The sequence below is a fragment of the Peribacillus frigoritolerans genome, from assembly GCF_030676415.1.
GTDB classification, from domain to species: Bacteria; Bacillota; Bacilli; order Bacillales; family DSM-1321; genus Peribacillus; species Peribacillus frigoritolerans_A.
Window position 1 is genome coordinate 1 of the sequence record NZ_JAUUTW010000036.1, and the last position, 49,470, is coordinate 49,470.

A 49,470-nucleotide genomic window follows, 5' to 3' on the forward strand; every position below is an offset into this window, starting at 1 on the left:
TCAAAACATCATCAGTCGCAACCGATTGAGCGAAATCATAAGACTTTGTTAAAATATTCACTAACTCAGTCAGTTTTGGTAACTGCTCAACTAAAGTGTTCAATGATTCCTGAACCTCAGGCTTTAATAATTGGTCCAGTACATCTAATTGTTTTTGGCGGGCATTAAGTTGTTCAGTTTGTGATTGGGTAATCGTTTCTGACATATCCAATTCTCCTTTGCAATAAGCATTTTGTTGATATAAATAGAAAAACTTGTAAAATATTACACAATGTGTGACAAGAAAAAATACGAACAAAAATGTAATAAATGCTATCCTATAGTATATCCCTTTAGTTCCATGAAAACAGCTGATTTTTTAAAAAATATCCATAAAATAATCTTTTCCTGCTTATTTGAAGTACAGATTCTAATGGTGTATCCCATTATTTACCTATAATGGACTTTGAGAGGGTGTCTAACATCGGTGCCTGTCATACATATTTCCATCTTTGATTTGCCATCCTAAATGATGGAGGTGAAAAATGTGACTGATTCAGAATCTAAACTTACAGAAGAGAATAATGATAAGAAGCGTCATAAACTGGTTGGCAGTATGGAGTATACTAAAGCACAACTATTGGAAGGTATGAATGGAATTTCTGAAGTTTACCTCAAAAACAGTGAGGAAGGCACATCGGAAACACCTGATAAATAATAGTGTTGTGTAAGCATAGCGAAACAGTTATGCTTACTTAAAATATCAGAAACAACCGTAAACAATGGCTTGAGGAAAACATATAAAGCGTTGAAGGTAAATGCGTAAATGGCGAGCTGGATAGTCTGGATGTCATTCGCCAGTATGATATCATCATCGATTATTCAACGAATAGAGTCCTGCCAGAATCAATAAAACAGTTCCGTGAATACATGAAAACCCGTTCATTGGCATTGGAAGTAACGTGAAAAAGGTTCCGAATTCATTCGGAACCTTTTTTCATCAGCGCATTTTTAATGGAAGCCCATCAATTCCTTCACATGTTCACAATTATCTTGTGAAGTGAGCATTTCCAAGAGCGTAAAGGCAACATCGAAAGCTGTGGATGGATTGTAGGATGTAATGATATTGTCCGTGACGACAATCGGTTCGTTCACGACAATCGCCCCAAAATCTTTTAGCTGCCCCTGTCTCTTACTGGTTGGGTGGTTGTATGTTGTGGCCTTTCTTCCATTCAATATCCCGCTTTTTCCTAGTGGGAGGGAACCTACACAAATGGTTGCGATGATTTTGTTCTTATTATGAAAATGTTTGATTACATCAAGAAACCTCTGATCATAGGCATCCTCATAGAAACCGGCTTCTTCAAAACCTCCTGGAATGGCCAAAGCATCGAAGTCATCAAGGTTCACTTGATCGAGGGTCATTTCAGGCTGCACGATGAAGTTCCATGTGCATTTCAATTGTTCGTGAAGTCCCACCGTAACCAGGTCAGTGGTGCCATCACCCTCTAATTTATTCCACCCCAATACATCTGTAAACACACTTGCTTCAACCGCTTCGAATCCATTGGATAGCAGCATCAATACTTTTTTCATAACAGCATCCCCCTTATTTATATTTGAATTAATTATATAAAAAGCAAATTCCTTTATACATGCGATTAATTACGTATTCATCTCATTTCTTTTTATTTTATAATGTATTTGAAAGGATTCTGTTAATAATAAAAAGTGAGGGCGATTGAGATGGATCGAACGGATAAAAAAATACTTTCCTTGCTGGAGAATAATGGGCGCATGTCCATGAAAGAACTGGCACAAGAAGTGTCCTTAACGGCTCCAGCAACGAAAGAACGTGTGAATAAATTAGAGGAAAGCGGAGTGATAAAGGGGTATAAAACGGAAATATCACTTGAAAAACTTGATAGGAGCATTACGGCATTCATATTATTCGAAACGGATAGATGCAAAGATTTTTATCAATTTAGCTTGAGCCATCCGGAAGTTCTGGAATGCCACCGGTTAGCCGGTCAATACAGTTATCTTATTAAAATAAGTACATATTCCATGGAAACACTGGAAGACTTCGTCGATGAAGCCATTAAATACGGGAAATCTTCCACCCATCTAATTTTTTCTTCCGCATCGAAAAATGTTTTTTCAGGAGAGGAGATTTAACCGGCTTCAACCACATTTACTTTCCTTCTTTTTAATATATGAGCGATTAGCAGGAAAAAACTCCACCAATCTAGAAAGTAAATAGTAACAAAAATCACAGTTGGATGTTCAAAAAGGGAGTGGAGAAGAGTGAGTTTTGTTTATGATGAAGATAAAATAATGGAATTCCTTTTGCAGAATAAAAGTGAGTTTGAAGAATATCTTTTATCAGCAGCGGTCAATGTCAGGGATAAAATCGAAGAAATCCTCCTGATTGGAAATGTCGATCTTTTGAATAATGCACATAAGCTCGTCCGTTATATAGTGGAGCAGAATGAAACGGATTTGATTGCCTTTGCCGAACAAGAAGGAGTTACGTGGGCAACCCACTCCATGACGCTTTCATTCAAGCTGGAGTGGATTCAGGCCCTCCGCAGAACGCTTTGGACCTTTCTTTATAAGTTCGAACAAGAAAAGAAAGCGTTTATTGAGGATTCCAAGGTCTTTTTTGATTTAGAGAAAATAGTGAATGAAAAGGTTGATGAATTTCTTAAATCCTTTTTCGTAAGTTACTCCGATTACAAAGACAAATTGATTCTCGCTCAGCAAAACTTGGTGGAAAATCTATCCGTCCCGATCATTCCCATCACTTCCACCACCTGTGTCCTTCCGTTAATTGGGACAATCGATTATTCACGAATACAGATAATCGAAGAAAAGGTATTGATGGAGATAGGCAAACTGCGGATACAAACCTTGATCTTGGATTTGTCCGGTATCATCGAAATCGAAGTTGAAATGATCACTGATTTGATGAAAATCCTCGATGGAACGGCAATGATGGGCTGTAAAGCTGTGGTGACTGGATTACGCCCAGAGGTTGTTACGAAAATGATCCGTTCAGGGATTCAGCTCGATAATAAAGCAGAAACAAAGGGTACGCTGCAGCAGGCATTGAAGGACTATCTTGTAGGCACCTAAAGCGTGAAGTGGGAGTCGCCGTGTTTTGGTGACTTTTTTTTGTGGGTAATTTGGAATATTAAGGTAATTTATTTACTGTTTTATCATATTCGAATAAGTAAATGGAATGGGGAACGGATGCTCCGAAAAGAACGGAATCTAAGTTCCAGCCCGATTTCGGAAATCCGCACCCTTTCCGAAGACTGCCGACAAGCCTCATCAAAGCAAGCATTAAGCGGGGTCTCGGCCAAGCAGTTATCGGAAGGGATTTTGCAAATTTCTTCAATGAGGTTTTTTCGTTTCACTTCAGCAAGGAATAGACATATGTATCATGAGGGATACCGTTTTGGTAAATATAACTCCTTAATATTCCTTCCTGGATGAAGCCCAGCTTAAGCAAGAGCTCACTTGATGGCCCGTTTTCCAGAAAAACGACCGCGCCGATGCGAGTTAAATCAAAGTCTTTGAAACCATAAGCGATAATTTCTTTAAGAGCTTCTGACGCAAATCCTTTGCGCCAATGTGCAGGATGGATTTCATAACCAATTTCCGCCCGTCTGTATTTGGGACTGTGGGCATGAAAACCGATGGTACCAATCAATTCCTGTGTATCTTTTCTTTCAATTCCCCATCGAACCGCACGTTTTTCAAGATAGTTTTTCGCAAAAGAGGCTACAATATCCTTCGCCTGTTCGACATTTTCCAATGAATCCTGGCCATAAAAGCGGGTGACTTCATCTTTTGATAAACATTGGAAAAGAGCTTCCGCATCACTTTCACGAATTTCCCGTAAGCGTAGCCTTTCCGTATTCAATACAGGAAACATTTTTTCCCCTCCTCATATATCAGTTTTCTATCTATTCGGTCTCGATAAAGGTTTTTCCTTTATTATGAAGTACCTTTTTTGCCGGTAATTTCGGTGGTAATCGGACAAGCTAACATTAGCACAACCTAAAAAAACATTGGATGAAGGGGAGTTAGATCATGGGAAAAAAACATCGCAACCGAATCGCTTCACCGAAAAAAAATAACCATATTCCGAAAGCGGACATCATTGCAGAACATGAAGCACACGGTAAGGAATATTCTGCGAATAAACGAAAGAATGGTCCTGGTTCCAATACAGATTGATTAAACTAACTTAGTGTCCGCTCTTGCCTATAAAGGGCAGGGCGGTTATTTGTTTGTGTTTCTTCCCATCAAAGGGTTCATCCTATATCTTAAAGTGAAGAAGCATTTAAGGGAGTTAGGATGATGAAAGCACTTGTCTTTGATGATTTCGGCGGGCCTGAAGTTCTGTCTGTAAGGGAAATTGCAGAACCTGCACTTTCAGCCGTGATCGTTCGAATGAAAGCAATCGATTGAATTTTGCTGATGTATATAGAAGGTAAGGTAATTATTATTTGGTGAGTGATTCCCCATTCATTCTAGGTTATGAAGGGGCAGGGGTCCATATTCCCTAACGCCAATGCGAGTGAGTTTTTGTCTAAATATCCAGACTGGAAAGCCACTAATGGAATTTTCTATACGATTTACGGTGCACCCACAAAGGGCAGCAAGTTCCATGGTGTGGCGATTGTTAATGGCAATAGCGATAATCCACAAGTGGCCTTTGGGAAAACGAAAGACGAAGCTTTCCGTAATTATAAAAAGCTGATTGCCTCTTTGGGAAAAGTAAGCGGTGTGACGCCTCAAAAAAGCTTTGAAATGAAAGAAATAAAGGGGAAGGTAATAAGGATCAATGATGCCAATCTCTCAAATGGATATGTATTCCATTTAATCGTCGAAGGCAATGCCAAGAGGTTTTCGGTGGACCCTGGTGTCAATGCGCTATCTGATATTGTGTTGACGAATGTAGGAGACCGGGTTGTGCTGAAGGTGATGAATATGGAAGAAGACATCGTTCCAGTCGATGAATTCACTAATCTGGACTTACCAAGAGGTGATAATGGACCAGTGGACATCGGAATGATGGAAGAGTCTGCTTGCCATCTCCGATATAAACATGAAAAAAAGCATTGTTATCCGCAATGCTTTTTTTCATGTCTTCGAATGATTGTCATTATAAGTCCGATAGATTGAATGAATGGATGGATTCCATATAATATCCCTTTTGAATGACGGCTTTTATTGAGAAGTGCCCATTTATCCGTTTCCGCACCCGGTACAGAAGTGAAGCGATTTCTTCTGCCGTCACAATTTGCTCGGGATCTCCGACTCTCTCTGGCCATACTTGCTGGACAATTTCTTCCTTTGATATAAGGTTGTCCAAATTCTCATAAAGCAGCTTAAAGCAATTGAATTCCTTTGTCGGCATTTTAATGGGTGCTTCTTCATTGATGATCACGGTCTGAAGGTGCTCATTGATAGCTACGGTTTGCTGGATATCGGGGTTCACCGGCGTGAAATCCCTTGTTAAATCGTTGTCGATGGAGATCATGAATTCAATCAATCCATTAACCAAAGTAATCGAATCCCCCGGTTCAATATGACACGGATTGCCCGGTACGAGCAGCATCTGGTTCACCGAGGTACCGTGCTTGCTTGCCAAATCCTCAATGAGGAGCTGTCCTTCCTCCATATAAATCCGGCAATGTTCCCTGGAAACAAAGTCATTGTAAAGCTTGAAATCAGCTTTGGAGTGCTGGCTTGCACGCCCAATCAGCAGGCTTTTCCCTTCAAATACATAGGCGAATTCCTCGGTTTGGCCTTTGTGCATGGTCCTCAATACAACCTTGAAAGTTTTATAGATCATTCATTTCATACCCCTTAAAAAGTCTGAATATTTAAATTATTTTTATGGATTTATCATTTTGGCTACATGGCTGTTTAGTGGGTTCAATTTTATAATTATAAATTATCAGTCGCTTACTTACTAACGAAAAATGAAAAATACAAATTAGGCACACAGCCATTATAACAAAGAGAAAAGATGGATGAAGAAGAAACTCTATTTTTGCTGATATTCGCTTTGACTGTGGGAGGAAAATTTTATGGCGTTTCCTCAAAGCTGACCAGGCAGCACCGGAAGAAGTATGCGATGAAAAATGTACCTTACACTTGAACGCAATGGAAAAGGAGTTGACCAAAGGTGAGTATGTGGAGAGATAGGATAAATGCCTTCAGCATCCTGCTGATGATCATTAGCATGATGGTATATATTATTTTTCCCCAGCCCTTTACCCTCATTCTGTACTGTATATTTGGCATTGCCTTTATCGGCCTGACTTTACTGAATTAAGCATATCCTGGATTGGAAGAGGGATGTGGGAGACGAAGCGGGAAGGAAAAAGACAGTGGAAAATGTGGAGGAGTCATGCTGAAAACATGATTCCTCCACTCGATTAGCAAGTTTCTTTTCACTTGTTTGTGAAAATCATAGATGCTATAAAAAAGCCTGCCGAATCAACGGCGGCTTTTTTTGCATAAGCCAATTTAAAACATCCATTTTCCTTATTTTAGGGTGAAAATAAAACTAAAGGCACGCATTTTTGTTATTTTTTTTCATAAAATAAGTTATTTTTATAATGAAATATACCTATATTAACCATTACTGTAGCAATATTACTTAGGGGCGGTGCTGGGATTTTTTAAAATATTCCTATCATGATTTTTTGAAAAGAGAATTAAAAGGGGGGAAAGGTATTCTCTGAAAAAATAAAAGGCAATACAATTCGTACATTTGAATCAATGTCTGGGGAAGGAATCATCAAAATGTTTTAAATAGTGGGAATATGATGTAATGATTATTATAAATGGGGATACGCTTAAACATGAATAACTGAGCAATTCTGTAGGTGGAATTAATCAGGAAATCATACTTCTTTCGTCCTGATTTCATTTAATCACGCTGAACCGTATCACAATTTCAAACGGGAATCGATTAAGATATTTTTAAGTAGGAACCCAGTAAGGGTACCTGCTTTCTTCATTCTAAGGGACCGATGAGGATATTGGTGCTTCACAAAATCGTTTTATGAAATCTCGGGGCGTCATGGATTTAACATGACTTTAAAAGAGCCATTTTTATGCAAAAACGGTATAATTAATTGGCAGAAGTAGACATTAATATGGACTGCAACTGAGTTTTTATCGCGTGTTTAACTGAATCTTGAGAGAAAGAACCTTTATACAAAAAGTCAAAATAAGAAAAGGAGAAACCATGACTAATGAAACTGGATGGAATTTAGACAATAGCTATGCACGTCTTCCGGAAAAGTTTTTCACGAGCACGAACCCGACTCCTGTACGTTCACCGGAGTTGATCATTCTCAATGAGAGTTTGGCTGGATCTCTAGGATTGGACGTTAAGTCGCTGCAAAGCGAAGGTGCTGTGGCGGTGTTTGCCGGAAATGAGCTTCCAGAAGGTGCTTCGCCTCTTGCACAAGCTTACGCGGGGCATCAATTCGGTCATTTTAACATGTTAGGGGACGGCCGGGCGATATTGCTTGGTGAGCAGGTCTTGCCCGAAGGCGAGAGGGTCGATATCCAGCTGAAGGGTCCAGGTAGAACGCCATATTCCCGCGGGGGCGATGGCCGGGCTGCACTTGGACCGATGCTGCGCGAATACATCATCAGCGAGGCGATGCACGGGCTCGGCATTCCTACCACCCGAAGTCTGGCAGTGGTGACGACCGGTGAAACGGTAATCCGTGAAACCGGGCTGCCTGGTGCCATCATGACCCGTGTTGCTTCGAGTCATCTTCGTGTCGGAACCTTTCAATTCGCTGCAAAATGGGGCACGATCGAGGAACTCCGGACACTTGCCGACTATGCAATCAAGCGACATTTTCCAGACATTGAAGCAGATGAAAGCCGTTATCTCTCGCTGCTGCAGGAAGTGGTCAAGCGTCAGGCAGAGCTCATTGCCCAATGGCAGCTGATTGGCTTCATTCATGGGGTGATGAACACCGACAACATGACAATTAGCGGGGAAACCATCGATTATGGCCCTTGCGCCTTCATGGATGCCTATGACCCTGCAACGGTATTCAGTTCAATTGATACTCAAGGCCGCTATGCCTATGGTAACCAGCCGGTTATTGGGGGTTGGAATCTTGCGCGATTCGCTGAATCCCTATTGCCGCTGTTGCATGATGACCAGGATCGGGCCGTTACACTGGCCCAAGATAAGATTTCTGTTTTTAATGATTTGTATCACTCTAATTGGTTAGCTGGAATGAGGGCCAAACTGGGGATATTCAACGAAGAGACTCAGGATGAAGCCCTTATTAATGGCATCCTCGGTATGATGAAAAAGCATGGTGCCGACTATACCAATACCTTCCGTGCTTTGACCTTTGATAAAATGGAGGATACGGTCCTATTCGGGACACCGGAATTCGCTCAATGGCAAGAGCTCTGGCAGGCGAGACAGGGCAGGCAGAAGGAATCGAAAGAATCTTCGAATCAGTTGATGCAGAACAGCAATCCTGCAGTGATCCCACGGAACCATCGGGTGGAAGAGGCGTTGGAGGCGGCAGTGGAACAAGGGGACTACAGCGTGATGGAACGGCTTTTGGATGTTCTTTCAAATCCATATGCGCACTTCGAGGAACAAGCTGAATACTCGACACTGCCTGAGTCAACAAAACCTTACCGGACCTTTTGCGGTACCTGATTATAAGTTAGTTTTATGCGTGCTTGGAAATAATGAAGGTGCTCCCGCGATTGAAGTTGATCAGTTGTCAACTCCAAGCGGGAGCCATTTTTGTGTATTCATGCCTTTAGTAAAAAAGTTTTGTTTGAAGAATGTCCAGGGCACGGTCAATATCCGCTAACTCTTCCTTTGATGCATGTTGCAGGCGGCTCTGGAAACGGGATTCTACGATTGCAAAAGCCTCGTTCATCATCATTTCCCCCTCTTTGGAAAGGCGGATGTATTGTTTCCGTCTATCTTCCGAATCACTTATTTTTTCAATTAAATTCTTTTCGCTTAATTTTTTCAATTCACGGCTCGTGTTAGGCATGGAGATATGCTGACAGTCACTGATTTCACTTGGTGTGACAGGCTGACTGACTGTTATATATTCAAGAATTTTATATTGCACCGGCGTGACGGAATCGGATTTAGCGTTTTGTGTCAATTCGTGTGTGACTTGATGTACGGAAGTTGTAAATGTGACCATTTTTTCAAAAAGAGCTTTTTTGTCCATAACTTTCACCTCTTACTGAGAAGATATCAAAAGTATTATCAAAATACAATTATCATTTGACAATAAAAAAGGTGATGTTATATGATTGTTATCAAATGATAAGTAAATAGGGGGTACGTCATGAACATGCTGGTCATCTACACATATCCTAATCAAAGAAGCTTGAGCCATGCTTTTTTAGAAAAAGTCATCAAAGGAAGTAAGGAGAACCCCAACATAAAGGGGCTGCAGGTCTTGGATTTATATGAAGAGGGCTTCAATCCGCTCTTGGAGTTCAATGAGCATAAACGAAGGCGTGATATGCATCGTGATCCTCACCTTGAAAAATATAGAAATCAAATTACCTGGGCCGACAAGATTGTCTTTGTTTATCCAATCTGGTGGGGGAGGCCTCCGGCAATGCTGATGGGATACATTGATCAATTATTTTCTGCGAATTTTGCCTACAGGGATAAAAAGGGATTGTTCCCGGAAGGCCTTCTAAAAGGAAAGTCGGTCGTATGTGTGTCCACGATGAAGGGACCTGCAAAGTATCCACTTCTTTGGTTGAATGATGCACATAAAATATTGATGAAAAGAGCCTTATTCAATTTTGTCGGAATCAAAAAAGTGAAGTTTTTCGAATTCGGAAATATGGAAAGCCTAAAAGGGAAACAAACTCAAAAGCTAGAGAAGGTTTATCGGTATTTCAGAAAGGTGGCAAGCTAAGTTTTTATGAGATTAAAAGAGGAACCCCATTCATGTAAGGAACATCATAATGAATGGGGTTCGCAGTATTCATAGTTTTGTTTTGACGAATCTCCATTTTTTCTTAATAAGGGTAAAGATCGTACAAATCACTAGGATCGACAATGAAGCTAATCCACTAAACCATATGCTTTGGAATTCACTTAAATAAGGCTGGATGATGTATGAAGCCACAATGGCCAGGACCGCGCTTATCGGTATGTAATCAGCGACTTTCCCTTTGCTGAATACGATAACCAGGATTGGAGCCAGCAATGCCGAGTATATATTGCCTGAATAAAATAAGAGCTCCAATAGGTTTGGGGAATAGAAGAGTGTAGCAACGAAAACCAATCCTCCAATACAGATTGAAAGCAGGCGGGCCATCCTTATTTTTTGCTGGTCGCTTTTTTTTGTTTTTAATGGTTCAAGAATATTGGCTACGATCAGGCTGACCAATGAATGCAGGCAGGCACCGAATGTTGAGGTGATTGCACTGAAAGCGCAGAGCACAAAAAGGATGAAAAAGAATGGTGTCGTTATTTTGTTTGCCAATCCAGCCAGAATCGAGTGTATATCAGTGAAGCCGCCCGTAAAGATAACCATGATGAACAGGGATGAAAAGGAGAGCGGGAATATGATCCATATAAGGCCGGATAAAGAGAATGTCAATGGAACCTTTTTGATTTCTATCATGAATAATCGCTGCCATGATGTCAGATCAAAGAAAAACTGGCCGAATCCAACAAGAAGTCCTGCAAAAAGAAAACTCCATAGATCATACTTATTGATGACGAGCATGTATGGATGGTATAAACGAATCCCATCATAAACAGGTTGAATCCCTTCTTTGACGAAAAAGTATAGAGGAATTAAGATAACTGCGGCAAACATGAAGACGACTTGAAAAGCTGCGAATCCATGAATGAGCTTTAATCCCCCGAATCCAGCAAAAAGGACACAAAAACCGAAAAAAAAGAATAACCCGACATAGAGCGGCGTATCGAAAAGAAACTGACATAGGGTGGACGCGGCCATTCCTTGAATGAATAAGATGTATAAACTGGTTATGACCAGAATCACGATCAAAATCCAATATCCGAGGGGATGGAGACGGGCTTTTAAATAGTCGCCAATGGTCAAACCCACGGGGAAATCCTGCCGGACCCTTTTCCCGATGAAGCTGAACATGAACAGGGCGATCGCTCCCATCAGGGCGTATCCGATCCCTCCGAAAACTCCATACTTCACCATCGATTCAGGGGAGGATAATATCGTGGTTCCTGTCACCCAGCGTGCCAGGAGGGAGATGATCCCTAAACCCATCCCGATTTGAATGGGGCCTTGTACGTATTCTTGAAATGTACGTGATCGCAATGTTCATTTTCCTTTCTCGCGGAACTCCTTGGGGGTGATTCCCTCTATCTTCCGGAATAAAGTGCTGAAATAATGCTGGCTATTGAAACCCGAGTTTTCAGCGACGTCTGATATGCTCCAGCTGGTGTTATTGGTTAAGGCCCTTTTAGCGGCCTTTATTCTATAGTGCATTAAATATTCCGAAAAGGAAGTGCCGACTTCTTCATGGAATTTCCTGCTTAAATAAGTCGGATTGGTATGCACTTCACGGGCGATGTCCGAAAGGGAGAGTTTTTCGGCATAATTTTCATGAATGAATGAAAGCGAATGGTGAATAAGGGTTGAATAGTTATGAGAAGATTCCCTTTTGTCATACTTAGCCAGGACTTTATGCAAATCACTTTCTATTACAGGTTTCGTTAAATAATCAACCACGCCTATCCTGATGGATTGCTGGGCATAATCGAAACTTTGATGTGCGGTCACCATGATGATTTCGACCTCTTTGTTTAATGCCCTTAGGTCTTCACCAAATTCAAGACCCGATCGCCCCGGTAGATTAATATCCAGGAAAGCGAGGTTGATTTTATGATTTTGGTTGAGGGTCAGTGCCTGACAGGCATCAGCAGCTTTGTGAAACTTCCAAAAAGGGTATATGGACTGAATCATATATTCCATTTGTTCAAGGACCAATGGTTCGTCATCAACCAATAATACATTCATTCCGGGGCCGCCTCCTCCATTTTCTTATCAAAAACAAGTGGCCATGATACCTCTACCTTTGTTCCCGATTCATTAGAAGCTATATTTAATTGTGCACGGTCATTGAAGTACAAATATAAACGTTTTTGGATATTATCCAGGCCATGGCCGCCTTCGTCCGTAACGGAAGATTCATTTCCCATTAATCCATTATCCGCCACTTCAAGATATACCATCTGCGAATCCAGATAGAACCGGATATGCAGCAGGGCTTCACCCACTTTTTTTTCCAAACCGTGTTTAAACGAATTCTCCACCAATGTCTGGAGAATGAATGGGGGGACCAGTGCGATTGATAATGGTTCTGGACACTCCATATCAATCTTGAGCCGATCACCGAAGCGAAGGGTCTGGATGTCGAGATAGTGCTGGGTATACTGGATTTCCTGGGAAAGGGGGATCAATGGTTCTGATGCTTTGTATTTGAATTTCAGGAATTGCGAAAATGCCTCTAAGGCCCGTATCAATTCTGCCGTCCTGTTCAGGCGGGCCAAGCCCAGTATGACATTCAGTGTATTGAACAAAAAGTGAGGCTGGATTTGCTGGTTCAATTTATTATATTGTGCTTCTTGCAGTGCTTGCTCCAGGCGTATCTCTTTGTTTTTATTTTCAAGAAGGTCGATCCTCTTCTCGAATATGAATAGAAATAAAAGAGCGATAGCCCCCATGATGGGAGCTAAAATGAAGAGCATGATAATTAACGTGAATCCCTCGTAACTTAGCATGGAGAACCTCTGCTGGTTATATTTTTAAATAACTTGAATTATTCTGTTTATTAGTATCATACTAGAGACCCCTTCGGAAATCTACAGCTTATGACACAATGTGACAAGCCACTTGATGATTTTGTGCCGATCGTTTTAGTTCGGGTAACCGTGTTTTGCAGATATCCTGTACAAAAGGGCACCGTGTATGGAAGCGGCAGCCGCTTGGAGGGTCGATGGGTGAGGGTACATCACCCGTCAATAGGATCCGTTCTCTTTCATGCACAGGATTCGGTACTGGGATGGCCGATAGCAATGCCCTTGTATATGGATGCTGCGGCTGTTCGAAAATGGACTTTTTATCGGCGATTTCGACTATCTTTCCGAGATACATGACCATTACCCGATCCGAGATATGTCTGACCACACCTAAATCATGTGATATGAAAAGAAAGGTAAGGTCGAACTGGCGCTGTAAGGATTTTAACAAATTCAACACTTGCGCCTGAATGGAGACGTCCAGCGCAGATACAGCTTCATCACATATGATCAATTTTGGGTCCACTGCAAGAGCCCGCGCAATACCGATCCGCTGTCTCTGGCCGCCGCTGAATTCATGCGGGTATCTTTCCATGGATTCAGGTCTCAGCCCGACATGTCCCAATAATTCTTCAATCCGGCTCTTTCGTTTTTCTTTAGGGACTACATTTTGTATCGCTAAAGCTTCTCCGAGAATTTGGCCGATAGTCTGTCTCGGATTAAGGGAGGCAAATGGATCTTGAAAAATAACTTGCAGATCCTTCCTGGTACGCCTCATTTCTTTTTTTCCTAAACTCAGTAAATCCTTATCCTGAAAGTGAATGCTCCCGCTTGTTGGTTCATCCAATCGAAGGATGGCCCTTCCGGTAGTCGATTTTCCGCAGCCGGATTCTCCGACTATGCTTAAGGTTTCACCCTGACGGATATCGAAGGTGATATCATCAACGGCTTTTACATGATTGATGGTTCTTCCGAAAAATCCACCCTTGATCGGAAAATATTGTTTCAATTGATCCACTTTAAGCAGAACCTTTTTCTCGGCAGCTGGTACCCCCATCATTAAATTCCCACCTTCTCTTGAGCGTCATATTCCTTTTCCCATTGGGGGGTGAACATCCAGCAGCTGACCTCAGTGCTTGGGCCGGTTGCTTGGAGATCCGGTGCGGCTTGTTCACAAATGCTCTTCTTGTTTGTACAGCGGGGAGCGAAGCTGCAGCCCTTGGGCATGTTGTAAGGACTTGGAACGGTCCCGGGAATTGTAGTCAGTTCTTCCTGGTCCATGTCCAGACGCGGAAGGGAGTTTAATAAACCAATGGTGTAAGGATGTTTTGGGTTTGTGAATATTTCCTTGGCCAAAGTGTATTCAACGATTTTCCCTGCGTACATGACGGCAACCCGATCACAGGTTTCATATACGACACCCAAATCATGAGTAATCAAAATGACAGCCGTCCCGAAATCCTTTTGCAGCGTCTTGATTAGTTCGAGGATTTGGGCTTGGATCGTCACATCCAGTGCTGTTGTAGGTTCATCCGCTATTAAAACCTCAGGGTGGCAGGCAAGTGCCATGGCAATCATGACCCTTTGCCTCATTCCGCCGCTTAGCTCATGCGGCTCCTGTTTTGCCCTTTTTTCAGGTGAGGGGATTCCGACGAGCCGAAGCATGTCGACTGCTTTGTCCCATGCTTCTTTTTTTCCCAGTTTTTGATGGAGCCGGATCGCTTCTGCAATTTGCTCACCGGCTGAATATACGGGATTCAATGATGTCATCGGCTCCTGGAATATCATCGAAATTTCATTGCCGCGTATGGACCGCATCTGTTTTTCGGTCTTCGTAAGCAGATCCTCCCCTTTAAAAAGGATGCTGCCACCGGCAATCTTACCGGGCGGCGACGGAATGAGCCTTAACAATGATAGCGATGTTATGCTTTTCCCGCTTCCCGACTCCCCGACGATTCCAAGCGTTTCCCCTTTATTGAGGGAGAAACTGATTCCATTGACTGCTTTACTCGTTCCTTCGTCAGTGAAAAAGTGGGTCTGCAGATTTTTTACCTCCAGTATTTTATCATCAACCTGTTTCATCATCCTACCTCCTTAGTTCAAGTCTATTCTTTTGTTAAAGTATCGATAGAGGACATCCACTGCTAAATTCATGAATACGAAGATAACGGAAGCGATGAGGACCCCGCCTTGGACCATCGGTAAATCCCTCGTTCTGATTGCATCGACTATCAATCTCCCAAGTCCATTGATGGCAAAAACGGACTCTGTCAATACGGTGCCGCCGAGAAGTGCACCGAACTGGAGGCCAACGACTGTAATGACGGGGATAAGCGCATTTTTCAGGCCATGCTTATAAATGATGATATATTCTTTCAATCCCTTGGCTCTTGCGGTCCGGATGTAGTCCTGGCGAACGACTTCAAGCATGCTCGACCTGGTCATCCTGGCAACAATGGCCGCTCCGCCGGCCCCAAGGGTTATGGCTGGGAGAATCATGTGCCTGAAAGTTCCCCAACCTGAAACCGGAAACAAATGAAGGTTTACGGAAAAGAAGTAGATAAGCATGAGGCCCAGCCAAAAACTAGGTAACGAAATTCCCAGTAAAGCAACGATCATGATGGAAATGTCAGCTGCCGAGTATTGCTTGGTAGCCGAGATGATTCCTGCGATCATTCCAAGCACAACGGTTATGAAAATGCTGGCAAGTGCCAGTTCAAGGGTGATGGGCAAGCGGACCAAGATTTCGTCCAAAACAGGGCGACTGCTGCGAAGTGATTCTCCAAAGTCACCTTGAACAGCGTGAAGGATATAGTCGACGTACTGATAGAGGATTGGACGATCCAAGCCAAGCTCATGCCGCAGCGATTCAATCGTTTCTTTAGTCGCTCCTTCACCTGCAAGCAGTGTTGCCGGATCTCCGGGGACCATTTGCATGATGAGGAAAACAACAAGACTTACTCCTAGTAAAACCGGTATGGTTTGAAGTACCCGTCGGATAATGAATACGAACATTTTCTCTCCTCCTTATTTTTTCATTCTTGGATCCAGGGCATCTCTAAGTCCATCCCCGAAGATGTTGAAACCAAGTACCAATGTTGATATCGCTATCCCTGGGAACAAAGCGATGTGGGGGGCGCTGAACAAATAATCCCGACCGCTGCTCAGCATCGCTCCCCATTCTGGTGAGGGCGGCTGGGCTCCCAGTCCCAGAAATGATAATCCGGCTGCTGACAGAATGGCCGTTGCCAGACGTAATGTGGCTTGGACGATGACGGGTGATAGAATATTCGGAAAAATATGCTTGCATATGATCGTGAAATCAGTGGCTCCCAATGCGCGAATGGCATCGATATATTCCAGCTTCCTCACTGACAATGTGGAACCGCGTACAATCCGGGCAAACATCGGTATGGAAAAGACGCCGACCGCTACCATTACATTGATTAAACTTGGACCAAGGGCACTAATGATGGCGAGAGCAAGCAATATTCCCGGGAAAGCCAGCAGAACATCGACAATCCTCATAATGACGGTATCGATCCATTTTCCGTAATAACCAGCTGTTAACCCGAGGAGTATGCCAATGAACGCCCCGAAGAATACAGAGACAAACCCAACCGTTAATGAAAGCCGTGTTCCATATAATAATCTGCTTAAAATATCCCTTCCCTTATCATCCGTACCCATCCAATGTTCGGCTGACGGAGGCTGGAGTTTGTTGACTAAATCAATTTCATAGGGATCCTGCGGTGAGATCAAAGGTGCAAAGATAGCCAATAAAATATAAAAAAGTACGATGTACCCGCCTATCAATGCCAATTTATTTCGCTTGAATTTTTTATAAAAGGCTTTCCAGTGTCTTAGTTTCGGAGATTTTCTTTCTTTTACATTCAATTCAGTATTATTCATTACGACCTCTGGCTTCATTGGACTTCCTCCTTTTCTTTCATTCAATTTATTCAAAAAAGGGATTGAAGTAAATATGATGAGGAAAAGCAGTAAAGATAATTAAAAAAAGAGTAAAGATTCCGAAAATATAAAATTCGGTTTTTTTTTATAATTTACAGTAAGCCCGATGTACTCATAGCTGAAAGTTACTTGGAGAAACAAAGGCAGGTTGAAAAGGGAGGAAATAGAATGAGAAAAGGTATGATTGGGTTGCTTTTTGCATCTTTATTAGGCATCTCATCCGTTTTATCAGGGTGTGCAACAGAACAAACCGGCAGCAAGGAAACAGAGGAAAAAGCGAAAGAAGGAGGAACGCTGATCGTCGCGCGATTATCTGACGCGACCACCCTTGACCCTCATTTCATAACCGACATTCCATCTGCAAACGTCATTTATGAAAAGGTTTATCAAACATTGGTCGTTCCTGACAAAAACATGAATCCTAAACCGCTGCTCGCAAAAGAGTGGAAACAACTGGATGATGTCACTTGGGAGTTTAAATTGCAGGAGGGAGTCAAATTCCATGATGGAGCTCCATTCAACGCCGAAGCGGTGAAAACCAATTTCGACAGGATACTGGACCCGGCAACAGCTTCTCCGCAGGCTGGTAAATTGGAAATGATCAAAGAAATTAAAATCGTTGACGAAACGACCGTACAATTCAAGCTGAAATATCCTTATGCTCCGCTGTTATCGATTTTAGTGAGTAATGAAGGAAGCATCATCAGCCCTAAAGCCATTAAGGAAAGTAGTGGCAAACTGGGTCAAAACCCTGTTGGGACAGGGCCATTCGTTTTTAAATCGTGGAAGCCTGGTGAAGAAATCGCACTTTCGAAAAACAAGGAATACTGGGGGGATAAGCCTAAAATCGATGGGGTGGTATTCAAGGTTGTCCCTGAAGATGCCACGAGGATTGCGATGATTGAAACGGGTGAAGCACATGTGACCGATCAAGTGCCAGTGACGGAGATTGATAGGATCGAAGCGTCGGGCACGATGGATTTATATCGGACGGAGGGACTTGCCGTTGAATACTTAAGCTTCAATGTTAAGAAAAAACCATTTGATGATGTACGGGTCCGTAAGGCGGTCGCTCATGCGATCGAGGTAGATTCCATAATCAAAGGGGTTTATAACGATGTCGGTACGAGGGCAAATTCAACAATGAGCCCGAAGGTGTTTGGCTATGATCCGGATATAAAAGGCTATGACTATGATATTAATGAATCGAAGAAGCTCTTGACTGAAGCGCGGGTCAAGGATGGTTTGGAGTTTACACTGACGACGAGTGATCGCAAGGAAAGGATCAATATGGCCGAGGTGATTCAATCCCAGTTAAAAGGAATTGGAATTAAGGTCAAGATTCAAGTCCTTGAGTATGGGGCTTACATTGATGCGACAGCTAAGGGCGAGCACCAGGTATCGATAGGCGGCTGGGGCAATGCTACCGGGGATGGAGATTATAATCAATTCAATCTTTTCAATAGCAAATCCCAAGGTGCTGCTGGAAATAGTTCATTCTATAGCAATCCGGAAGTGGATAAATTGATTGAAAGTGCACGTAAAGAATCGGATGGAGATAAACGTAAGGAACTATATTCGCAGGCACAAGCAATTGAAAGGGAAGAGGTTCCATATGTTCCTATCCGTAACTATGAACACTTGGCCGTATATGGTGGGACGGTAAAAGGACTTTGGCTGAACCCGGCAAATTATTTAATGCTTGATGACGTAACCGTGAAGTAGGAATTCATCACAAAAGGAAGGCAGCATAAGGATGTTATGCTGTCTTCTCAATTAGGAGGGTAAATGATGATAGATTTACTGCTAATCCATGGGACCGTGATAACCATGGATCAAAACAGGAGAATTCTGCAAGATGGCGCCATCGCCATAAATCAAGGAAGGATTTTAGCCGTTGATTCAACGGAAAAATTGAAATTGAAGTATGAGGCTGTTAAAGTCATCGATTGCAGCCATCAATGTATATTGCCTGGATTGATAGATGTTCATGGTCATGGGGGACATTCCATGTTCAAAACGATTGCAATGGAGAATATTGATTTTTGGATGCCCATCATGACGAATGCGTACAAGCATTTTGTTACAGATGACTTTTGGTATTACGAAGGAAAGCTATCCTCTCTTGAGAGATTAAAGGCGGGCGTGACAACTGGGGTGAGCGTGTTAGGATCCATGCCGCGGTCCGATGAACCGATTTTCGCCATCAATCATGCAAAAGCATATGCCGAAGTGGGAATCAGGGAAGTGGTGTGCACAGGTCCTTGCAACCCTCCATGGCCCCATTCATTCAGCCGGTGGATTGACGGAAAGAGAGTGGTAAAGGAAGTTTCCTATGAAGAAGTGTTACAGGGGGCGGAAGCTGTAATCGAGGCGTTGAACCATGCAAATGAGGACCGCACGAGAGCCTTCATTACACCATTTGTCATCGTTACATCAGTGGATCCCTCCAATCCCACATCCCCTGACAGGCTTTATGGGCTGAATGATCATGATCTTTATCAAGCGAAGAAAATAAGGGAGATAGCCAGGAAATATAACACACGCATTCACTCAGATGCCTTTGGCGGGATGATTCATTTAGCGATACAGGATAAGGAAAATGCCCTATTGGGTCCAGATGTCCATTTACAGCACTGTCGGGGCATTTCCTTCGATGAGGCAAGAATACTGGCAGAAACAGGTACCAACGTCAGTGCATCACCTGGATTTGGCCAGGTTCATGCCCGTACCCCGATAACTGAATTATTGGAGATGGGTGCAACTGTGGCAATCTCCACGGATGGGACTTCCCCTTCCACAAGCTTCGATATGTTTCAGGCTATGAGGAAAACACAGTTTGTTCACCAGGCCGCCCTTAGGGACTACTATTATTTACCACCAGGCAAGCTGTTGGAAATGATTACGATAGATGCAGCGAAATGCATTGGCTGGGATGATGAAATAGGCTCCCTTGAGATCGGGAAAAAAGCGGATGTCATTACGGTCAATCTGCATCAGCCTCATCTGACCCCGGAATTCATGCATGTTCACCGGCTTGTATTTCAAGCTGTGGCGAATGATGTGGAGCATGTCATCGTGGATGGGAAATTGATCATGGAAGGGAGGAATGTACGGACGGTCCATGAAAGTACAGTGCTGAACGAAGCGAATGAAGAGGCCTTTTCAACGATAAAGCGGGCGGGGCTCGAAAAGTATATGCAGCCGACGAAATATTTCTGGGGCCATGCCAGGGCCTATGTAGATGAAAAGCGATATGACGAACGTGAAGACGCTGCCGCGATGGTGAAAGGGGAATAAGATGAAAACCAAGCTTAAAGGAAGATATGTAATTGGGTATGATGGATGCGATCATGTCATTTTGGAAAACGCAGAAATCGTTTATGAAAAAGACACGATTCTGTATGTCGGAAAAAATTATCCAGACGAAGTGGACGAGGTAATGGATGCCGGTAACGCGATTATCAGTCCTGGGTTCATTGATTTAAATGCATTAGGGGACATTGACCATGATATTTTACATTTTGAAGCCGGTGCCGACAGACAGAAGAATCTTCTTTGGTCAGAGAATTATATAAAAAGCGGACATCCTGAATTAATGACCGAGGAAGAAGAAGCTTTTAAATCACTATATGCTTATTCACAACTCATACTTCATGGCGTGACGACGGCCATGCCCATTACTTCCGTTTTTTATAAAAGCTGGGCTGAAACCTATGCTGAACTGGCAGCTGCGGCAGAACATGCAGCTGGATTGGGGTTAAGGATTTACCTTGGCCCGAGTTTCCAATCAGGAATGAGAGTCGTCCAGCCTAACGGGAAAATTAAACTTCATTGGGATGAAAAAGCCGGGAAAGCGGGATTACGGAAAGCGGTCGAGTTTGTAGAAAAATTCGATGGAGCCTATGAAGGCATGGTCAGAGGGATGCTTGCTCCAGAACGTATAGAGTCTCAAACGGCAGATCAATTAAAACAGATTAAATATTACAGCGAGAAATTGGATGTACCCATAAAACTTCATGCTGCACAAGGAAGTTTTGAATTCAACACCATATGGGAAGCCCATCATGTTACACCGATCAGATATTTGTACGACCTTGGCTTTCTCGGTCCAAGAACAGGGATCCCGCATGCCCACTTTGTTTCAGGATATAGTAAAGCGCAACATGGACAGGGTGATGACCTGGCGCTGCTGCGAGAAACGAATACAACGGTGATTCATTGCCCTCTGATCATCGGGAGGCATGGGGAGGTGTTGGAATCTTTTGCTAAATATAAAAGGGCTGGAATCAATATAGCCCTTGGAACGGACACATTCCCTCCAGATATGTTCCAGAACGTCAGGACAGGCAGCATGCTCTCACGGCTGGTGGAAGGAGAAACGGAAGGCTCTGCCTATGCCGATTTCTTTCGGTCAGCCACACTTGATGCGGCCGCTTTTCTTGGCAGGAACGATCTAGGCCGCATCGCAGCGGGGGCCAAGGCGGATATCATCGCGATTGACTTGGATAGATTTCATATGGGGGTAATCGATGATCCCATTCGAACCATGTTCGTAAGCGGGTCTGGGAGGGACGTTAAATTATCGATCATAAATGGAAAGGTAGTCATGAAGGATCAAATAATCCCCGATCTTGATTTAACGGAAATCAAATATAAGGGGCATCAATATTTTAAGAAGATGAGAAGAGGATATATGGAAAGAGATTATCAGGAGCTTCCCGAGGAAGAATTGTTTAAGCCATCATTCAAGGTCGTGGAATCGATAAGCGATACAGAAGCATAAAAACCAAACAAGTAAAGAAAATGAAAAACATAGTAAAGATATTCGAAAAGAATAGTCAGAATATTTCCTATAATTAGATAAGTATTCAAAAAATGAAATTGGGAGGTCGAAGTCCATGGGGTTAAAACGTGGGGGAGGAAAGTTTTTTCTAGTCATGATCATGGCGATCATCATTACGGGCTGTTCTTCTAACAATGACGTAAGTACAACAGCAAGTGATCCGAACAAAGCATCAAACGAAGGGGGTACATTGGTTATTGCCCGCTTATCCGACGCCGAGAATTTGGATCAGCAGTTCATGTCCACGATTAACGCCGCTAGCGTCACTCACCATAAAATCTATGAAGGTCTTGTACAACGGGATGAGAATAGTGAGATACAGCCAATGCTGGCAGAAAAATGGAAGCGAATAAATGACACGACCTGGGAATTCAAGCTTAGGGAAGATGTAAAGTTTCATGATAGGACACCATTTAATGCAGATGCAGTAAAAAAGACGTTTGATCGACTATTAGATCCGAAGGTCGCTTCTCCCAGAGCGGTAGTATTCGATATGGTAAAAGAGGTGAAACCGGTTGATGAATTTACCGTGCAATTCATTTTGAAGGAACCTTTTTCCCCTCTCCTTTCCATATTGGCGAATCATGAAGGCGGAATCATCAGTCCAAAAACGATTGAAAAGTATGGCAAAAAGATTATCCAGGAACCGAATGGAACCGGTCCTTTCGTTTTTGAATCATGGTCCCCAGGCCAGGAAATCACCTTGACGAAAAACGACAGCTATTGGGGAGACGAGCCAAAAGTGGACAAGGTCATCTTCAAGGTCGTCCCGGAAGACTCCACAAGGATATCCATGATAGAAACCGGTGAAGCGCATATCGCAGAGCCTCTTCCTGTAGCTGTCATGGACCAGGTTGAATCTTCACCGGCAATGGATGTTTATCGCAGTGAAGGGTATGGTACCGAATATTTAGGGTTCAATGTCAATAATGAACCGTTCAATGATGTAAGGGTCCGTAAAGCGATTGCCCATGCCATTGAAATGGACTCGATTATCAAGGGTGTCTTTAATAATGTGGGAGTAAAGGCGAACTCCTTGATGGGCTCTAAAGTATTCGGGTACAACGAAGATCTCGAAGCCTATGATTACAATTTAAAGGAAGCAAAGAAACTGATGGCCGAAGCAGGATATTCAAAAGGCTTGGATGCAACCATCCTGACAATGGACAGTAAAGAAAGAGTTAACTTGGCTGAGGTCCTGCAATCACAACTAAAAGGTATCGGGATTAATTTGAAGGTACAGGTCATGGAGTACGGTTCGTTCGTGGAACAAGTGAATAAAGGGCAATCGGAAATGTTCATCATCAGTTGGAGAAACGCGACCGGGGATGCTGATTATAATCAATATAATCTATTTCATACGGATTCACAGGGAGCGGCAGGAAATACATTCTTTTACAGCAATAAAAAGGTTGATCGTTTGATAGATGCCGCCAGGAAGGAAAAAGAAGAAGGGAAACGCCAAGAACTATACGCAGAGGCACAGGAAATCGAGATGGGTGACACCCCGTATATTCCTGTAAGGGTCATAGAAAATGTTGCTGCAGTCGCCAAAGAAGTAAAAGGATTTTCAATCAGCCCTTCAGGCTATCTGGATATAAATGACGTAACGATAAAATGATAGGCAGATAAGTAGAAAGGGTTCATCCATTTTAGGGTGAGCCTTTTTCTTTGGCACAATAAGTAAAAATAACATAAAAACGAGTAAAAATTCTGAAATTATTCGTTGATCTTTAAAACTATAATGAAAGTGATGCTTGTTCAATCTGGGATGGAAGGGTGAGTTTAATGTCTCAATCATATTGGTTAACGAATGTACGCTTGGAAAATGGTTTTACTTATAATGAAAATGAAACGATCACCGGCACTGAAACCGGCAATTACCACATCAAGATTGAAAATGGAAAAATATCCTCCATTTTATCGGCAAAGGAATCGATAACGGATCAGGATCCGCAGCATGATGTTCACGGTCTTCTGATGGTCCCCTCGTTTAAGGAAATGCATATCCACATTGATAAAACGTACTATGGCGGTCCGTGGAAGGCTTGCATGCCTGCCATTAATGGCGTGAAAACCCGGATAGAGGAAGAGCAGGTCTTACTGCCCGAATTATTGCCTACAGCTAAAGTAAGAGCAGGGAAAATGCTGGATTTATTATTGGACTTCGGATCTACTCATATACGTACACATTGCAACATTGACCCCGTTATAGGACTGAAAAACTTAGAAGCCACCATTCAGGCACTGGAAGGATATAAGGATAAATTGACATATGAAATCGTCGCATTCCCACAGCATGGACTATTACGCAGCAATTCCGTTGGTTTAATAAGGGAGGCCATGAAGAATGGGGCGAATCTGGTAGGAGGAGTGGACCCCGCTACCATTGATGAAAACATAGAACGGTCACTTGAAACGATCATGGATATCGCGGTTGAATACAACTCCGATATCGATGTTCATCTGCATGATCCGGATCAGCTTGGACTCTTCACCATGCAGCGCCTTGCTTCACTGACAGAAGAAGCAGGCTGGCAAGGAAGGGTTACGGTTAGCCACGCCAGCGGTTTGGCAGATCTTTCAGTCCCAGAGGCAACGGGTATAGCCGAAAGGTTTTCGGAAACAGGAATATCTATTACATCCACAGTGCCCATCTTCAGAACGATCCCCATCCCCCTGCTTCATGAAAAAGGGGTGAAAGTGGAATTGGGTAATGACAGCATCACTGATCATTGGACACCCTTTGGCATCGGGGACAATCTGGAAAAAGCCGGTCGCCTTGCAGAGAGGTTTCGCATGATTGATGAACGTTCCTTAGCGAAAAGCCTGCAATTCATAACAGGAGGGAAGACCCCATTAAACCAAGAAGGGGTCAAGTCATGGCCTAATGTCGGGGATGAGGCGAATATCGTTTTGCTTGAAGCCAGCTGTTCAGCGGAAGCGGTGGCTAGAAGGGCAAAGCGTGCCGCTGTCATCTTTAGGGGCAACGTTGTTAGTGGATCTATTTCATCTTTTGAGACGACAGGTGTTTAATCTTTCTATATAAAGAGAGTGATTTGATGAATGAAGCATACTGGCTTACAAACGTTACACTTGATAGTGGATTTGTTTTTGGGAATGAACGAATGGATCGGACAAAGACAGCTACATACAACTTGTATATAAAAAATGGGATCATAAAGGAATTGCGATTGGCTTCAAGTATGCCTTTGAAAACGGATGGTCCCGTTCACAACGCGGGAAAGCTGCTTGCACTTCCGCCTTTTAAAGAGATGCATAATCATCTTGACAAGACCTATTTAGGACTGCCATGGAAATCATGCACTCCGGTTCCGAATTTAATGGAACGCTTAAAGTTGGAAGCAAAAGAGCTTGCTGAACTGGCTGAAACCGGGCGGCTCCGGGCCGAACGGATGCTTCAGCTATTGTTAAGCGGCGGGGCAACGCATGTAAGGACGCATGTTAACATCGATCCATACATCGGTATGAAGAACTTGGAAGAAATTCAACAGGCGCTAAGTAGTTTCAAAGGGAAAATGACATACGAGATCGTGTCTTTCCCGCAGCATGGACTGCTAAGAACGAATTCAAAAGGGTTGATGAGACAAGCGATGAAAGAAGGGGCGTCCTTAGTGGGCGGCTTGGATCCTGGCGGAGTGGATAATAATATAGAAACTTCCCTATATGAAATGGTCGATCTGGCTGTTGAATTTGATGCAGATATTGATATTCATATACATGATCCCGGTCATCTTGGTTTATATACGATCAAGAAGCTGGCTTCTTTGATCGATGAAGCGGGGTGGAAAAACAGAGCCGCTGTCAGTCATGCTTTTGCACTGGGTGATGTTTCAATAGGGGAATCAAATGAAGTGGCCAGTGAATTATCAAACCTGGGGATAGCCGTCATGTCTACAGTTCCGATCAACCGGGTCATTCCCCCGATTGATTCACTGCATGAAAAAGGTGTCCATGTTGCTCTCGGATGCGATGGCTTTTATGACTCCTGGTCCCCATTCGGTACAGGCGATATGCTGGAAAAGACAGGCCGATTGGCCGAGAGGTACAACTGGAAGGACGAGTATGCATTGTCTCAATCGCTCCAATTCATTACAGGCGGGGTCAAGACACTGGACCCTGAAGGAAATCGTCTATGGCCGAAAGTGGGAAATGACGCAAGTATGGTTTTTGTTGATGCATCATGTGCTGCCGAGGCAGTTGCCAGGAGATCGACACGAGCTGCGGTCATGGTCAATGGGAATCTGGTTTACGGCGGACTCGATCGCGAATCTGCCTTGAATTCGAAATGAAGTCTATTTCAAGAAGGGATGAAGATCATGAATACAATCTATTGGTTAAGGAATGTTCGTTTGGAATGTGGTTACCGGAAAGAGAATGAAAGAGTTACAGGAACGTTGACCGGGCTATTTCATCTGTTGATGGAGGATGGAAGGATCACGAAGATTGTCAAAGATGGGGAAGCCATACTTGATGATTTACCAGTGGAAGATGCAAAAGGATTGCTGGCGTTACCATCCTTCATTGAAAAGCATGTTCATCTTGATAAGACACTGATGGGGGATGTTTGGAGAGCATGCACTCCTTCTTCAAGTGTCATTGAACGCTTTGAAAATGAGAAGAGGGTTCTGCCTTCCATTGCAACAAGCACATGTAAACGTGCAGAATCTTTACTGGAAATCCTTTTAGCTTCTGGCTCTGCACATATTCGGACTCATGTCGATATCTATCCGGAAGTGGGATTACAAAACTTAGAGCAAGTACAACAGGCGCTTGCTGGCTATTCTAATAGACTTAGTTCAGAAATAGTCGCATTTGCGCAGCACGGATTGTTGCGGTCCGGTTCTGTCAAGCTTGTCAGGGAGGCATTGCGAAACGGAGCAGGAATCGTCGGGGCGGTGGATCCAGCCACAGTCGATAACAATATTGAAGCATCGCTGGTTCAATTGCTGGATTTAGCAGTGGAAGCGAACGCTGATGTGGACTTGCATTTACATGATCCAGGCCATCTGGGCACGTTCACCATGAAACGTTTGGCAGCTCTGACCAAGCAAGCGGGCTGGGAAGGCAGGGTAGCATTAAGCCATGCGTTCGGTATCGGGGACGTATCCAAGGAAGAAGCCTATGATCTGGCTGACATTCTTAGGGATGCGGGTATTTCCATCGTCACCAGTGTCCCTATTAACAGGCAGATGCCCCCTGTTGATTTATTACATGAAAGAGGGGTTGAAGTATCAGTCGGCAATGATAATATCTTTGATGTATGGTCACCTCTTGGGAATGGTGACATCTTGGAGAGAGCAGGAAGGTTGGCAGAACGTTTCAAATGGATTGATGAAGTCTCACTTTCCCGAACACTCGGGTATATAACTGGCGGAAAAATCCCATTGGATGAAAAGGGTAACCAGGCATGGCCGAAAGCGGGGGATGCTGCAAGTCTGGTGTTAATTGACGCAAGCTGTTCTGCCGAGGCAGTTGCCAGGCGTTCTGAACGTAAAGCGGTCATATACAAGGGGAATGTAGTTTCCGGTTCACTATATAAACAAAAGCAGTCAATTGAACAGTAAGAACAAACCAAAAAGGATCTCTGGATACTTCCGGATTTCCTTTTTCGTTTTGGGTTTTGAACGGCGTCCGCTTCCGTGTACTTTTACTTACTTATGTTATACTGGAAGTGATTTTTTTGGGGGCTATATTGGTTAGCCCTCCCATGTCCTATCGCCATTGCCCGATATACTTTAAACGGGCTGGCTTCCGCTTGTCCATTTGCCTTGCAGAGTCAAGCCGACAAATTAGCAGGGAGCCGCAGTCTTTGTTACTATTAATGGTAACATTATCATTTCGCATGCGTCTGCAAAGGTCATATAACATTGATCGTGAGTCCAGCAATGGCAGCAGACCATCCGGGGACCGCGTTTATTAGCATGATGTTGTCCTATCTCCTTTGTTAAAGGGAAGGGCAATTGAAATTCACCATGAGCTTGAAAAGTATCATGTTCAAAGGAGATGGAATCTATGAAAAGTTGGAGATCTTCTGTGACTCTATTTTCTTCTTTTCAATGGTTGTTTTTTATTTTTGCAAATACAGTGGTAGTGCCAATATCGATTGGCGCAGCTTTTGATCTTCCTCCCAATGTTACGGAAATGACCATGAGAAGCTCGCTCATTTTCACCGGGATCGCTTGCGTGTTTCAGGGGTGGAAGGGGCATAAGTATCCACTTATGGAAGGTCACTCAGGTCTATTATGGGGAGTGATGTTGAATTTAGGGTTATCTGCACCATCCATAGGGCTCGGTTATGCTGAGATAGGAGGGGGAATTGCTACTGGCCTCATTGCAGCTGGTGTCGTGACCCTCATTATTTCTGCCTTCAACCTGATTTCTTATGTCCAGAAGATTTTCACTCCCATGGTCATGACGGTTTATTTATTCCTTCTGACGTTCCAGCTCATTTTTGTCTTTTTTAAGGGGATGCTGGGGATTACGGAGAATGGGGAAATTAACATCCCGGTCAGTTTCCTATCAGTGGGGATTGTACTTTTAGTAAGTATATTAAAGATAAAAGGACCAAGGACCATAAGCAATTTCTCCATATTGATCGGGATTATAGTGGGATGGATTTTTTACGAGCTGCTATTTCCGGAGGCCGGGGGAGAAATGGGATCGACGGGTGCCGCTTTTTCATTTTTCCCATTAGGTGCTCCAAACCTTGAATTCGGGATAATAGCGATTTCCTTTTTTGCAGGATTATTGAATTTGTGCAACACGTTCGCTTCCATTCAGGCTGCATCGGAATTAATCGGTGATGAAGCTGAACACAAGCAGTATCGAAATTCTTTATTCATGACTGGCGGTTTTACCATTCTCGCTCCGTTGCTTGGCCTTGTTCCGTATACACCTTTTACTTCATCCATCGGGTTTTTGCAGAGCACTCAAATATATGAGCGGAGGCCCTTCTTACTTGGAGGCATGTTATTGGCCATAATTGGGCTCATTCCTCCTTTCATCTCTTTCCTGGCCACGATGCCGATAACAGTCGGGAATGCAGTATTGTTCGTTGCTTACCTTCAGCTGTTCGGTACGGCTTTCAACAGCGTCAAGGGTCAGCATTTCACTTCAGACACGATATTCAGGCTTGCCGTACCAGTATTGATTGGAGTGAGTTTGATGAACATCCTGCCTCATGCATTTTCGAACGTTCCCACGCTTTTACAGCCCTTTTTGACGAATGGGCTCATAATGGGCGTATTGATATCAATCGTGCTGGAAAAATCGGTAAACTGGAATCGTTATGAACAATTGCAGAACTAATGTGATTCCGAAAGTAATGGCCATACATAAAGGGTCCTCCCATTGAAATAAGGAAAACGAAAATGCCAAGTGACTTTTAATGACTCAATTTAAGAGGCGATCATGAAAACCGGAAGGGTGTTAATCTTTTGGTTTTCTGTTTTTCATTTATCTTTTAATGTGAAATTAGGCGTTTTAATCAGTGGCAATACCCACTCCCCTGACATATTTTGTTGGAGGGAGTATTTGATGTGGTGTTCATTCCCTGACCATTTCGTTACGGCTTCCCTTCTATTCCAAGCATTACCTTATAAATAATACATGGAGGTTATATAAATGAATGAGTTTCAAAATCAATTGCAAAACCTGAATGTCGATGATTTCCAGGTAACTCAGCCAGTTCCGTGGGAACAAAACCAGTACAATTTGGATGATTCGTCTCGACAATTCATTGGTGTGGGTGGTTGCTTTGGTTGTTTTGGCTGTTTCTTGTGCTTTGGTTGCTTTGGTTGCGGTCGCTGTGGCCGTTGTGGTGGATGCGGTCGTTGTGGTGGATGCGGACGTTGCGGACGTTGCGGCCGTTAAGGTTTCAGGTTCTAAAGAAAAGTCCCTGCGGTGCAGCAGGGACTTTTCTTTATTGTATTAGACATAAGAGACAAATTGTCGTACATAGAATTAATGTGAAGTGCTAATAGCAGTACTTAGAATGCTTCGGGTTAGGAGGAGCGGAATGGTGAATTTGACCCCTTCTATGCGTTTAAAAGTGAAAAGGGATACGTTTTTTCTTCCGGAACCAAACAGAGGTGTGTATTTCAGGAATAACATAAGTTCGTTCCGTATGGAGGGCAGCACGATCGTCCAGTGGATTGAAAAGTTATTACCGATGTTCAACGGGAACCATACATTAAGCGAGTTGACCGATGGATTGCCTGGCCCATACCGGAACAGGGTGATGGAAATCGCCGAGGTTTTGTACCGTAATGGGTTTATTCGGGATGTAAGTCAGGACAGTCCTCACCAATTAAGGAATCAAGTTCTTGAAAGGTATGCTTCGCAAATTGAGTTCCTGGAAAGTTGCGGCGATTCCGGGGCTCACCGTTTTGAAGCTTATCGAAAGAAAAAGGCGTTGGCAATAGGCTCTGGTCCATTGTTCCTTTCATTGGTGTCCTCACTGATTGAATCCGGATTGCCCGCATTCCATATCTTCATTACGGACACGGTACCGACCAATAGAAAAAGGTTGAATGAAATCGTGGCACATGCGCGTAAGACGGACAACGAGGTTGTCATAGAGGAGGTCGTGCTTGAAAAGGGAGCAGAGATTGAATGGCAGGAGATCGTGCGGCCTTTTGATTCGATATTATATGTGTCACAGGAGGGTGATATAGAGGAATTAAGAGACCTTCATTCGGTTTGCAGGCAAAGGAAAAAGATCCTGTTTCCTGCATTGATCATCAATCAAGTAGGCATGGCTGGTCCGCTTGTCCATCCGGATTCCAAGGGATGTTGGGAGTCAGCGTGGCATCGTTTACATCAAGCCGAGCTGGAAAAGAATCAGGCACCATCATCTTTTTCCGCCACAGCCGGAGCGATGTTAGCCAATATAATGGTATTCGAATGGTTTAAAGACACTACAGGCGTTACGACAGCAGAACAAGCCAATCAATTTTATCTGTTGGATCTGGATACATTGGAGGGAAAATGGCATCCGTTCATTCCCCACCCGGGGGTGACGGGAAAAGGGACAGCTGCCTGGATTGAAGATTTTGATCAGCGGCTCGAACAGAAATCGGACCCGAGTGAGCCGGGGAAGGTGTTTATGTATTTCAGTCGGTTGACATCATCGGAATCCGGAATCTTTCATAGATGGGATGAGGGAGATTTAAAACAGCTGCCGTTGGCTCAATGCCGTGTTCAGGTTGTTGATCCGCTGTCGTCCGGTCCGGCCGAACTACTCCCCGAAATTATCCGTTCAGATCTGACGCATGAGGAAGCGAGGAGGGAAACCGGTCTTACAGGAGTTGAAGCATATGTATCCCGAACACTCAGCCAGCTCGTTGCGACTCTTCCTCCGCTTCAGGGGGCAGACGAAATAAAGGAATCAATCGGTGTCGGGGCAGGGGAAACATTTGCTGAATGTGTTTGCCGTGGTTTGCAAAGCAGTTTGGATACAGAGTTTGGCAATAAGCGGTTCAACCAGGAGAAACTTGTGACGGTGCAGTTGGCTCAGGTGGAAGATGAGCGCTGCAGGTATTATTTACAAGCGCTGACGCGGCTACAAGGAGATCCGATCATCGCGTTGGGTGAGGAAGTGTCAGGTTTCCCGGTAGTTTGGGCAGGAACGAGCGACGGCTGGTCCGGCGCTGTCGGTTTGAATGTAACGATCGCATTACGGAATGCGTTGCAAAAGGCTGTCATGAAAGTTCAAAACCAGACCGTTTGCCTCACAGCTCCAGGTTTAGTGGCATCGCCTGTTCTTGAGGAAGAAAAGATGCCCCTGAATCTTGTGATTCCTTCGTGCGGGGTGAAAGGGAATTCCGAATTAGTACAGTCTGCCATTCAAGTCTTGAAGAAGAATAGTAAGCGAATCTGTGTTTTCGAATTAAATCTGGAACCTTTCTTGAAGGAAGAAATTGCAGGAGTGTTTGGGGTGTTTTTGCGAGAGGAGGAATCCGGGTGAAAACTGACGTATTGGTTGTCGGTGAAGGAGTGTTGGCCGACCATGTTCATGGGGACCTGTCCGGCCAATATCAGGTGAATCGCCAAACCGATTTCGAGGCAGGAATCCCGCAAACGACGGCTATGGTCCTTCTGCTGCAAGATGCTTGGAATCCCGCTGTCCATTTAAAGGCGGAAGAGGTGATAAGGCAAGCGGGCATTCCGTGGCTGCGGGGGTTCGTATCATTTGGAGAGGGAGTGGTAGGTCCGTTGGTGCGCCCGGGTGTTCCTGGCTGCTCACAGTGTGCGGACCAAAGGCATCTCATGGCCGGGCGTGATCGAAAAGAAATGTGGGGAATCCGCCAACAGCTGCAAGAAAATGGGGGGATAGAGCGTGATGCGGCGGCATCCCGCACAGGCCTTTTACAGATGGCCCACTTGATTTGTGCAGAGGTAAGGAAGGCGATGAAAGGAGAGCGCGCCCGTTCGGAAGGGCATGTATCTTTAATCAACCTGAAAACGCTGAATGGTTCGTGGCACTCATTTTTACCAGATCCATTGTGTCAGGTTTGCTCCACATTACCTGATGACTCGAAGGAGCGTGCCAGGATTTCGTTGCAGCCAAGTCCGAAAATCAGTCCCGACAGTTACCGGACCCGTTCAATGGAGGAGCTGAATGAAGTTCTGGCCAAGGATTACTTGGACCACCGCACAGGTTTCTTGAATAATAAAATGATAGACCTTGTGCCGCCATTTGCCGATGTAAGTGTTAATTTGCCTTTATTCATAGGAGATGAGGGGGCGGCAGGCCGTACCCTCTCATATGCGGTCAGTGAGATGACTGCCATATTGGAGGGTTTGGAAAGATATTGCGGAATGGAGCCCCGTGGTAAACGGACAGTCATACATGATAGCTACAACAACCTGAAAGATTCTGCGCTCGATCCCATCAGGATAGGGGTACACTCGAAGGGAAATTATGCACAGCATGATTTCCCATTTCAACCGTTTAATCCTGACCGCTCGATAGATTGGGTGTGGGGCCACTCATTTTTGCAAGAGCGGCCGATCTTGGTCCCGGAATTGCTTTCCTATTACAGCTTGGGCTGCGGTCATGGATTTGTCTATGAAACTTCCAATGGCTGTGCTTTAGGGGGAAGTTTGGAGGAGGCCATTTTCTACGGCATCATGGAAGTGGTCGAACGTGATTCGTTTCTGCTGACCTGGTATGCGCAGCTGCCCCTCACACGTCTTGACCCTTATTCTGCAAATGACAAAGAACTTGAGCTGATGATTGACAGGGCGAGGGCGGCAGCGGGATATGATATCCATTTGTTTAATTCGACAATGGAACATGGTATACCGAGCGTATGGGCGCTGGCCAAAAACAGGAAACAAAAAGGATTGAATATCATCTGTGCGGCAGGGGCCCATCTGGACCCGGTCCGGGCTGTGAAAAGCGCGGTCTTCGAGTTGGCTGGCATGATGCTGACACTTGACGATAAATTGGAAGAGAACCGGGATGAGGTTGAGAAAATGCTGCATGATTCCTCACTGGTACGGAAAATGGATGATCATGGAATGCTGTACGGTTTACCGCAAGCCGAAGAGCGACTGCAGTTCCTGCTGGATGATGACCGCCCGATGCGAACATTCGCTGAAGAATACGGGGAAAAGATGAACCATCCGGACTTGACGGAAGATTTGCAGAAAATCCTTCAGGAGTTTCGCCGATTGCAACTCGAGGTGATTGTGGTCGATCAGACAACACCGGAAATTGCACGGAATGGATTACATTGCGTGAAAGTGCTGATCCCGGGGATGCTGCCGATGACATTCGGCCATCATCTTACCCGCATAACGGGGCTTGAGAGAATACTGAGGGTTCCGATGGAACTTGGATATGCTGAACGGCCGCTTGATTTCGAACAGCTCAATCCGCATCCGCATCCTTTTCCATAAGCGGTGACTTAGGAGGTTGGAGGATGAGTCTAGAGGCATTTTTGCACAATTTGCATTTTGATATCGAAAAGGCAAGTCCGCCGGATTGGGAAGTGGATTGGGATGATGCACCGCTAACGTATAAGCTTTACCGTAACTTGCCTGTTTTTCCACTATCACTGGAGGTGCCGCTGACGCTCGAGGGGGGCAGTGGGCCTTCAAAGCAGGACCTCGAAGGAATCGGTCATTTCCTCTGGTATGCATATGGCCTGACCCAAGTCAGTCAGGTACCGAGTTCCTCGGAATCTGAGGACCTCATGCAGTCATTCCGGCGTTTTCCGCCATCAGGGGGAGCTTTGTATCCAAGCGAATTGTACGTGTACTTGAAGATGGAGGGATTACCTGCTGGCGTATACCATTATGATGCGGCACACCACCGGTTGGTTTTGCTGCGGGAAGGGAATTTTGATTCATATGTAACAAAGGCTCTTGGTGGAACCATTGATATGTCCGCATGCTTGGGCACGGTTTTTGTATCGACGATGTTTTGGAAAAACTTCTACAAATATAATAACTTTTCATACCGTCTGCAAGGTCTGGATGCAGGCGTGCTTCTTGGACAGTTGCTCGAAGTGGCGAAACGGTTTGGAATCGCCGCCGGGGTGTGCTTCCAATTCCTTGATCGGGCCATCAATCATCTGCTCGGGCTTTCGGAAGAGGAAGAGAGCACGTATGCGGTGATCCCCTTATCGGCAGAACCTTCTTTTAGATTTAAAGAAGAAAGGAGTATGGATCGACCTGTCACTTCAACGGAATTATGCAGGGAATTGAAGGATATTCAGCCTGTACACTATGTTCGGTCGCAAAGAATCAGGGAATTTCCGATGTTAACTAAAATGAATGAAGCATCCATGATCGGATCCACCCAATCATTCCGGCGGATCCATCCAAAGAATCGGGAAGAATCCGAAGGACATATTGTAGCCCTTCCTATCGTAAAGCGGTTGTCCTATGATTTGGCATCAGTTTGCCGGAAGCGATTTTCACCTGAAATGGACTTCGCACTCGGGAAAATCAGTCAATGGCAACTGGCTGCTCTCCTGCAGGAGGCAACCGCTTCGTTCTCCTATCGAAATGACTTGTATGGAACAAACAAGAACAGCGAACATCGTGTTTCCTTATATGCTTGTTTGTATAATGTGGAAGACATTCAAGATGGTGCATACCATTATGACAGCACGACACATTCATTACGTCAGATACAATCAGGAGATCATCGGCTCCGATTGCAATACGGAATGTCCCTCGATATCATGAATTTTCAGCAAGTGCCGATCTGCATACATGTAGTTGGTGAGCGGGATCATTCCAAAACGCAACTTGGGTATAGAGGATACCGCATCCAGCAAATGGAGGCGGGGATGCTCGTTCAGAAATTACTGCTGGCGTCGTCAGCCCTCGGAATGAACGGGCACCCGCTGCTCGGCTTTGATGTGAATATGTGTGATGAAATTTATAAGATAGGCGGTCCGCAAAGGAAAACGAGCCTGATCCAAATCCCGATCGGACACTATCGAAATCGCCCTTGGCTGAAGGGGAGCCTGCATAGTTGAAGAAGATGAAACGAAAGCCTCCATTTCATTTGAGATGGAGGCTTTCGTTTTTATTTTGTAGTACGGCAGAGTGCAATAATCTCTGCTGAAGATTATACTGAAATAAGAGGTTTTACTACTTTTGGGAATGAATAAGTATATAAAGTTAATAATTTTAACTAAACATTTTAAAGGATGTAGCTTATGGAATGGAAAACGGACAGAAAATCCAAGAAGCCTTTATATAAACAAATAGCAGCTTACATCGAGAGTGGCATTGCTGATGGAACATTTTTATTGGATAAGCCGCTGCCGTCTGAACGCTTCTTGGCAAGTGAACTGGGAGTTAACAGGAGCACAGTTGTTGCGGCTTATGATGAATTGGAAGCAAATGGGATGGTTGAACGAAAAAAAGGAAGCGGAACAATGATCAGCAAGGATATCTGGGGAATTACCCGAAAACGTATCCCTAGTTGGAATAGATATATCGAAGCGGGTTCTTTTTTGCCCAATATGCCTGTAACCCAAAGAATACGTAAAGTGACGGAAGGGCATAACCTTATTAACTTAGCTAGTGGGGAGCTTTCAGAAGACTTATTTCCAGTCCAGTCCTTACGTGAAATCATTTCCAATAGGTCCTTCATTGGTAGCTTAGGTTATGATCACCCTCAAGGCAATGCGGTTTTAAGGGAAACGATAACCAATCATGTTAAACAGTATAGGAGAATTGACACGGATCCATCTTCTATACTCATTACTTCTGGTGCACAGCAAGCCCTGCATCTGGTGGTCCAATGCTTGTTAAAGCCAGGGGATGCCGTTGTATTGGAAGATCCATCATATAGTTACAACCTTCCCATCTTTCAATCCGCGGGTCTAAGAATTTTTCCTTTGCCAGTTGATAAAGATGGCATCAACCCAGAGGAATTACTGGAACTCCATAAAAAACATCGGATCAGGATGATTTTTTTGAACCCTATATTTCAAAATCCTACAGGAACTGTCCTTCATATCAACCGCCGTAAAAGGATTCTTGAACTTTCATCCGAATATGGAATACCGGTCATAGAAGACGATCCTTATAGTTTAACTTCCTTTGCCGGGGAAGAAATTTCCACTCTTAAATCGATGGACAACAACGGAAATGTTTTATATATAAGCTCTTTGTCAAAAATTGTTGCTTCCGGTTTAAGAATTGGGTGGATTATTGGACCGAAATCAGTCATAGATAGACTATCGGATGCTAAGCAGCAGGTTGACTTCGGTCATGGCTCATTCACTCAATGGATAGCAAACGATTTTTTGGATTCAGAGTATTTTCCTGCCCATATTGCCGGCTTAAGGGAGCAGCTGGAAAAAAGAAGGGATGCAATGGTTTCGAGTCTTCAACAATTCCTGCCAAAAAAAGTTGATTATTATTCGCCAAATGGCGGAATTCATTTGTGGTGTAAGCTGAAAGTGCCATTGAACGAAATAAAGTTACTGGAGGAATCTATCAAAAGGGGAGTCATATACGTTCCGGGTTCAACGCTAGGTACAAATAGGGAATACGTACGTTTTACTTTTGGAAGGGAAAATGAGGGTTCCATTCACGAAGGCATCAAGAGGTTTGCAGAGGCGGTAAAAAGTTTATAATCATATGCTTGGATATTCACAAGAAAGAGTCATGATGATTCCATGATTCCAGACTGTAGACAAACTTGTTCGGTTTGCCTGCAGTTTTTTAATTAAAAAGTTCCGTTGATTTCAGAAATCCGCTCCCTTTCCGCTGACTGTCTGCCAAGCCGCATCAAAGCAAGCGCCTGTGGTGTCTAGGCTAGCCAGTAATTCGGCAGGAGTGTCGCAAATTTCTTCAAACTAATGAGGGTTTCTCCATATAAAAAGTAAAAAAACATGAAGGATAACCAGGTCTTCTTTAAAATCATGGTTCAGGATGAGACCATATCGAACCATGATTTTAAAACAAAGTTGATTGGAACGTAAGGTACGAGACTCCTGCGGGAAAAGCGCGTCGAAGGGAGACCCCGCAGGCGAGCGCCGAGGAGGCTCCCGGACCGCCCGCGGAAAGCGAGTGCCTGAAGTGGAAATCGACATCTAAAAATTGTAACCATATCCGAGGGGTTGAAGGTCTTTTTTGTGGATACAAGTTAGGCATTAGTTCCTGCAATCCGTGGTATCTTAGGGATTTCTTCAGTGGCGCTTTGCGCTTTTCTATGGATATTAACGAGAGAATTCAACAAGTGGATGGTTGAAATTTCACTTGATTGGATGGTCCTAAAATTGGTTGTTCTTTTATTATAGAGGGGAAGGGTTTTACTAATATATTTACTCAGTAAACACAAAGAGCGATCTACATGTAATTTTGCGATCTCTTTATGTAGTAAACTGCGAAATGCGATGAGAATCGGAATGATTTTATGGTTCAAGGAAATAGATAATAATATTGGGAGGCGTTGAATCATGACGATAAGTGTAATATTAGTAGTAGCCATTAGTTTAGTTGCTCTGGTTGGTACCCTTTCATTAACGGGGAAGAGTGATAGTGATTATTCTGCAGCTACGAGAGGGAATTTGTTGAATCTTAGTTATATTTATATGGGTCTCGCCCTAGTATTAACTGTGGGCATCATCTACTTCGTAATAAAATCAGCCTAAGATACCGTGAATGAATATATAATAGTCTATCAAAACGAATGGAAATGTGAATTTGTTCACAAATGTGGCAAAATATGAACGAAATGAATCTGATCGATACCTTGAAACAATACCTTTGTAAGCTGAGTGAACAATCCTTTCGACATAATTATTAATGAAAAATATATAGATGAATCATTAAATATTAGTGTAGCGGAGATGATCAAATATGACATGGCCTGTATTGATTTTGACAATTATCTTAAGTTTGCTTAAATTATTAGTTACCTGTCTTCCAACCGATGCCGTGAATTGGATTATGAGTAAATTTAAAATACATGCAGAAATTAGTGACGCGGATGCAATCGTGACCTTTGATGGAAAACGTTTGGAAGGTGAAGATAAAATTCAAGTGCTTAATTATTTTAACGAAGCTAAGTTTTTGAAAAAAAATCATATATTTCCTGGGAACGAGAAATTGTTTTTACATCCAGAGAACAGTGGGACTCCCATTATAATTGATGTAAAAAGAGGAAAAAACGATGTTAGATTATATGTGTACATTTACAACGACCATGTGGATGTAGTCAAACAGTACAAGAATAAAGTAGTTGCGTATAGTCTTCTTTCCGAGAGCCTTCAAGAACGTTCCATGCCTGTAATAAGGAATTTAGTTTAAAAGGAATAAAAGTGAACTGCACTCCAATTGGAGATGCAGTTTTTTTTATGAAGAATAACGAAAAGGACCATCGCGCAGGTTCAGCTATATAAGCAAACTGATAACTTTCAGATGCCGAAAGTCAGTCGTTCTCGGTTAATACCTTTAAAGTCTTTTCCCTGATGCTTATCCTGTTTTTATAATCTTTAGCAACCAACTCTGTATATATTAAATCAAAAAGTAATAAGAGCGGAAGCAATGGAGAGATGTTTTGTCCCATATGCATGCTGTTCTTGCTCGTGACCAATAGCGATAGATCGCCAAGCTGTGCGAGCTCGGAATTCTTATCTCCAGTAAAGATCAAAATGCGCGAACCTTGCTTCTTTGCGATTTTAACTGCAGAAATCACTTCTTTCGTCGTTCCGGAAATGGAAATGCCGATGACAACACTATTCTCGTTACTTAAAGCTGCATCCATCATGGACTGATGGGGGTCTGTAATGGCTTCGACAGTTAAGCCGATACGAAAGAACTTGGACTTGAACTCCTGGGCCGCTATACCTGAACTCCCTATTCCATATACATGTATCTTATTTGCCTGTGTAAGGAAAGAGACAGCTTTTTGGATATTGTCATATGTCGTTATATGAAAGGTATTATCGATGATACCTAAGTGATCTTGATACAGTTTAGCGAAATAATCCACCTGCTTGATGTTCTTCATGTTTTTCGGCGTATTTCGGAGATCGACGAACCTTTTTAACTCATGCCTGAACTCATTAAACCCAGAAAAGGCTAATTTCTGGCAGAAACGCGTAATGGTTGCAGGTGAAATATGAAGCTTTTTAGCTATTTGACTGATCGTCAACTGACTTACTTCTTCAGGGCGCTGCAGAATATAATGGGCCAATTCTTCCTCTGTTTTGGTGAACTTGTCCATGCTGCACTCTATGCCATATATGAGGTTTTCTGCTAGATATTCCATGTGATCACCCATTTCAATTTCTTATATGTATTCATAGTTTAATGTATCCATTAGGGACGTCAATAACCGGAGGAACGGAAACAGGAATATGAATCGAAAAAAAAAGACCCAAACTGTTTCCAGTCTGGGTCTTTTCATTACTATGTGCAATTTTCTATTCTTGGATGGCATCCACGAATCTTTTAGTGATTTGCTGCGGTCTGGTAATGGCACCGCCCACTACTACTGCATGGACATTCATATCCAATACAGAGCGAGCGATTTCTGGTGTTATGACATTTCCTTCAGCGATCACTTTCGCTTTTTTCACTGCTTTTACTATTTCTTTGAGCACAGCATAATCATCCTGATATATTTTATGGCCAAACGTTTCGTTCGTATAGCCGTATAGAGTGGGCGCTACAATATCGAATCCCAATTCGTCAGCGAATATGGCTTCCTCAATGGTGGATACATCCGCCATTAGTAAAACATCCGGATATTTTGCTCGTATTTCACCATAAAACTGTTTTAACGTTTTACCGTCCGGTCTTACCCGGGCTGTAGCATCCGTCGCAATGATTTCCGCTTTGGTTTCCATCAATGCATCAATTTCGGCCATGGTGGGAGTGATATAGACATCGTTTTGTCCATACACCTTTTTAATGATCCCTATGACTGGAAGGTCCACATTTTTCTTGATTTCCATTATGTCAGCTACAGAGTTTGCGCGAATGCACTTCGCACCGCCTTCTTTGGCAGCAATGGCCATGCGTCCCATAATAAAAGAGCTGTGCAGCGGCTCATTCTCCAATGCTTGACATGATACAATTAAGCCTTTGTGAATTTGATCCAGCACCTGTTGCATGTTTAACACGTCCTTATCGTTATCTATGTTCTCAATGACCCAAGTATTCTTCTACTTCATTTTTGATGATCGTTACTTGGGGACCGTAAACTATTTGAATGCCATTTCCTTTTTTTACGACGCCTTTTGAACCGGTTTGTTTAATGACGTCCTCTTTCACCAATGATTCATCCTTTACCGTGACACGCAGACGGGTTGCACAGCAATCGACTATATCGATATTTTCCTGTCCGCCTAATCCATTAACGATGGTCTGGGTTCTCTCTGATGCCGTTACTTGTGTAACAGCGGCCTGTTCATCATCTTCACGGCCGACCACTTTCAAATTCTTTTTCCTGATCAAGAATTTAAAAGTGAAGTAGTATAGGAAGAACCATGGAATGCCGACGAGAAGTACATAAACCCAGTTTGTTTTACTGATACCCTGGAGTATCCCGAATAAAGTAAAATCAATAAATCCTCCAGAAAAGGTTTGACCGATCGTGATATTGAATATATCTGCCATCATGAAGGCAAGCCCGTCAAATAAGGCATGAAAAACATAAAGGATCGGGGCGACAAATAAGAAACTGAATTCAAGCGGTTCGGTGATGCCTGTTAAGAAAGAGGTTAAGGCAGCTGAAAGAAGCAAACCGGCCACGACTTTCTTATTTTTAGGTTTAGCGCAGTGATAAATGGCCAACGCCGCGCCAGGTAAACCAAACATCATCGTGATGAACCGTCCGGACATGAACCGGGAAACACCCTCATAGTACTTAACAGTAGTTGGATCTGCCAGTTGCGCAAAGAAGATATTCTGGGTCCCGCTTACAATCTGCCCTTTAATCTCCATCGTTCCGCCTAAAGCGGTTTGCCAGAAGGGAAGGTAGAAAATATGGTGTAACCCTAACGGCCCGAGCATCCGTAATATGAATCCGTAAAAGAAAGTCCCGATCGTACCTGTACTCGTTACCAGCGCACCTAATTGGTTTATGAAAAGTTGGAAATAAGGCCATACGATAAAAAGCACGGCTCCAACCAAGATGGACGCGAAGGAAACGATGATGGGAATGAAACGTGAACCACCGAAAAAACCTAACACTTGCGGGAGCTGAATTTTATTATATTTATTGTGCAAAAGTGCAGCAACGATACCTACTACGATACCGCCAAACACTCCAGTCTCCAGTGTTTGGATCCCGACCGCCATTCCTTGTCCGGCACCTGCCAAATTCTCTTTGGCAAGTTCCCCGTTTATTTGAAGCAGTGCATTTATTGAACTGTTCATGACGAAATAGCCAATCATGGCTGCCAGTGCAGCGGTCCCTTTATCCGACCGTGCCAATCCTACTGCAACACCTACGGCAAAAATAACCGGCAAGTTGCCGAATACGATGTTTCCTGCAGAACTCATGATCGTGAAAATGGCCTGCAGCCAAGCAAAGTCTAAAAAAGGATAGGCCTCAACTGTATTTGGATTAGAAAGAGCACCGCCAATTCCCAGCAATAAACCTGCTGCTGGCAAAACGGCAATCGGGAGCATAAATGATTTACCGAATTGCTGCGCTTTCTCAAAAGCTTTCTTCATAAAAGTTCCTCCCTTATTTAACGAGCCTTTTGATACTCTCTATTTTTAATTGATCTCTACTAGCTATATTAAATCCGGATGATAGCGTTTTCAATACGATGCAAGGTTATATCAATTGTTTTCAATCTTGCGCTTATTTCTCTGAAAAAGTTTTCAATAATATCATGAATGGTTTGGCAAAAAAATTAAATCCAAAGGGGTAGAGGTGTATGCAGGAAAAAAATCGAGGATTGGCCCTGTTTACTCTCCTGGTGTTCCTTTTTTACCAGGGCCTTTACTTATCATATCCGTTACGTCATTTGAAGGCGGAAATATTCTGAAGTTCCCGCCAGAAGAGTTTTCTTTCTTTAAGATGGTACGAAAATATTTTTAATGTGGAAATGTTTTGGGTCGCTTTTAAAACGTCCATCCTTGTTTCAATGGCAGGCAACCTTTTGGCATTGTTACTGGGAGTGCCGGCTGCCTATGCATTAAGCCGATTTGATTTCAAAGGAAAAAGCGTGATTAATGCATTTTTCGTTTCTCCAATATTAATACCGGGAATTGTGCTGGGCTTTGCGTTTTTACGTTAGATTGTGGGGACTTATCAGCTTCCGATTTATGCGGCTCTGTTTGTGGGACATACTGTTATCATGCTGCCGTTCATCATCCGTATGATTTCTTCAAGCTTATCAAACTTTGGCTTTTCCATTGAAGAAGCGGCAGAGAGTCTCGGAGCCAGTAAATTGGGCACATTCTTTACAATCGTCCTTCCGAATATAAAATCAGGAATTCTAGCGGCAGTCATGATCGCCTTCTTGGAATCCTTCAATAATGTAGACATTTCAGTTTATATGACAGGACCTGGGGTAAGTACGTTTCCGATTCAGATGCTGACGTATGTAGAGAACTACTTCGAACCTACCATTTCGGCCATTTCCGTATTGCTCATGTTCATAACGGCTTTCTTCATGTTTATAGTAGAACGGCTCATGGGATTGTCTTATTACACAAAACGATAAAGGAGGTAATGATGGATGGCTTTATTCACTTTACAAGATATATCAGTAGCATATAACAAACAGAATATATTAAAAGATTTCACTCTCGAGATTGAAAAAGGGAAACTGGTATCCCTTCTTGGCCCGAGCGGCTGTGGGAAAACGACGACCCTGCGTTTCATTGCCGGGTTTTTACAGGCGAACGAAGGGAAGTTTTTATTCAAGGAAAAGGACTATACGAAAGTGCCCGTCAACAAGCGGAACTTCGGCTTTGTGTTCCAAAACTATGCATTATTTCCGCATTTGTCGATATTCGATAATATTGCATTCGGTCTCCGTCTGAGAAAGAACTCTAAAAGTGAAATTGAAAAAAAAGTAATGAATGTGCTCGAAATCGTTAATTTAAAAGGATTTGAAAAGAGATATCCCCAAGAGCTTTCCGGGGGGCAAAAGCAGCGGGTTGCGATTGCCAGGGCGCTGGTGATTGAACCGGACATCCTATTATTTGACGAGCCATTGAGTAATCTTGATGCCAACTTGAGGGAGAATATGAGAGTCGAGATTCGCCGTATCCAACAAGAGCTGGGAATTACAACGGTATATGTTTCCCATGACCAGGAAGAATGCTTTTCGATATCCGACCAGGTGGCGATCATGAATAAAGGGGTCATCGAGCAGCTTAGTGACCCTGCGACCATTTACAAATATCCTGAAACCAAATTTGTCGCAGACTTCATCGGCTTCAAGAACTTCATTGACTTCGATAAGCGGACAGATCATGAAGGTAAAATTGAACTGAACAAATCTGGATACTCATTTGTGCTGCACAAGGATGCACAGATGACCAATTCAACGGGAAAAATAGGCGCCATCAGGCCGGACGATCTGTTGATCAGGGAAAAAGATAACACTGGAGCTGTCCAGGAAAATAGCTTATCTGGCCGAGTTAAGGTAAGTACCTATCTGGGAAGAAGCTATCAATATGTCGTTGAAACCCCAATAGGGGATTTCACTGTGAACAAGGAAATGGCGGAATCTTATCGGACGGGTCAGGAAATCATCCTTGAAATTCCGAGAAACCAGATGGTGCTTGTTGACTAGCTTAGGAGGGTAAGTTATGCGAATGGATATGCTTGTAAGAGATATCTACGTGTTTAACAGCTATTTAAAAAGATTAAAGGGAATGCAGCCATCAAGGATGGAAAGTTCTATTATATTGGAGAACGGGAATTGGATGCCTTCGAGAAACGGAAAAAGAACCACTCATCCTCCCAAGATGGCAATGGTTCTTCTTCTGACAATTAATTAAGTTAGTTGTGATCAACCACTCTTGCTAGTTGTCAGCCTCATGTTAGCGCATGAGGCTGTTTTTAGTTTTTGTTAATATAAGGAACACACCCGGATTTTAAAGTGAATATTCAGATACTGAAGAGGGAGTTACTGAAGCATTACGGCTGATAAAGTCAATATCCATTTTTGTTTTACATGAATAGATTCGAAGGATAGCCCAAAATGGGAAAAATGAATTGACTCTTTCTTACTGATATGGTATGTTAATTCCAATCTAAGAAAAGGTGTGGTGTTTTATGTCGGGAGTAGGTATCAACTAATTTAGTTGAATAAGGTATTTAATCACTGATTGGTCAGTGGATTAAGTATGCCTTTTTTCACAGTGCAACTCTGCATTGTGAATACCTACCTTAAGACTGCTTCCTTTTCCATAAATCGTGTAACATGCAGGTGTTACGGCGAAAAGCATGGTGGGATTTGTCCTATCATGCTTTTTTGTGTACGCAGGTCTATTCGAGCTGCCCAATTTGTTATCGATTTTAGGTACTTATCTATAAGATAAGGCCGATGCCCGCAGGAGCTTTCTACTCAAATGGCTTGTTCATTTGTAAAGGTAGGGGGACCATTGCGGGCATTTTTTGGATTCGGGAAATTTAATCACTCACTCATTCAAGGAGGATCATTAGATGAATACAATGACTTATGAAAAATTACAATATACCCAACTCAAGGAAATGGTGAAAAACCATTGCGTAAGCGGTTTAGGAAAAGCGTTATTGGATCAGCTTAAGCCGAGCAGCCGTTTGAATGTCGTTAAAAATCGTTTGAACGAGACAACTGAGGCAAGGAACTTACTGAATGCGGAAAGTCATATTCCCTTAAAAGGCATTTCACATATTGGACTCCATATCGACAAACTGGAAAAAGGAATGATTTTGGAGCCGGCAGAGTTAGTGGCGATAGCGGACTTCTTAAGAGGCTGCAGGAATATCAAGAAATTCATGACCGATAAAGAGTTCTTTGCACCAACACTGCATTCCTACGCCCGCTCCATGACTGAATTCAGGAGCATTGAAGAAGAAATCCAATTCACCATAAAAGGAAATGCTGTTGTTTCCGAAGCCAGCAAGGATCTGAAACGGATCAGGAACCAAATCATCAAGACAGAAAGTAAAATAGAGGAACGGCTGAATAAGTTCTTGAAGAGCGGAGCCAATAAAGAGTTCATACAGGAATTTTTCATCAGTAAAAAGGATGATCGCTACACCATCCCGATCAAAGCCTCCTATAAAAACCAAGTGGCCGGAACGATCGTGGAAGTATCTGCAAAAGGGGCTACCGTGTTCATTGAACCTGCCTCTGTAACGAAATTGAACGTTGAATTGGCCAGTTTAAAAGCGGAGGAATCGATGGAAGAGTATCAACTTTTGGCCACATTATCCGGAACGGTTTTCGAACAGCTGAAACCGATCAAGATAAACATCGAGTTAATCAGTCAATATGACATGATCTTCGCAAAAGCCAAGTTCAGTAAAAGCATGGATGCCATCGAACCGAAAATCAATGATCACGGTTATATTAAATTGAAAAGCTGTAAACACCCCCTATTACCGCAGGACAGCGTACCTTTGGATTTTGAAATCGGTAAGGACTATCGCAGCTTGATTATTACAGGCCCTAATGCCGGGGGAAAAACGGTCGTCCTGAAAACGATCGGCATCCTTACATTGGCCGTCATGTCAGGGCTGCATGTTGCCGGAAAAGAGGGGACGGAGCTTGCCATCTTCGATCAGGTATTCGTCGATATCGGTGATAATCAAAGCATTGAAAATGCACTGAGCACGTTTTCATCGCATATGAAAAACATCTCGGAAATCATGGGGGCATTAACCAATAACTCCTTGCTGCTGTTCGATGAAATCGGGAGCGGAACGGAACCGAATGAAGGAGCCGCATTAGCGATTGCCATCCTTGAGGAATTTTATCAAAGGGGCTGCATAACCATTGCGACCACCCATTATGGTGAAATCAAGCGCTATTCGGAAATACACAGTGATTTCATGAATGCGGCCATGCAATTCAACAGTGAAACACTTGAGCCAAAATATAAGCTGTTGATCGGTCAATCCGGGGAAAGCAATGCCCTCTGGATAGCCAAAAAAATGAATGTTCGTGAAAAGGTTCTGCAAAAGGCAAAGCTCTATATCGACAATAAAGAATACGACTTGGAGCGTGTTCAGGAAGGTAAAATCAAAAAGGCGAAGCCAGAGGCCGTTCCTAAGGAAGCATCTTATGAATATGAAGTCGGTGACAAAGTGAAGGTAAGCGAACTGAATGGATATGCAATCGTTTATAAGAAAAGGGATTCCTACAATAATGTCGTCGTTCTTTTCGAAGAAACCTTCAAGGAGGTTCATGCCAATAGGCTCGAGCTTGAAATAAAGGCCGTCGATTTATATCCTGAAGGCTATGATCTCAATACTTTATTTGTCAGCTACAAAGAAAGGAAATTGAACCGTGACTTAGAGCGGGGATCGAAAAAGGCGTTAAAGAATGTAGCAGCGGATATCCGGAAGAAGCTTGGTGAATAACTTGATGATTAATGAAATTGTAATATAGAGGTTGTAAAAACCGTCATCGGCAAGGTATGAGTTCTGTATGAACAGGGCTCATACTTTTTTGATTACTTTCTCGTGTGGATATACTCGTTCTAAAAAGGAATACATAATATGAGCGTACTGTTGTTTTTTTAGCAGTATGATCATTGTTAGGTGAGGTGAAAAAGTTTGCGGTTTTTTGCAGCTTGAGTTACAATCAATTACGGATATTAAAAGTCTGTAATAGTTTTAATTATGAGGTGCAACAACAATGAAGTATTCAAAGGCAACCAATTATGCACTACATACAATGGTGCATTTAACGATGGAACCAAAAGGTCAGACGGTAAGCGTGGATCAGCTGGCGTGTATGCAGGATTTGTCTCCGACGTACTTGTCGAAAATTTTGACGAAGCTTGTGAAGGCTGGATTAATTGAATCAGTACCAGGGGCAAAAGGCGGCTACAGTATTTCACGCCGCGCACAGGACATTTCGTTTCTGGATGTTATTGAAGCGGTGGAGGGTCAGTCGGTGCTTTTCAACTGTGCGTTTGACCATGACGAAAGCGAGTGTTTAATTGAGCGCGTGATGATCGAGGCGGAAGGCAACATGAAGAAAGAACTGGCTGGACGGACGATTCAAAGCATTGCGGAGCAGAGTCAGGAGACAAAAAAAGAAAAATGAATTTTTTTACACAAATTAAGGATATTAAGGGTCCTTAATAGATTTTATAAAAAAGGAGTGTTGCATGTGTTGGATTGTGTAATTATTGGCGGAGGTCCTGCAGGACTGAATGCCGCATTGGTCATGGGGCGTGCTGGACGGAAAACAATTTTGTTTGATGAGGATAAACCTCGTAACCGGGTGACGCAGGAGTCGCACGGATTTATCACACAGGATGGGGTAAAGCCGTCAGAGTTCAAAAAGCGGGCAAGAACGGATGTCCAAAAATATCCGTCCGTCTCCATTAAGGAGGAGCGGGTGGAGATTATTGAAAAAGCCAGTGGTGTGTTCCGAATTCAAACGAAAGGCGGAACGGATTACATGGCAAAAAAAGTGCTTCTCGCAACAGGTCTTCGGGATGTTTTGCCGGAGATTCCAGGCATACAGAATGTATACGGAACGAGTGTTTTCAGCTGTCCTTTCTGTGACGGCTGGGAGATGCGCGGCCAAGAATTGGCGGTGATTGCAGAAAATGAACGGGCTTTTCATATGGGAAAACTGCTGTCAAACTGGAGCGGTGATGTAATTGTGTTTACAAATGGCTATCAGGTACTTGATGAGGAGAAGGATATCTTGGCTCAGCAGCACGTGACAGTCGTGGAAGAAAAGATTGAAGGTCTTAAATCGAAAGGAGGGCAGCTGATATCGATCCGGCTGCAAAACGGAGAGGAAATCAAAAGGGAGGCAGGTATTGTGGTGACAGACTTGGTGCAGTCTGCTCCTTTTGCGGAACAGCTCGGCTGTGAGATCACTCCGAACGGCGGGATTAAAGTAGATTCATTTGGACGAACAACGGTTGAAGGGGTATATGCATGCGGAGATACATCCCTCAGCACGCCTTCTCAGCTGGTGATTGCGGCGGCGGAGGGCAATAAAGCGGCGGCTGGAGTCATCATGGATTTAGTTGAAGCTGCATTTCTTTTGGAGGCATAAAATCCTTGACTGCATAAGAGTATTTTTTGGCATAGGCTTCTGTTGAAGGTGTTATGGAGGCTGATGAAGTATTTTTTGCTGAAAGTTTTAGAGGTACAAAACCTTCTAAAATGCCAAGAAAATCTCCTAAAAAGAGCAGATTTTAAATAAAGAGAGCCAACATTTGTAAAGGAGATTGAAGTATGACGGAAATCTGGGAATCAAGTTTTATAGAAAATCAAATGATGTGGGGACTTGAACCTTCAGACTCTGCAATCTTGACAAAGGATTTTTTCCTTGAAAAGAAAGTTAAGGATATATTGATTCCTGGTATTGGATATGGAAGAAATGCCAAGGTTTTTACTGACAATGGAATAAATGTAACAGGTATTGAGATTTCAAAAACCGCGATTGAATTGGCAAGGCAAAATGGGCTTAATCTTAATATTTTTCATGGTTCAGTAACCGATATGCCTTTTGATAACAAACTTTATGATGGTATATTTTGTTATGCCCTTATTCACTTATTGAATAATCGTGAGAGAGATAAGTTTATTAAAGCTTGCTATAATCAGTTAAAGCCAAACGGATATATGATTTTTACTACTATTTCAAAAGAAGCCCCAATGTTTGGAAAGGGAAAACAACTGGGGAAAGATTATTTCGAGATAATGGAAGGAGTAAAAATGTTTTTTTATGATTCTGACTCGATAAAACAGGAATTTGGAAATTATGGACTGATAGAGTTTTCGGAAATTGTTGAGCCCCATAAGAATATGGAAAATAAACCTCCATTTAAATTTATAATGGTAAAATGTCAAAAAGGACTATATGCAAGATAGTGAATTGCTAGATAAGGTAAGGCCTTCAAGTGCTTACGCATTATTATCCATAAAAAGAGCATGTTTTGATCAATCATTTTTCAACACATACTCTTTTCTATTTGCTCGCGGCCGCCGACAAAGTGAAGATAGCGAACTAGTGGATATGCAAATGTTCATCGTATACATAGTCCTGTTTGCGGAAAAATCCTTCTTTGGTGCGAGGACGTGTATAAGGTAAAGCCGGTATGATTTCTTTGTTAAATAGGTAGCTTGTAATCGCTGGTGTTTTATAAG

General features: G+C 43.2%; 42 protein-coding genes and 4 pseudogenes. 30 read left to right on the plus strand and 16 right to left on the minus strand.

All coding sequences use genetic code 11. The features are described from left to right. A pseudogene (locus Q8G36_RS23870) lies at positions 1-205 on the minus strand (DUF1641 domain-containing protein); the annotation flags it as partial. Between the two features lie 321 nt (positions 206-526). On the opposite strand from Q8G36_RS23870, the gene Q8G36_RS23875 reads away from it, so the two are divergent. After that, positions 527-697: a hypothetical protein gene (locus tag Q8G36_RS23875; protein WP_305162326.1), complete on the plus strand. Its 171-nt coding sequence runs from the start codon at positions 527-529 to the stop codon at positions 695-697. 293 nt (positions 698-990) lie between these two features. Here Q8G36_RS23875 and Q8G36_RS23880 read toward each other — a convergent pair whose 3' ends face one another. Next, a complete protein-coding gene (locus tag Q8G36_RS23880; RefSeq protein ID WP_305162327.1) occupies positions 991-1,575 on the minus strand; it encodes a DJ-1/PfpI family protein in 585 nt (194 codons plus the stop codon). A gap of 150 nt (positions 1,576-1,725) precedes the next feature. On the opposite strand from Q8G36_RS23880, the gene Q8G36_RS23885 reads away from it, so the two are divergent. Together Q8G36_RS23885 and Q8G36_RS23890 are read left to right on the plus strand one after the other, a co-directional pair. Further along, positions 1,726-2,157, plus strand: coding sequence for an Lrp/AsnC family transcriptional regulator (locus Q8G36_RS23885; RefSeq protein ID WP_034304284.1), 432 nt, complete (start codon positions 1,726-1,728; stop codon positions 2,155-2,157). A 129-nt stretch (positions 2,158-2,286) separates the two neighbouring features. Next, positions 2,287-3,117 carry an STAS domain-containing protein gene (locus tag Q8G36_RS23890; protein ID WP_105718870.1) on the plus strand — a complete coding sequence of 277 codons (831 nt, stop codon included), beginning with the start codon at positions 2,287-2,289 and terminating at the stop codon, positions 3,115-3,117. A 280-nt stretch (positions 3,118-3,397) separates the two neighbouring features. On the opposite strand, the gene Q8G36_RS23895 is transcribed toward Q8G36_RS23890, so the two are convergent. Further along, entirely contained in the window at positions 3,398-3,922 is a 525-nt protein-coding gene (locus tag Q8G36_RS23895) for a GNAT family N-acetyltransferase (protein WP_305162328.1), read from the minus strand. A 158-nt stretch (positions 3,923-4,080) separates the two neighbouring features. On the opposite strand from Q8G36_RS23895, the gene Q8G36_RS23900 reads away from it, so the two are divergent. Next, complete coding sequence (locus Q8G36_RS23900) at positions 4,081-4,227, plus strand: hypothetical protein (protein ID WP_100298038.1); 147 nt, start codon at positions 4,081-4,083, stop codon at positions 4,225-4,227. A 351-nt stretch (positions 4,228-4,578) separates the two neighbouring features. After that, entirely contained in the window at positions 4,579-5,178 is a 600-nt protein-coding gene (locus Q8G36_RS23905) for a hypothetical protein (protein WP_305162329.1), read from the plus strand. Here the strand turns inward: Q8G36_RS23905 and Q8G36_RS23910 are convergent. Beyond that, complete coding sequence (locus Q8G36_RS23910) at positions 5,159-5,851, minus strand: FHA domain-containing protein (RefSeq protein WP_305162330.1); 693 nt, start codon at positions 5,849-5,851, stop codon at positions 5,159-5,161. The two genes, Q8G36_RS23905 and Q8G36_RS23910, sit on opposite strands and share 20 nt — an antisense overlap. A 1,407-nt stretch (positions 5,852-7,258) precedes the next feature. Between Q8G36_RS23910 and Q8G36_RS23915 the strand changes: the two genes are divergently transcribed. After that, positions 7,259-8,716 carry a protein adenylyltransferase SelO gene (locus Q8G36_RS23915; RefSeq protein ID WP_305162331.1) on the plus strand — a complete coding sequence of 486 codons (1,458 nt, stop codon included), beginning with the start codon at positions 7,259-7,261 and terminating at the stop codon, positions 8,714-8,716. 106 nt (positions 8,717-8,822) lie between these two features. On the opposite strand, the gene Q8G36_RS23920 is transcribed toward Q8G36_RS23915, so the two are convergent. Beyond that, entirely contained in the window at positions 8,823-9,251 is a 429-nt protein-coding gene (locus tag Q8G36_RS23920) for a MarR family winged helix-turn-helix transcriptional regulator (RefSeq protein ID WP_305162332.1), read from the minus strand. Positions 9,252-9,371: 120 nt separating this feature from the next. Between Q8G36_RS23920 and Q8G36_RS23925 the strand changes: the two genes are divergently transcribed. Then, positions 9,372-9,959 (plus strand): NAD(P)H-dependent oxidoreductase, encoded by a 588-nt coding sequence (locus Q8G36_RS23925; RefSeq protein WP_305162333.1) that lies wholly within the window; start codon positions 9,372-9,374, stop codon positions 9,957-9,959. Positions 9,960-10,028: 69 nt separating this feature from the next. On the opposite strand, the gene Q8G36_RS23930 is transcribed toward Q8G36_RS23925, so the two are convergent. The 7 genes from Q8G36_RS23930 to nikC form a co-directional block, all read right to left on the minus strand. Next, positions 10,029-11,354 carry a transporter gene (locus Q8G36_RS23930; protein ID WP_305162334.1) on the minus strand — a complete coding sequence of 442 codons (1,326 nt, stop codon included), beginning with the start codon at positions 11,352-11,354 and terminating at the stop codon, positions 10,029-10,031. Between the two features lie 3 nt (positions 11,355-11,357). After that, positions 11,358-12,056, minus strand: a complete 699-nt coding sequence (locus tag Q8G36_RS23935; RefSeq protein WP_076372145.1) for a response regulator transcription factor — start codon at positions 12,054-12,056, stop codon at positions 11,358-11,360. Then, positions 12,053-12,820, minus strand: a complete 768-nt coding sequence (locus Q8G36_RS23940; RefSeq protein WP_305162335.1) for a sensor histidine kinase — start codon at positions 12,818-12,820, stop codon at positions 12,053-12,055. The genes Q8G36_RS23935 and Q8G36_RS23940 overlap by 4 nt, the downstream gene beginning before the upstream one ends. A gap of 88 nt (positions 12,821-12,908) precedes the next feature. Next, positions 12,909-13,898, minus strand: a complete 990-nt coding sequence (locus Q8G36_RS23945; RefSeq protein ID WP_305162336.1) for an ABC transporter ATP-binding protein — start codon at positions 13,896-13,898, stop codon at positions 12,909-12,911. Continuing rightward, positions 13,898-14,920 carry an ABC transporter ATP-binding protein gene (locus tag Q8G36_RS23950; RefSeq protein ID WP_370694114.1) on the minus strand — a complete coding sequence of 341 codons (1,023 nt, stop codon included), beginning with the start codon at positions 14,918-14,920 and terminating at the stop codon, positions 13,898-13,900. The genes Q8G36_RS23945 and Q8G36_RS23950 overlap by 1 nt, the downstream gene beginning before the upstream one ends. 12 nt (positions 14,921-14,932) lie before the next feature. Then, positions 14,933-15,853, minus strand: a complete 921-nt coding sequence (gene nikB / locus Q8G36_RS23955; RefSeq protein ID WP_305162338.1) for a nickel ABC transporter permease — start codon at positions 15,851-15,853, stop codon at positions 14,933-14,935. 12 nt (positions 15,854-15,865) lie between these two features. Further along, on the minus strand, positions 15,866-16,768 hold the full coding sequence (gene nikC / locus Q8G36_RS23960) for a nickel transporter permease (protein ID WP_370694115.1): 903 nt from the start codon (positions 16,766-16,768) through the stop codon (positions 15,866-15,868). Between the two features lie 210 nt (positions 16,769-16,978). On the opposite strand from nikC, the gene Q8G36_RS23965 reads away from it, so the two are divergent. From Q8G36_RS23965 to Q8G36_RS24035, 15 genes are all read left to right on the plus strand, one after another. Next, complete coding sequence (locus Q8G36_RS23965) at positions 16,979-18,535, plus strand: glutathione ABC transporter substrate-binding protein (protein WP_305162339.1); 1,557 nt, start codon at positions 16,979-16,981, stop codon at positions 18,533-18,535. Positions 18,536-18,601: 66 nt separating this feature from the next. After that, a complete protein-coding gene (locus Q8G36_RS23970) occupies positions 18,602-20,110 on the plus strand; it encodes an amidohydrolase family protein (protein ID WP_305162341.1) in 1,509 nt (502 codons plus the stop codon). A 1-nt stretch (position 20,111) separates the two neighbouring features. Then, complete coding sequence (locus tag Q8G36_RS23975; protein WP_305162342.1) at positions 20,112-21,596, plus strand: chlorohydrolase family protein; 1,485 nt, start codon at positions 20,112-20,114, stop codon at positions 21,594-21,596. A gap of 115 nt (positions 21,597-21,711) precedes the next feature. Then, the gene (locus Q8G36_RS23980) at positions 21,712-23,277 is read left to right on the plus strand and encodes a glutathione ABC transporter substrate-binding protein (RefSeq protein WP_305162343.1); all 1,566 of its coding nucleotides are present in this window, start codon (positions 21,712-21,714) and stop codon (positions 23,275-23,277) included. Between the two features lie 167 nt (positions 23,278-23,444). Next, positions 23,445-24,692, plus strand: coding sequence for an amidohydrolase family protein (locus Q8G36_RS23985; RefSeq protein ID WP_305162344.1), 1,248 nt, complete (start codon positions 23,445-23,447; stop codon positions 24,690-24,692). 26 nt (positions 24,693-24,718) lie between these two features. Further along, positions 24,719-25,969 (plus strand): amidohydrolase, encoded by a 1,251-nt coding sequence (locus Q8G36_RS23990; RefSeq protein WP_305162345.1) that lies wholly within the window; start codon positions 24,719-24,721, stop codon positions 25,967-25,969. A 27-nt stretch (positions 25,970-25,996) separates the two neighbouring features. Beyond that, positions 25,997-27,244, plus strand: coding sequence for an amidohydrolase (locus tag Q8G36_RS23995; protein ID WP_305162346.1), 1,248 nt, complete (start codon positions 25,997-25,999; stop codon positions 27,242-27,244). A 448-nt stretch (positions 27,245-27,692) separates the two neighbouring features. After that, complete coding sequence (locus Q8G36_RS24000; protein WP_305162347.1) at positions 27,693-28,988, plus strand: uracil/xanthine transporter; 1,296 nt, start codon at positions 27,693-27,695, stop codon at positions 28,986-28,988. 315 nt (positions 28,989-29,303) lie between these two features. Further along, on the plus strand, positions 29,304-29,552 hold the full coding sequence (locus Q8G36_RS24005) for a heterocycloanthracin/sonorensin family bacteriocin (protein WP_305162348.1): 249 nt from the start codon (positions 29,304-29,306) through the stop codon (positions 29,550-29,552). Positions 29,553-29,697: 145 nt separating this feature from the next. After that, complete coding sequence (locus Q8G36_RS24010; RefSeq protein ID WP_305162349.1) at positions 29,698-31,647, plus strand: putative thiazole-containing bacteriocin maturation protein; 1,950 nt, start codon at positions 29,698-29,700, stop codon at positions 31,645-31,647. Continuing rightward, positions 31,644-33,587, plus strand: a complete 1,944-nt coding sequence (locus Q8G36_RS24015) for a TOMM precursor leader peptide-binding protein (protein ID WP_305162350.1) — start codon at positions 31,644-31,646, stop codon at positions 33,585-33,587. The genes Q8G36_RS24010 and Q8G36_RS24015 overlap by 4 nt, the downstream gene beginning before the upstream one ends. 23 nt (positions 33,588-33,610) lie before the next feature. Next, positions 33,611-35,179, plus strand: a complete 1,569-nt coding sequence (locus tag Q8G36_RS24020) for a SagB family peptide dehydrogenase (protein WP_305162351.1) — start codon at positions 33,611-33,613, stop codon at positions 35,177-35,179. A 183-nt stretch (positions 35,180-35,362) separates the two neighbouring features. Beyond that, the gene (locus Q8G36_RS24025; protein ID WP_305162352.1) at positions 35,363-36,793 is read left to right on the plus strand and encodes a PLP-dependent aminotransferase family protein; all 1,431 of its coding nucleotides are present in this window, start codon (positions 35,363-35,365) and stop codon (positions 36,791-36,793) included. A gap of 825 nt (positions 36,794-37,618) precedes the next feature. Further along, positions 37,619-37,813 carry a hypothetical protein gene (locus tag Q8G36_RS24030; protein WP_305162353.1) on the plus strand — a complete coding sequence of 65 codons (195 nt, stop codon included), beginning with the start codon at positions 37,619-37,621 and terminating at the stop codon, positions 37,811-37,813. A gap of 208 nt (positions 37,814-38,021) precedes the next feature. Beyond that, positions 38,022-38,471 (plus strand): YfmQ family protein, encoded by a 450-nt coding sequence (locus Q8G36_RS24035; RefSeq protein ID WP_305162354.1) that lies wholly within the window; start codon positions 38,022-38,024, stop codon positions 38,469-38,471. Between the two features lie 121 nt (positions 38,472-38,592). On the opposite strand, the gene Q8G36_RS24040 is transcribed toward Q8G36_RS24035, so the two are convergent. The 3 genes from Q8G36_RS24040 to Q8G36_RS24050 all read right to left on the minus strand — a co-directional run bounded on the left by Q8G36_RS24040 (position 38,593) and on the right by Q8G36_RS24050 (position 41,849). After that, entirely contained in the window at positions 38,593-39,435 is an 843-nt protein-coding gene (locus Q8G36_RS24040; RefSeq protein ID WP_305162355.1) for a MurR/RpiR family transcriptional regulator, read from the minus strand. A gap of 154 nt (positions 39,436-39,589) precedes the next feature. Continuing rightward, positions 39,590-40,282 carry an N-acetylmannosamine-6-phosphate 2-epimerase gene (locus Q8G36_RS24045; RefSeq protein ID WP_305162356.1) on the minus strand — a complete coding sequence of 231 codons (693 nt, stop codon included), beginning with the start codon at positions 40,280-40,282 and terminating at the stop codon, positions 39,590-39,592. Positions 40,283-40,313: 31 nt separating this feature from the next. Continuing rightward, complete coding sequence (locus Q8G36_RS24050) at positions 40,314-41,849, minus strand: maltose/glucose-specific PTS transporter subunit IIC (RefSeq protein WP_305162357.1); 1,536 nt, start codon at positions 41,847-41,849, stop codon at positions 40,314-40,316. Between the two features lie 209 nt (positions 41,850-42,058). On the opposite strand from Q8G36_RS24050, the pseudogene Q8G36_RS24055 reads away from it, so the two are divergent. From Q8G36_RS24055 to Q8G36_RS24090, 8 genes and pseudogenes are all read left to right on the plus strand, one after another. After that, a pseudogene (locus tag Q8G36_RS24055) lies at positions 42,059-42,850 on the plus strand (ABC transporter permease). Positions 42,851-42,865: 15 nt separating this feature from the next. Further along, positions 42,866-43,930 carry an ABC transporter ATP-binding protein gene (locus Q8G36_RS24060; RefSeq protein WP_305162358.1) on the plus strand — a complete coding sequence of 355 codons (1,065 nt, stop codon included), beginning with the start codon at positions 42,866-42,868 and terminating at the stop codon, positions 43,928-43,930. Between the two features lie 16 nt (positions 43,931-43,946). Then, positions 43,947-44,138 (plus strand): hypothetical protein, encoded by a 192-nt coding sequence (locus tag Q8G36_RS24065; RefSeq protein WP_305162359.1) that lies wholly within the window; start codon positions 43,947-43,949, stop codon positions 44,136-44,138. 667 nt (positions 44,139-44,805) lie between these two features. Continuing rightward, positions 44,806-46,710, plus strand: coding sequence for an endonuclease MutS2 (locus Q8G36_RS24070; protein ID WP_305162360.1), 1,905 nt, complete (start codon positions 44,806-44,808; stop codon positions 46,708-46,710). Between the two features lie 277 nt (positions 46,711-46,987). Next, the gene (locus tag Q8G36_RS24075) at positions 46,988-47,401 is read left to right on the plus strand and encodes an Rrf2 family transcriptional regulator (RefSeq protein WP_305162361.1); all 414 of its coding nucleotides are present in this window, start codon (positions 46,988-46,990) and stop codon (positions 47,399-47,401) included. A gap of 66 nt (positions 47,402-47,467) precedes the next feature. Beyond that, complete coding sequence (locus Q8G36_RS24080) at positions 47,468-48,373, plus strand: NAD(P)/FAD-dependent oxidoreductase (protein WP_305162362.1); 906 nt, start codon at positions 47,468-47,470, stop codon at positions 48,371-48,373. Continuing rightward, positions 48,357-48,504 (plus strand): annotated as a pseudogene (locus Q8G36_RS24085) (IS1595 family transposase); the annotation flags it as partial. The gene Q8G36_RS24080 and the pseudogene Q8G36_RS24085, both read left to right, overlap by 17 nt. Before the next feature lie 51 nt (positions 48,505-48,555). After that, positions 48,556-49,194, plus strand: a complete 639-nt coding sequence (locus tag Q8G36_RS24090) for a class I SAM-dependent methyltransferase (protein ID WP_305162363.1) — start codon at positions 48,556-48,558, stop codon at positions 49,192-49,194. Between the two features lie 139 nt (positions 49,195-49,333). On the opposite strand, the pseudogene Q8G36_RS24095 reads toward Q8G36_RS24090, so the two are convergent. Then, positions 49,334-49,470, minus strand: a pseudogene (locus Q8G36_RS24095) (IS5/IS1182 family transposase); the annotation flags it as partial.

Bases quoted from the DNA above. Each gene is read 5' to 3' on its own strand.
- Q8G36_RS23880 (WP_305162327.1), bottom strand. From the start codon at position 1,575: ATGAAAAAAGTATTGATGCTGCTATCCAATGGATTCGAAGCGGTTGAA.
- Q8G36_RS23885 (WP_034304284.1), top strand. From the start codon at position 1,726: ATGGATCGAACGGATAAAAAAATACTTTCCTTGCTGGAGAATAATGGG.
- Q8G36_RS23895 (WP_305162328.1), bottom strand. From the start codon at position 3,922: ATGTTTCCTGTATTGAATACGGAAAGGCTACGCTTACGGGAAATTCGT.
- Q8G36_RS23900 (WP_100298038.1), top strand. From the start codon at position 4,081: ATGGGAAAAAAACATCGCAACCGAATCGCTTCACCGAAAAAAAATAAC.
- Q8G36_RS23910 (WP_305162330.1), bottom strand. From the start codon at position 5,851: ATGATCTATAAAACTTTCAAGGTTGTATTGAGGACCATGCACAAAGGC.
- Q8G36_RS23915 (WP_305162331.1), top strand. From the start codon at position 7,259: ATGACTAATGAAACTGGATGGAATTTAGACAATAGCTATGCACGTCTT.
- Q8G36_RS23920 (WP_305162332.1), bottom strand. From the start codon at position 9,251: ATGGACAAAAAAGCTCTTTTTGAAAAAATGGTCACATTTACAACTTCC.
- Q8G36_RS23925 (WP_305162333.1), top strand. From the start codon at position 9,372: ATGAACATGCTGGTCATCTACACATATCCTAATCAAAGAAGCTTGAGC.
- Q8G36_RS23935 (WP_076372145.1), bottom strand. From the start codon at position 12,056: ATGAATGTATTATTGGTTGATGACGAACCATTGGTCCTTGAACAAATG.
- Q8G36_RS23940 (WP_305162335.1), bottom strand. From the start codon at position 12,820: ATGCTAAGTTACGAGGGATTCACGTTAATTATCATGCTCTTCATTTTA.
- Q8G36_RS23945 (WP_305162336.1), bottom strand. From the start codon at position 13,898: ATGATGGGGGTACCAGCTGCCGAGAAAAAGGTTCTGCTTAAAGTGGAT.
- Q8G36_RS23950 (WP_370694114.1), bottom strand. From the start codon at position 14,920: ATGAAACAGGTTGATGATAAAATACTGGAGGTAAAAAATCTGCAGACC.
- nikB (WP_305162338.1), bottom strand. From the start codon at position 15,853: ATGTTCGTATTCATTATCCGACGGGTACTTCAAACCATACCGGTTTTA.
- nikC (WP_370694115.1), bottom strand. From the start codon at position 16,768: ATGAAGCCAGAGGTCGTAATGAATAATACTGAATTGAATGTAAAAGAA.
- Q8G36_RS23965 (WP_305162339.1), top strand. From the start codon at position 16,979: ATGAGAAAAGGTATGATTGGGTTGCTTTTTGCATCTTTATTAGGCATC.
- Q8G36_RS23970 (WP_305162341.1), top strand. From the start codon at position 18,602: ATGATAGATTTACTGCTAATCCATGGGACCGTGATAACCATGGATCAA.
- Q8G36_RS23975 (WP_305162342.1), top strand. From the start codon at position 20,112: ATGAAAACCAAGCTTAAAGGAAGATATGTAATTGGGTATGATGGATGC.
- Q8G36_RS23980 (WP_305162343.1), top strand. From the start codon at position 21,712: ATGGGGTTAAAACGTGGGGGAGGAAAGTTTTTTCTAGTCATGATCATG.
- Q8G36_RS23985 (WP_305162344.1), top strand. From the start codon at position 23,445: ATGTCTCAATCATATTGGTTAACGAATGTACGCTTGGAAAATGGTTTT.
- Q8G36_RS23990 (WP_305162345.1), top strand. From the start codon at position 24,719: ATGAATGAAGCATACTGGCTTACAAACGTTACACTTGATAGTGGATTT.
- Q8G36_RS23995 (WP_305162346.1), top strand. From the start codon at position 25,997: ATGAATACAATCTATTGGTTAAGGAATGTTCGTTTGGAATGTGGTTAC.
- Q8G36_RS24000 (WP_305162347.1), top strand. From the start codon at position 27,693: ATGAAAAGTTGGAGATCTTCTGTGACTCTATTTTCTTCTTTTCAATGG.
- Q8G36_RS24005 (WP_305162348.1), top strand. From the start codon at position 29,304: ATGAATGAGTTTCAAAATCAATTGCAAAACCTGAATGTCGATGATTTC.
- Q8G36_RS24010 (WP_305162349.1), top strand. From the start codon at position 29,698: ATGGTGAATTTGACCCCTTCTATGCGTTTAAAAGTGAAAAGGGATACG.
- Q8G36_RS24020 (WP_305162351.1), top strand. From the start codon at position 33,611: ATGAGTCTAGAGGCATTTTTGCACAATTTGCATTTTGATATCGAAAAG.
- Q8G36_RS24025 (WP_305162352.1), top strand. From the start codon at position 35,363: ATGGAATGGAAAACGGACAGAAAATCCAAGAAGCCTTTATATAAACAA.
- Q8G36_RS24030 (WP_305162353.1), top strand. From the start codon at position 37,619: ATGACGATAAGTGTAATATTAGTAGTAGCCATTAGTTTAGTTGCTCTG.
- Q8G36_RS24035 (WP_305162354.1), top strand. From the start codon at position 38,022: ATGACATGGCCTGTATTGATTTTGACAATTATCTTAAGTTTGCTTAAA.
- Q8G36_RS24040 (WP_305162355.1), bottom strand. From the start codon at position 39,435: ATGGAATATCTAGCAGAAAACCTCATATATGGCATAGAGTGCAGCATG.
- Q8G36_RS24045 (WP_305162356.1), bottom strand. From the start codon at position 40,282: ATGCAACAGGTGCTGGATCAAATTCACAAAGGCTTAATTGTATCATGT.
- Q8G36_RS24050 (WP_305162357.1), bottom strand. From the start codon at position 41,849: ATGAAGAAAGCTTTTGAGAAAGCGCAGCAATTCGGTAAATCATTTATG.
- Q8G36_RS24060 (WP_305162358.1), top strand. From the start codon at position 42,866: ATGGCTTTATTCACTTTACAAGATATATCAGTAGCATATAACAAACAG.
- Q8G36_RS24065 (WP_305162359.1), top strand. From the start codon at position 43,947: ATGCGAATGGATATGCTTGTAAGAGATATCTACGTGTTTAACAGCTAT.
- Q8G36_RS24070 (WP_305162360.1), top strand. From the start codon at position 44,806: ATGAATACAATGACTTATGAAAAATTACAATATACCCAACTCAAGGAA.
- Q8G36_RS24075 (WP_305162361.1), top strand. From the start codon at position 46,988: ATGAAGTATTCAAAGGCAACCAATTATGCACTACATACAATGGTGCAT.
- Q8G36_RS24090 (WP_305162363.1), top strand. From the start codon at position 48,556: ATGACGGAAATCTGGGAATCAAGTTTTATAGAAAATCAAATGATGTGG.